The organism is Bacterioplanoides sp. SCSIO 12839 (genome assembly GCF_024397975.1).
Taxonomy (GTDB): domain Bacteria; phylum Pseudomonadota; class Gammaproteobacteria; order Pseudomonadales; family Oceanobacteraceae; genus Bacterioplanoides.
Genome location: NZ_CP073745.1, coordinates 173,014 through 229,442, shown reverse-complemented (window position 1 = coordinate 229,442; position 56,429 = coordinate 173,014). Strand labels below are relative to the sequence as shown.

67 protein-coding genes (2 of these 67 only partly in view) are annotated in these 56,429 nt (G+C 49.0%); 14 read left to right on the top strand and 53 right to left on the bottom strand.

Annotation, left to right across the window (positions count from 1 at the left end; all coding sequences use genetic code 11):
• Positions 1-900 carry the 3' portion of a bifunctional [glutamate--ammonia ligase]-adenylyl-L-tyrosine phosphorylase/[glutamate--ammonia-ligase] adenylyltransferase gene (gene glnE, locus KFF03_RS01150; RefSeq protein WP_255858447.1) on the top strand. 2,046 nt of this gene lie to the left of the window's left edge, so the window shows 900 of its 2,946 coding nt (coding positions 2,047-2,946); the start codon falls outside the window, past its left edge; its stop codon occupies positions 898-900.
• Between the two features lie 67 nt (positions 901-967).
• Here the strand turns inward: glnE and KFF03_RS01145 are convergent, their stop codons facing one another.
• On the bottom strand, positions 968-1,876 hold the full coding sequence (locus KFF03_RS01145; RefSeq protein WP_255858446.1) for a LysR family transcriptional regulator: 909 nt from the start codon (positions 1,874-1,876) through the stop codon (positions 968-970).
• 110 nt (positions 1,877-1,986) lie between these two features.
• Between KFF03_RS01145 and KFF03_RS01140 the strand changes: the two genes are divergently transcribed.
• From KFF03_RS01140 to KFF03_RS01125, 4 genes are read left to right on the top strand one after another with little or no spacing between them, the layout of a single operon-like run.
• Complete coding sequence (locus KFF03_RS01140; protein ID WP_255858445.1) at positions 1,987-2,679, top strand: pirin family protein; 693 nt, start codon at positions 1,987-1,989, stop codon at positions 2,677-2,679.
• Positions 2,679-3,206, top strand: a complete 528-nt coding sequence (locus KFF03_RS01135) for an NADPH-dependent FMN reductase (RefSeq protein ID WP_255858444.1) — start codon at positions 2,679-2,681, stop codon at positions 3,204-3,206. Before KFF03_RS01140 ends, KFF03_RS01135 begins: the two co-directional genes overlap by 1 nt.
• A gap of 17 nt (positions 3,207-3,223) precedes the next feature.
• On the top strand, positions 3,224-4,495 hold the full coding sequence (locus KFF03_RS01130) for a hypothetical protein (RefSeq protein ID WP_255858443.1): 1,272 nt from the start codon (positions 3,224-3,226) through the stop codon (positions 4,493-4,495).
• The gene (locus tag KFF03_RS01125) at positions 4,495-5,337 is read left to right on the top strand and encodes an Ig-like domain-containing protein (RefSeq protein ID WP_255858442.1); all 843 of its coding nucleotides are present in this window, start codon (positions 4,495-4,497) and stop codon (positions 5,335-5,337) included. Before KFF03_RS01130 ends, KFF03_RS01125 begins: the two co-directional genes overlap by 1 nt.
• Positions 5,338-5,420: 83 nt before the next feature.
• On the opposite strand, the gene KFF03_RS01120 is transcribed toward KFF03_RS01125, so the two are convergent.
• From KFF03_RS01120 to KFF03_RS01085, 8 genes are all read right to left on the bottom strand, one after another.
• Positions 5,421-5,816 (bottom strand): Na+/H+ antiporter subunit G, encoded by a 396-nt coding sequence (locus tag KFF03_RS01120; protein WP_255858441.1) that lies wholly within the window; start codon positions 5,814-5,816, stop codon positions 5,421-5,423.
• Complete coding sequence (locus KFF03_RS01115) at positions 5,816-6,100, bottom strand: K+/H+ antiporter subunit F (RefSeq protein ID WP_255858440.1); 285 nt, start codon at positions 6,098-6,100, stop codon at positions 5,816-5,818. Before KFF03_RS01115 ends, KFF03_RS01120 begins: the two co-directional genes overlap by 1 nt.
• The gene (locus tag KFF03_RS01110) at positions 6,097-6,582 is read right to left on the bottom strand and encodes a Na+/H+ antiporter subunit E (RefSeq protein WP_255858439.1); all 486 of its coding nucleotides are present in this window, start codon (positions 6,580-6,582) and stop codon (positions 6,097-6,099) included. Before KFF03_RS01110 ends, KFF03_RS01115 begins: the two co-directional genes overlap by 4 nt.
• A complete protein-coding gene (locus tag KFF03_RS01105) occupies positions 6,579-8,105 on the bottom strand; it encodes a monovalent cation/H+ antiporter subunit D (RefSeq protein WP_370647425.1) in 1,527 nt (508 codons plus the stop codon). The genes KFF03_RS01110 and KFF03_RS01105 overlap by 4 nt, the downstream gene beginning before the upstream one ends.
• Positions 8,102-8,476, bottom strand: a complete 375-nt coding sequence (locus KFF03_RS01100) for a Na+/H+ antiporter subunit C (protein WP_255858438.1) — start codon at positions 8,474-8,476, stop codon at positions 8,102-8,104. Before KFF03_RS01100 ends, KFF03_RS01105 begins: the two co-directional genes overlap by 4 nt.
• A 2-nt stretch (positions 8,477-8,478) precedes the next feature.
• Entirely contained in the window at positions 8,479-11,274 is a 2,796-nt protein-coding gene (locus KFF03_RS01095; protein WP_255858437.1) for a monovalent cation/H+ antiporter subunit A, read from the bottom strand.
• Positions 11,275-11,542: 268 nt separating this feature from the next.
• Positions 11,543-12,607, bottom strand: a complete 1,065-nt coding sequence (hemE, locus tag KFF03_RS01090) for a uroporphyrinogen decarboxylase (RefSeq protein WP_255858436.1) — start codon at positions 12,605-12,607, stop codon at positions 11,543-11,545.
• 114 nt (positions 12,608-12,721) lie between these two features.
• The gene (locus KFF03_RS01085) at positions 12,722-12,994 is read right to left on the bottom strand and encodes a late competence development ComFB family protein (RefSeq protein WP_255858435.1); all 273 of its coding nucleotides are present in this window, start codon (positions 12,992-12,994) and stop codon (positions 12,722-12,724) included.
• Between the two features lie 109 nt (positions 12,995-13,103).
• Here KFF03_RS01085 and KFF03_RS01080 point away from each other — a divergent pair, with 109 nt between their 5' ends.
• Positions 13,104-13,526, top strand: a complete 423-nt coding sequence (locus tag KFF03_RS01080) for an HPP family protein (RefSeq protein WP_255858434.1) — start codon at positions 13,104-13,106, stop codon at positions 13,524-13,526.
• Here KFF03_RS01080 and KFF03_RS01075 read toward each other — a convergent pair.
• Positions 13,512-14,042: a GAF domain-containing protein gene (locus KFF03_RS01075; protein ID WP_255858433.1), complete on the bottom strand. Its 531-nt coding sequence runs from the start codon at positions 14,040-14,042 to the stop codon at positions 13,512-13,514. The two genes, KFF03_RS01080 and KFF03_RS01075, sit on opposite strands and share 15 nt — an antisense overlap.
• A 131-nt stretch (positions 14,043-14,173) precedes the next feature.
• Here KFF03_RS01075 and KFF03_RS01070 point away from each other — a divergent pair, with 131 nt between their 5' ends.
• Complete coding sequence (locus KFF03_RS01070; protein WP_255858432.1) at positions 14,174-14,515, top strand: TraR/DksA family transcriptional regulator; 342 nt, start codon at positions 14,174-14,176, stop codon at positions 14,513-14,515.
• 82 nt (positions 14,516-14,597) lie between these two features.
• Here the strand turns inward: KFF03_RS01070 and KFF03_RS01065 are convergent, their stop codons facing one another.
• From KFF03_RS01065 to cydP, 9 genes are all read right to left on the bottom strand, one after another.
• Entirely contained in the window at positions 14,598-15,443 is an 846-nt protein-coding gene (locus tag KFF03_RS01065; RefSeq protein WP_255858431.1) for a potassium channel family protein, read from the bottom strand.
• Between the two features lie 76 nt (positions 15,444-15,519).
• Positions 15,520-15,957, bottom strand: coding sequence for an OsmC family protein (locus tag KFF03_RS01060; protein ID WP_255858430.1), 438 nt, complete (start codon positions 15,955-15,957; stop codon positions 15,520-15,522).
• 22 nt (positions 15,958-15,979) lie between these two features.
• Positions 15,980-16,534, bottom strand: a complete 555-nt coding sequence (locus KFF03_RS01055) for a DUF3365 domain-containing protein (RefSeq protein WP_255858429.1) — start codon at positions 16,532-16,534, stop codon at positions 15,980-15,982.
• Between the two features lie 52 nt (positions 16,535-16,586).
• On the bottom strand, positions 16,587-16,970 hold the full coding sequence (locus KFF03_RS01050) for a rhodanese-like domain-containing protein (protein WP_255858428.1): 384 nt from the start codon (positions 16,968-16,970) through the stop codon (positions 16,587-16,589).
• A gap of 100 nt (positions 16,971-17,070) precedes the next feature.
• Positions 17,071-17,385, bottom strand: a complete 315-nt coding sequence (locus KFF03_RS01045; protein ID WP_255858427.1) for a cyd operon YbgE family protein — start codon at positions 17,383-17,385, stop codon at positions 17,071-17,073.
• Positions 17,385-17,501, bottom strand: coding sequence for a cytochrome bd-I oxidase subunit CydX (gene cydX, locus KFF03_RS01040; RefSeq protein WP_255858426.1), 117 nt, complete (start codon positions 17,499-17,501; stop codon positions 17,385-17,387). Before cydX ends, KFF03_RS01045 begins: the two co-directional genes overlap by 1 nt.
• 25 nt (positions 17,502-17,526) lie before the next feature.
• Entirely contained in the window at positions 17,527-18,663 is a 1,137-nt protein-coding gene (gene cydB, locus KFF03_RS01035) for a cytochrome d ubiquinol oxidase subunit II (protein ID WP_255858425.1), read from the bottom strand.
• A 12-nt stretch (positions 18,664-18,675) separates the two neighbouring features.
• Positions 18,676-20,232: a cytochrome ubiquinol oxidase subunit I gene (locus tag KFF03_RS01030; RefSeq protein ID WP_255858424.1), complete on the bottom strand. Its 1,557-nt coding sequence runs from the start codon at positions 20,230-20,232 to the stop codon at positions 18,676-18,678.
• 2 nt (positions 20,233-20,234) lie between these two features.
• Complete coding sequence (cydP, locus tag KFF03_RS01025; RefSeq protein WP_255858423.1) at positions 20,235-20,492, bottom strand: cytochrome oxidase putative small subunit CydP; 258 nt, start codon at positions 20,490-20,492, stop codon at positions 20,235-20,237.
• Positions 20,493-20,726: 234 nt separating this feature from the next.
• On the opposite strand from cydP, the gene KFF03_RS01020 reads away from it, so the two are divergent.
• The 7 genes from KFF03_RS01020 to KFF03_RS00990 all read left to right on the top strand — a co-directional run bounded on the left by KFF03_RS01020 (position 20,727) and on the right by KFF03_RS00990 (position 31,097).
• Positions 20,727-22,055, top strand: a complete 1,329-nt coding sequence (locus KFF03_RS01020; RefSeq protein WP_255858422.1) for a sigma-54-dependent Fis family transcriptional regulator — start codon at positions 20,727-20,729, stop codon at positions 22,053-22,055.
• Positions 22,056-22,326: 271 nt separating this feature from the next.
• Positions 22,327-26,058 carry a DUF1631 family protein gene (locus KFF03_RS01015; protein WP_255858421.1) on the top strand — a complete coding sequence of 1,244 codons (3,732 nt, stop codon included), beginning with the start codon at positions 22,327-22,329 and terminating at the stop codon, positions 26,056-26,058.
• A 166-nt stretch (positions 26,059-26,224) separates the two neighbouring features.
• Complete coding sequence (locus KFF03_RS01010; protein WP_255858420.1) at positions 26,225-27,058, top strand: TRAP transporter TatT component family protein; 834 nt, start codon at positions 26,225-26,227, stop codon at positions 27,056-27,058.
• Positions 27,059-27,087: 29 nt separating this feature from the next.
• Positions 27,088-28,107, top strand: coding sequence for a TRAP transporter substrate-binding protein DctP (dctP, locus tag KFF03_RS01005; protein ID WP_255858419.1), 1,020 nt, complete (start codon positions 27,088-27,090; stop codon positions 28,105-28,107).
• Positions 28,104-28,622 (top strand): TRAP transporter small permease, encoded by a 519-nt coding sequence (locus KFF03_RS01000; protein WP_255858418.1) that lies wholly within the window; start codon positions 28,104-28,106, stop codon positions 28,620-28,622. Before dctP ends, KFF03_RS01000 begins: the two co-directional genes overlap by 4 nt.
• Positions 28,619-29,896, top strand: coding sequence for a TRAP transporter large permease (locus KFF03_RS00995; protein WP_255858417.1), 1,278 nt, complete (start codon positions 28,619-28,621; stop codon positions 29,894-29,896). Before KFF03_RS01000 ends, KFF03_RS00995 begins: the two co-directional genes overlap by 4 nt.
• A gap of 313 nt (positions 29,897-30,209) precedes the next feature.
• Positions 30,210-31,097 carry an alpha/beta hydrolase gene (locus tag KFF03_RS00990; protein ID WP_255858416.1) on the top strand — a complete coding sequence of 296 codons (888 nt, stop codon included), beginning with the start codon at positions 30,210-30,212 and terminating at the stop codon, positions 31,095-31,097.
• A 77-nt stretch (positions 31,098-31,174) separates the two neighbouring features.
• On the opposite strand, the gene rplQ is transcribed toward KFF03_RS00990, so the two are convergent.
• From rplQ to rpoB, 34 genes are all read right to left on the bottom strand, one after another.
• A complete protein-coding gene (gene rplQ, locus KFF03_RS00985; RefSeq protein WP_068654971.1) occupies positions 31,175-31,579 on the bottom strand; it encodes a 50S ribosomal protein L17 in 405 nt (134 codons plus the stop codon).
• A 32-nt stretch (positions 31,580-31,611) separates the two neighbouring features.
• Entirely contained in the window at positions 31,612-32,613 is a 1,002-nt protein-coding gene (gene rpoA, locus KFF03_RS00980; RefSeq protein WP_255858415.1) for a DNA-directed RNA polymerase subunit alpha, read from the bottom strand.
• Positions 32,614-32,635: 22 nt separating this feature from the next.
• Positions 32,636-33,256: a 30S ribosomal protein S4 gene (gene rpsD, locus KFF03_RS00975; protein WP_255858414.1), complete on the bottom strand. Its 621-nt coding sequence runs from the start codon at positions 33,254-33,256 to the stop codon at positions 32,636-32,638.
• Positions 33,257-33,268: 12 nt separating this feature from the next.
• The gene (gene rpsK / locus KFF03_RS00970) at positions 33,269-33,658 is read right to left on the bottom strand and encodes a 30S ribosomal protein S11 (RefSeq protein ID WP_255858413.1); all 390 of its coding nucleotides are present in this window, start codon (positions 33,656-33,658) and stop codon (positions 33,269-33,271) included.
• A gap of 91 nt (positions 33,659-33,749) precedes the next feature.
• Positions 33,750-34,106: a 30S ribosomal protein S13 gene (gene rpsM, locus KFF03_RS00965; protein WP_255858412.1), complete on the bottom strand. Its 357-nt coding sequence runs from the start codon at positions 34,104-34,106 to the stop codon at positions 33,750-33,752.
• Positions 34,107-34,236: 130 nt separating this feature from the next.
• A complete protein-coding gene (gene rpmJ, locus KFF03_RS00960) occupies positions 34,237-34,353 on the bottom strand; it encodes a 50S ribosomal protein L36 (RefSeq protein WP_255858411.1) in 117 nt (38 codons plus the stop codon).
• 20 nt (positions 34,354-34,373) lie between these two features.
• Complete coding sequence (gene secY, locus KFF03_RS00955) at positions 34,374-35,696, bottom strand: preprotein translocase subunit SecY (RefSeq protein WP_255858410.1); 1,323 nt, start codon at positions 35,694-35,696, stop codon at positions 34,374-34,376.
• Positions 35,696-36,130, bottom strand: coding sequence for a 50S ribosomal protein L15 (rplO, locus tag KFF03_RS00950; protein ID WP_255858409.1), 435 nt, complete (start codon positions 36,128-36,130; stop codon positions 35,696-35,698). The genes secY and rplO overlap by 1 nt, the downstream gene beginning before the upstream one ends.
• Before the next feature lies 1 nt (position 36,131).
• Positions 36,132-36,317, bottom strand: coding sequence for a 50S ribosomal protein L30 (gene rpmD, locus KFF03_RS00945; RefSeq protein ID WP_068443059.1), 186 nt, complete (start codon positions 36,315-36,317; stop codon positions 36,132-36,134).
• Positions 36,318-36,322: 5 nt separating this feature from the next.
• On the bottom strand, positions 36,323-36,832 hold the full coding sequence (gene rpsE / locus KFF03_RS00940) for a 30S ribosomal protein S5 (RefSeq protein ID WP_255858408.1): 510 nt from the start codon (positions 36,830-36,832) through the stop codon (positions 36,323-36,325).
• Positions 36,833-36,844: 12 nt separating this feature from the next.
• Positions 36,845-37,195, bottom strand: a complete 351-nt coding sequence (gene rplR / locus KFF03_RS00935) for a 50S ribosomal protein L18 (protein WP_255858407.1) — start codon at positions 37,193-37,195, stop codon at positions 36,845-36,847.
• Between the two features lie 10 nt (positions 37,196-37,205).
• Positions 37,206-37,739 (bottom strand): 50S ribosomal protein L6, encoded by a 534-nt coding sequence (gene rplF, locus KFF03_RS00930; RefSeq protein WP_255858406.1) that lies wholly within the window; start codon positions 37,737-37,739, stop codon positions 37,206-37,208.
• Between the two features lie 12 nt (positions 37,740-37,751).
• On the bottom strand, positions 37,752-38,144 hold the full coding sequence (rpsH, locus tag KFF03_RS00925) for a 30S ribosomal protein S8 (RefSeq protein ID WP_255858405.1): 393 nt from the start codon (positions 38,142-38,144) through the stop codon (positions 37,752-37,754).
• A 125-nt stretch (positions 38,145-38,269) separates the two neighbouring features.
• Positions 38,270-38,575 (bottom strand): 30S ribosomal protein S14, encoded by a 306-nt coding sequence (gene rpsN / locus KFF03_RS00920; protein WP_255858404.1) that lies wholly within the window; start codon positions 38,573-38,575, stop codon positions 38,270-38,272.
• A gap of 12 nt (positions 38,576-38,587) precedes the next feature.
• Positions 38,588-39,127 carry a 50S ribosomal protein L5 gene (gene rplE / locus KFF03_RS00915; RefSeq protein WP_255858403.1) on the bottom strand — a complete coding sequence of 180 codons (540 nt, stop codon included), beginning with the start codon at positions 39,125-39,127 and terminating at the stop codon, positions 38,588-38,590.
• An 18-nt stretch (positions 39,128-39,145) separates the two neighbouring features.
• On the bottom strand, positions 39,146-39,460 hold the full coding sequence (gene rplX, locus KFF03_RS00910) for a 50S ribosomal protein L24 (protein WP_255858402.1): 315 nt from the start codon (positions 39,458-39,460) through the stop codon (positions 39,146-39,148).
• Between the two features lie 13 nt (positions 39,461-39,473).
• On the bottom strand, positions 39,474-39,842 hold the full coding sequence (rplN, locus tag KFF03_RS00905; protein WP_068654997.1) for a 50S ribosomal protein L14: 369 nt from the start codon (positions 39,840-39,842) through the stop codon (positions 39,474-39,476).
• 31 nt (positions 39,843-39,873) lie between these two features.
• Positions 39,874-40,134, bottom strand: coding sequence for a 30S ribosomal protein S17 (gene rpsQ, locus KFF03_RS00900; RefSeq protein ID WP_068655000.1), 261 nt, complete (start codon positions 40,132-40,134; stop codon positions 39,874-39,876).
• Positions 40,135-40,136: 2 nt separating this feature from the next.
• Positions 40,137-40,328 (bottom strand): 50S ribosomal protein L29, encoded by a 192-nt coding sequence (gene rpmC, locus KFF03_RS00895; protein WP_255858401.1) that lies wholly within the window; start codon positions 40,326-40,328, stop codon positions 40,137-40,139.
• The gene (gene rplP / locus KFF03_RS00890) at positions 40,328-40,741 is read right to left on the bottom strand and encodes a 50S ribosomal protein L16 (protein ID WP_068655001.1); all 414 of its coding nucleotides are present in this window, start codon (positions 40,739-40,741) and stop codon (positions 40,328-40,330) included. The genes rpmC and rplP overlap by 1 nt, the downstream gene beginning before the upstream one ends.
• Before the next feature lie 12 nt (positions 40,742-40,753).
• A complete protein-coding gene (rpsC, locus tag KFF03_RS00885) occupies positions 40,754-41,446 on the bottom strand; it encodes a 30S ribosomal protein S3 (RefSeq protein ID WP_068655003.1) in 693 nt (230 codons plus the stop codon).
• A gap of 11 nt (positions 41,447-41,457) precedes the next feature.
• Entirely contained in the window at positions 41,458-41,790 is a 333-nt protein-coding gene (rplV, locus tag KFF03_RS00880) for a 50S ribosomal protein L22 (protein WP_255858400.1), read from the bottom strand.
• Between the two features lie 15 nt (positions 41,791-41,805).
• Positions 41,806-42,081, bottom strand: coding sequence for a 30S ribosomal protein S19 (gene rpsS, locus KFF03_RS00875; protein WP_255858399.1), 276 nt, complete (start codon positions 42,079-42,081; stop codon positions 41,806-41,808).
• Positions 42,082-42,098: 17 nt separating this feature from the next.
• Entirely contained in the window at positions 42,099-42,926 is an 828-nt protein-coding gene (gene rplB / locus KFF03_RS00870) for a 50S ribosomal protein L2 (protein ID WP_255858398.1), read from the bottom strand.
• Positions 42,927-42,939: 13 nt separating this feature from the next.
• Positions 42,940-43,236, bottom strand: a complete 297-nt coding sequence (rplW, locus tag KFF03_RS00865) for a 50S ribosomal protein L23 (RefSeq protein ID WP_255858397.1) — start codon at positions 43,234-43,236, stop codon at positions 42,940-42,942.
• Positions 43,233-43,835: a 50S ribosomal protein L4 gene (gene rplD, locus KFF03_RS00860; protein WP_255858396.1), complete on the bottom strand. Its 603-nt coding sequence runs from the start codon at positions 43,833-43,835 to the stop codon at positions 43,233-43,235. Before rplD ends, rplW begins: the two co-directional genes overlap by 4 nt.
• A gap of 3 nt (positions 43,836-43,838) precedes the next feature.
• The gene (gene rplC / locus KFF03_RS00855) at positions 43,839-44,471 is read right to left on the bottom strand and encodes a 50S ribosomal protein L3 (RefSeq protein WP_255858395.1); all 633 of its coding nucleotides are present in this window, start codon (positions 44,469-44,471) and stop codon (positions 43,839-43,841) included.
• 112 nt (positions 44,472-44,583) lie between these two features.
• Positions 44,584-44,895: a 30S ribosomal protein S10 gene (gene rpsJ, locus KFF03_RS00850; RefSeq protein ID WP_068655016.1), complete on the bottom strand. Its 312-nt coding sequence runs from the start codon at positions 44,893-44,895 to the stop codon at positions 44,584-44,586.
• 232 nt (positions 44,896-45,127) lie between these two features.
• Positions 45,128-46,351 (bottom strand): elongation factor Tu, encoded by a 1,224-nt coding sequence (gene tuf / locus KFF03_RS00845; protein WP_255858394.1) that lies wholly within the window; start codon positions 46,349-46,351, stop codon positions 45,128-45,130.
• Between the two features lie 41 nt (positions 46,352-46,392).
• Positions 46,393-48,501, bottom strand: a complete 2,109-nt coding sequence (fusA, locus tag KFF03_RS00840) for an elongation factor G (RefSeq protein WP_255858393.1) — start codon at positions 48,499-48,501, stop codon at positions 46,393-46,395.
• Positions 48,502-48,624: 123 nt separating this feature from the next.
• The gene (gene rpsG, locus KFF03_RS00835; protein ID WP_068660962.1) at positions 48,625-49,095 is read right to left on the bottom strand and encodes a 30S ribosomal protein S7; all 471 of its coding nucleotides are present in this window, start codon (positions 49,093-49,095) and stop codon (positions 48,625-48,627) included.
• Between the two features lie 147 nt (positions 49,096-49,242).
• Positions 49,243-49,614 (bottom strand): 30S ribosomal protein S12, encoded by a 372-nt coding sequence (gene rpsL / locus KFF03_RS00830; protein WP_068655045.1) that lies wholly within the window; start codon positions 49,612-49,614, stop codon positions 49,243-49,245.
• A gap of 232 nt (positions 49,615-49,846) precedes the next feature.
• Complete coding sequence (gene rpoC, locus KFF03_RS00825; protein ID WP_255858392.1) at positions 49,847-54,073, bottom strand: DNA-directed RNA polymerase subunit beta'; 4,227 nt, start codon at positions 54,071-54,073, stop codon at positions 49,847-49,849.
• Between the two features lie 20 nt (positions 54,074-54,093).
• Positions 54,094-56,429: the 3' portion of a DNA-directed RNA polymerase subunit beta gene (gene rpoB / locus KFF03_RS00820; RefSeq protein ID WP_255858391.1), read on the bottom strand. Its footprint extends 1,738 nt past the window's final position; 2,336 of the gene's 4,074 nt are visible here — the last part of the coding sequence; the start codon falls outside the window, past its right edge; the stop codon is at positions 54,094-54,096.

The following is a 56,429-nucleotide window of genomic DNA, read 5'->3' as shown; positions in this document are numbered from 1 at the left end:
TGGCAACAAATGGTGGCGAAATACGGCTACCCAACCAATGCCGATAAAGAAGCCGTCACCGAACCGGAATTTGCCGTGATTGGTTATGGCAAAGTGGGCGGTTTAGAGCTGAGCTACAGCTCCGATCTGGATCTGGTTTTCCTTCATAACTCGACACCGAATCGTTATACCAATGGTGATCGTAGCCAGGATAATGGCGTGTTTTATACCCGCATGGGCCAGCGCATGATTCATATTATGACGACACAAACCCGCTCAGGTGATTTGTATGAAGTCGATATGCGCCTGCGTCCATCCGGCAACTCTGGCATGATTGTGGCTTCAATGAAAGCGTTTGATGAATATCAGCAAAACCATGCCTGGACCTGGGAACACCAGGCGCTGGTGCGTGCCCGAGCATTATGTGGCCATGATAATACCATTGGGGAATATCAGAGCATCCGGGAAAAAATTCTGACCCAGCCGCGTGAAGACGACACCCTGAAAAAAGACGTGCGGGAGATGCGCCAGAAAATGAGAGATCATCTGGGTGTTGAGAAAAAGGGTGAAGAAAAAGATGGTAAAAACACAGAAAAATATCACCTGAAACAAGATAAGGGTGGCATTGTCGATATCGAGTTTATTGTGCAGTACGGTGTACTGGCTAACTGCAAAGCACATACGTCGCTGCTTACCTACACCGATAATATGCGCATTCTCGATGGCTTTTCAGAAAGCGGTTTAATGGATAAACAAGATGCGGAGAAACTGCAGCAGATTTATCTGAATTATCGTGCCGAGTCTCACCGCCGGGCGTTACAGAAAGAAAAACTGGTGCTGGATTTGGTAGCTCAACAACAGTTGAATATTGCTGAGCAGAAGGCGGAAGTGATTCGTTTATGGGATCAGTGGCTGGCGTAATCGAGCATTACATTTCGTATAGAATTTCGGCAGGCATTCACTATGCCGAAATTCTATTTTCTTCAAACTAAACTATTTTTGACAAAACAGGGTCGGTTTTAATTGTTTTTTGCATGAATTCAATAAAACACCTGGCTTTTAACGGCACGTAACGATTATTAGGAAAGACTGCACTGATAGGATAACGCTTATAATAATCTTTCAAAATATGAGTTAACTCCCCTCTTTCAATTTCAGCATCAACCATCCACCTTGGCATCAAGGCAATACCTGCATTCGCCTGCAACATTTCCATTAAGCCTAGGCCATTGTCACATTGGAAGTTGCCGGTTACACCCACTTCGGTTTTTTTAGACGGATCACTGAACACCCAAACCGTTCCTTTCTTCGGTGACAGGCTATATATCAGGCAATTATGATTCTCTAAGTCTTCGAGCTTAGTCGGAGTAGAATTTTTTTCAAGGTATTCCGGAGAGGCAACAATAATCAGCTCGTCATAACCCAGATTTTTTGCAATCATAGATGAATCCTGTAAATCACCTAATCGAATTGCAACATCAATTCCCTCTTTAACCAGATCAACTGAATTTTCATCAAACTTAAAATCTAACGAAATTTCAGGATAAGTTGCTAAAAATTCAGAAATAACGGGCGCAATATACATGCCCCCGAACATAGTTGGTACCGTTACTCGCAAGTGACCTTTTGGAGTTGCTGTTAAGGAACGCGCTTCTGCTTCAGCCTCATCAATTTCCATAACGATATTAGAAACACGCTCATAATAAGTTTTGCCCGTTTCCGTCAACGTATGTGTTCGATTCCCTCGAACCAACAAGCGTGTCCCCAGTTTGTCTTCAAGCCCGGCAATACGTTTGCTGATGGTTGCCTGATTGGTGTTTTGCTCTTTTGCAACCGCGCTAAAACTGCCTGTTTCTACTACTCGGATAAACGAGCGCATTGCAACAACTGAATCCATACCTATTCCTCTGAGGCATACCTTGTATGCGATTTAACTTCTATTTTTCATATCTAAGCATTACCTATACTCCTATTCAACTTATAACAAGCGACAATTGGGAGATCGAAATGAGTGCTGACAAATTACGTATTATTGATAAAGCATCCATACCTGAAGGCGGTTTTGCCGGCATCGTTGAAACACGCATGGTGATGAACCCTGAGCTATGGCCACAGGCAAAAGCCAATACAGAAATCAGCCATGGTTTTGGTGATTATATTTATACCGCTTATGGCTACTTTAAGCCTAATGATGGCGCACCAGTTCATCCACACAACGATGTTGATATTGTTAGTTTCATCACTTCCGGAAGCGTTGGCCATAAAGGCTCCTTAGGAGATGGAACAGTTATCAATGGGCCAGGCGTTCAGGTACAGCGTGCAGGCACCGGCATGGAACATTCCGAGTTCAGCGTAACCGATGAAAAGGCCGGTATTGTTCAGATCTGGTTCCTGCCCCCCAAAACAGGGTTAACACCCGCTTATCAAAATTACAGCCTGACAGAAGGTGAGATGACGACTGTTCTCGGTGGTGATGAGAGCAACGGCGCTTTTGATAACAATATGACCTGCAAAATTGGTTACCTGCCAGACGGCAAAGCCATCAATCTTGATGAGCAATTTGTTGCCATTATTACCCGAGGTACCGGTTTCGCCAACGGCCAGGAAGTTCATGAAGGGCAGTTAATTGAAGGGCATCAGTTAAACCTGACCGCCACTCATCAACTGGGCCTGGTTCTTATCACACAAGGAAAAAAATAATGAAGATACTTGCTTTTGGAGCTTCTAACAGCTCGACCTCAATCAATAAAGCACTGGCCGGTTATGCTGCCTCTCTGGTTGATGGCGCTAACGTTGAAGTATTGGATCTGAATGATTTTGAACTGCCAATGTTCAGTGAAGACCGCGAAAAAGAAATTGGCCAGCCCAAACTGGCCCAGAATTTTCTGGCCAAAATTCAATGTGCCGATGCCATTGTCGTATCGTTTGCAGAACATAATGGCACTTACAGTGTTGCCTTTAAAAATATATTCGACTGGGCCAGCCGTATTACACGTGACGTATACCAGAGCAAGCCTGTTGTATTTTTAGCAACCTCCCCAGGCCCTGGCGGCGCACAGAATGTACTGAAAGTCGCAACGGAATCAGCCCGTTTCTTTGCCGCCGACGTCAAAGGCAGCCTTTCTATTCCAAGCTTTTATGACAACTTTGATATGGAAAGCCAGCAACTTTCTGATCAGGGTTTGCAACAAGCACTGCAAAACACCGTAAACACCCTCACCAATTAACTCTGGAGTAAGAAGCTATGTTTAAAACAAAAAAAATTATTCAAGGTATTACAGCTGCTGCGGTCCTGAGCGCTGCAGCGATGAATGTTCAGGCCGATGCGACACCGCTTTCGGCAACCATTCTGGAGTTTGCAGAAAAAAATACATTGTTTGTCGCCGACTCAGACTCAAGCAAAATTTTTGCTTATACACTGCCTGAAGTAGTACCAACAAAAACCTCAGAGAGCTATAACCTGGAAGGCGCAGGTTCTGAAATTGCCGAACTACTGGGCGTTAAATCAACCGACGTTCGCTATCACGACATCGCCATTCACCCGGCAAGCAAAGAAGCTTACATTTCGGTTTCTTATCTAAAGGGCAAGAAAAAAGTATCGGCACTGATTAAAGCCAATCAGAAAGGAAACTTCGAGAAAGTTAACCTTAAGAAGTATAAAAGCACCGTTAAATCATTGACCAAAACTGCGGATGATTCGGTCAAATTCTGGCGAGATATTCCGGCAACAACGTTAGCCATTACTGATTTAGATTATGTCAATGGCACCCTGTATGTTTCCAGCTTGTCTACCGGTGAATTTGCCTCAACGCTGCGCAAAGTTGAATACCCGTTCACTGACAAAGACACCAGCACCAATATTGAAATCTACCATACCGTTCACGATCAAACAGAAACACGTGCTCCGATTAGGGCGATGGAAGTGCTGAACCTGAATGGCGTAGAAACCGTTGTGGCTGCCTACACCTGTACTCCACTGGTAACCATTCCGACGGCTGAATTGTCGGACGGCGCCCATGTAAAAGGTAAAACCATTGCCGAGCTGGGCTATGGCAACACACCACTGGATGTTATTAAGTTTACTGCAACCGACCACACTCAAAAGCAGGAAGACTTTGTTCTGGTCATCAACAAAGAGCGCAGCGCCGACTTAATTCGTGTTGCCGATCTGGTTGAAGCCAACAACAAAGAAGGCTTATCAACTCCGGAAATGTGGGCCAAAGCCGGTGTACCAACCCGCCCAATTCCATTATCCGGCGTACTACAGGCAGCAGATCAGGATGGTCAATATATCGCTACTCTTAAGCGTAATATGGGCACCGGTGATATTGATTTGATCTCTTATCGTAAAGGCGCGTACTTCCGCCTGAATGATTTTATCAGTGAATATAACTTTAAAGATTACAAATATTACCCTGAACAAGAAATGTTCAGAAACTTCCAGAACTTACTGAAGACCGATGCAGGCTACCCTGACCTGACCCGTGAACTGTCAAAAAAAGAGGTTAAAAAGTAATGAAAACGGCACTGCTGACAACATCATGGTTCATGTTGTTTTTAATGACGGCAATGACACAGGCGGAGTCGAACCTAACTTCCGCCAAACAGTGTCAGGATGGAAGTCAGTTAGTGCAGGTATCAGCCGTCTATCCGACGGCTGATACACTTCCTGAAAACCTGCTGCGCTTTTATATTTATTTCAGCGAACCAATGGAAACAGAAAATACCCTATCTCATATTCACCTGAAAAATGACCAAGGTAAAAAACTCGAAGGCGTATTCCTGGAGAATAAACTCAGTCTATGGAGCCCTGACAGAACCCGACTGACATTATTATTTGACCCGGGCCGGGTAAAAACAGGCCTTGTGGCACATAACGCCTATGGCAGAGCGTTAACACCAGGATCAACTTATCATTTAAGCATTGATGCAGCAGCGATTAACCAGCTCGGCTGCTCGTCGGAATATATAAAAACCTTTACGGTAACAGAGGCTGACTACGACAAACCGGATCTGTCTAACTGGGTAATCAGCAGCCCGAATACAGAAACCCGCGAAAACTTAATGATCGATTTTAACGCGCCGATTGACCATGTATCACTGGCTTACCGCATTCGGGTTAAAGACAGCAACAACAAAAGTGTTGCTGGCTCCATTGATTTAGGAACAAATGAACAACAATGGATTTTTTCACCCATTAAAAGCTGGCAAAACAACATTCAATATAAAGTTGTCGTTGATCCTGTGCTAGAAGATATCGCTGGAAATAGGATAACGGGGCTATTTGATCAGCCATCGCTAAGGGAGGAAAGTAAATTTCAAAACCAGAAAATAGAGATCCCTATCATGTTAAAATGATTCATGATAGCTCCGCGTAATAGGCATTTCAGTAAACTGACATGCCTATTCATATCTCGAAATAAGCCTATGAATATTAAGAATTAAGCCGTTTTATCCTCAGCTTCGCCCTCTTCCTTAGGCGTCTGCTGCGCTGCAATCCGCGGCGCAATATCAGCATTTTTAGTTCGCTCCAGCATACTGATCTTTTTATGCAGCGCCGCCTTGGCCATCATATGAGCCGATACTGGCGCGGTAATAAATAAAAACAAGCTGATGACCAACTCATACACACTAAAGCCGCCATCACGCGCACTGGTCATAATCATTGAGGCCACTAATATTGAGCCGATACCCAGCGTGGTTGCTTTTGTTGGCGCGTGTAACCGGGTAAAAAAATCGGGGAGCTTTGCCAGGCCCAATGAACCAACAAATACAAAAAAGCCACCCATGATCAGCCAGCCTGCAACCAGATAATTAAAGAAATCTGAATTTTCCATTATTCAATAATATCCCCGTGTAGCAGGTATTTGCTGAGTGCTGCCGTGCTGACAAAACCCAGCATGGCAATTAATAAAGCACCTTCAAAATACAAGGCTGAGCCATTGTATAAACCCATTAAAATAATCAGCGCGATGCTGTTAATGTACAAGGTATCAAGCGCCAGAATCCGGTCGGTAATTTCTGGCCCTAATAAAATCCGCCAGACGTTCAGCAACAACGAAACCAATAACATAAGGCCCGTTGCCATAATGGCATAATTCAATACATCAGCACTGCTCATGAAAATATCTCCTTCAGTGGCAGTTCATAACGATTACGAATCGAATCAATGATTTCCTGCTCGCTGTCGATATGCAGCGCATGAATATACAACCACTGCTTATCTTCAGAAAAATCAACGCTCACGGTTCCCGGTGTCAACGAGATGGTACTCGCCAATACCGTTAACGGGTAATCACCGGTTAATTGTAACGGGTAAGCAATAAAGCCCGGTTTCAGATGGCTATTGCTGCGCAATACCCGGCTTGCCACTTCAATATTTGAGACAAAAATATCAATTAATAAACGCAACACATACACCACCATGGCAACCGGTTTAACCACCCGGCTTTGGCGGTCTGCAAAGGGTGCCGTAATCAGTGGAATGGCCAGTGCCAGAATGCTGCCCAATAATAATTGTCCGGCTGAGAAACCATTCAGAAGTAACCAGACCACTAACAATAAACCGCTGTGCAGCGGCATGGGTAAAAGTCGTGCCATCATGGGTTTACTCCTGTGACTGCGGTTGCTTCAGGAAGCACAGGTAAGGGTTGTGCATGTAACTGCTGTGCCGCGGTCACTGTCAGATCAGACAATGGCCCGCCTAATATCACCATCAGGGGTGAACAGGCTAATAAAATAACCACTGCCGTTACTTTTAATGGATGTGCTTTTTCGGCCTGAGCTGGCTGACCCGCCGCTCGCCAGAACAAGGTGCTGCCAGCTCGGGTTAACATAATCATGGCGGTTAAGCCCGACAATAACAGCGGCGCCCAAATCCAGGAGGCTTCTACGGCTGAAGACGATGCCTGCAGGATCAGAATTTTTCCGATAAAACCGGAGAACGGTGGCATACCAATTAAACCCAGCGCGGCAATAAAGAAGAAGCTGCCAATCAATAAAGGCTGTGCCACCGGACGACCTTTCACAAAACGATCCTGAGCTTGTGCGCGTTGCTCCTGAATTAAACCGGCAATCAAAAACAAAGCCGCAGATAACAAAGTGCTGTGGATTAAATAATACAAACCCGCCGCCGTTGCTTCCGGGGTATTTAATGCCAGCGAAATTAATAAGGTGCCTGCTGAAACAATGACCAGATTAGATGCCAGCATTTTTAAGGTCTGACTGGCTAATACCGCAACAATACCCGCCACCAGCGTCAGTAATGCCAGAGGCCATAGCCATCCCGTCGCCAGGTCCGCTAACTCACCGGCATAGTCACCAAAAATGGCGGTATGCACACGCCAGATACTGTAGATACCTACCTTGGTCATAATGGCAAACAACGCAGCAACGGGCGTTGAAGTGTAAGCATAGGTACGTGGTAGCCAGAAATGCAGCGGTAATAACGCGGCTTTTAAACCAAATACCACCAGTAATAACAAACCGCCAGATTTGGCCAGCTCGATATTTTCTTTATTCAGGTGTGCCACTTTATACGCCATATCGGCCATATTCAGCGTGCCGAATGAGGCGTAAATCATACCAAGGCCAAACAAGAACATGGCCGAACCCGCGAGATTTAATAACACATAATGCACCGCGGCCTGTGTCCGTTGTTTGCCACCGCCGTGAATTAACAACGAATACGAAGCAATTAATAAAATCTCAAAGAAAACAAACAGGTTAAAAATATCGCCAGTCAAAAATGCGCCGTTAATACCCACCACCTGAAACATAAACAGCGGCTGGAAAAACGGGCCTTTATTATCATCGCCAGCACAGGCGTATAAATGAGCGGCCATTGCCAAAATGGCCGTCAGTACCAACATGATCGATGCCAGCGTATCGTTGACCAGCGCAATACCAAACGGCGCTTGCCAGTCCCCCATCATGTACATTTGAGGGCCAAATTTCAGGCTCTGGCCTAATAAAATCAGAGCCACCAGAATCAGTGCCGCGTTCACCGCAAACGCCATTACCCGCTGGCGGGCGATATCACCATGCAAAGGAGGTAATAACAGCAACACACCGGCCACCAGTGGCAATAACACCGGGAAAAAAATCAGATGATCCATCAGGCTCATTTTTCGTCTCCTGCCTGACGGCGCACTTTTTGTGGTAACTCGTCGTGGATCTCCGTTTTACCGTCCACCTGATCATTGGCCAGATCTGAGCGGGCCCGTAATGCCAGAATTAAGGCAAAAGCCGTCATCGCAAAACCAATCACAATTGCCGTTAACACCAGTGCCTGCGGCAAAGGGTCTGCATACACGTCACTCTCACCCAGAATGGCAGCGCCGTTCAGGGTAAGGCGACCACTGGCAAACAAAAATAAATTCACCGCATAAGACAGCAGCGTTAACCCCAGTACCACGGCAAAGGTGTAACCACGCAACACTAAAAACACACCACCGGTGGTAATTGCACCGACACAAATTGCATATAAGGTTTCCACGATTATTGACCTCCTGCTGTCGGACGTTCGGTGGTGGTTAACTTACCCAGGTTCGCCAGAATCAACATGGTGGCGCCAATCACGGTGAAATAGACACCCAGGTCAAACACCATGGCACTGGCCAGCTCAAACTTGCCGACCACCGGCCAGTAGAAATAATCAAACCAGGTTGTCAGGAACGGGCGATCAAACAACCAGCTGCCCAGGCCAGATAAAATCGCCAGCGCTAAACCAATTGCAATCATGTAGTGATACGGGAAATCCATCCGTTGCTTCATCCAGCTGACTCCATGGGCAATGTATTGCTGAATTAACGCAATCGCGGTAATCAGGCCGGCAATAAAACCACCGCCGGGTAAGTTATGACCGCGCAGGAAAATGTAAGCCGAAATCAGCAATGCCAGTGGCAGCAAACTCTGTGATACCAATGCCAGCATCATCGGATGTTTGTCTTTTGACCAGGCCACACCGTCCTGATCGGCTGCCGGAATAAACAGACGCATACCCGCCAGCAATTTAAAGATACCCAACGCCGCAATGGCTAATACCGTGATTTCACCCAGGGTATCGAAGCCACGGAAGTCGACCAGGATCACGTTCACCACGTTGGTGCCACCACCACCGGTTTTACTGTTTTCCAGGAAGAAGTCCGAGATGGATTCCAGTGGCCGGGTCAGCATCACGTAACACAGGGTACCAATCACCGCACCAATAGCGGACGCAATACCGAGGTCACGCACGATGCGTTGAATCGAGCTTTCCTGTAGTGGTGTTTTTTGTGGCAGGAAGAATAACGCCAGCAGGAACAGAATAATGGTGGCGACTTCAACCGACAGCTGAGTTAACGCCAGGTCTGGTGCCGAGAAATAAGCAAACGCAACCGCTACCACCAGGCCCACAATCGAAATCATCACCAGCGCCAATAAACGCAGATGACTGAACACCATGGTGGCCACGGTACCAATAATAATGATGATGGTGCCGACCAGCATGATCCAGTCTGCCGGTTGTTGCTCCCGACTACCGTGTGCATCCACCAGCTCCAGCAGAGGCCAACCAGCCACCGCTAATGAGATTAATACCAGATAGGTGATGTAACGTTGCAACTTGCCATTATCAAAACTGTTTTGCAGCTGTGTGGCTTTATGCACCAGATACTGAATGTATTTTTCGAATTCGACCTTGGCATCGATTTCGTTAAATTGCCCCTGAAAATTAAACAAATGGCGACGATTGATATACAGCAGGCTGCCACCCACAACCGCCAGCAAGCTCATCAGCAATGGAATATTAAAACCATGCCAGATCGCCAGGCTGAACTCCGGCAGCGGCCCCTGAATTGTTGCTCCCGCCGCCGCACGCAATAACGCACCCACGGTGAAGTCGGGGAAAATGCCCACCAACAAACAGATGATCACCAGGATCTCCACCGGCACCCGCATATAACGCGGAGGCTCATGAGGGGTTTTCGGCAGATTAACCGGCTCGCCGTTAAAGAACACGTCATGAATAAAACGTAACGAATAAGCCACCGCCAGTGCACCACCCAAGGTCGCTAACACCGGAATAATCCACGACAGAGAACCCAGCGTGTGTTGCGATAAGGTTTCGGCAAACAACATTTCTTTCGATAAAAAGCCGTTCAGCAACGGCACCCCAGCCATCGATGACGCAGCGACCATTGCCAGTGTGGCGGTGTAAGGCATGTATTTCCATAAACCATTGAGCTGACGCATATCCCGCGAACCGGCTTCATGGTCAATAATACCGGCCGCCATAAACAATGATGCTTTAAATACCGCATGGTTAATAATATGGAACACCGCCGCCACTGCGCCCAGTTGTGTATCCAAACCAAACAACAAGGTAATCAGACCTAAATGGCTGATGGTGGAGTACGCCAACAACCCTTTTAAGTCGTGTTTAAACAGCGCCGTATAAGCGCCCACAAGCAAGGTGGCTAAACCCACCATCGACACCACACCGAACCACAGCTCTGTTCCGGACAATACCGGGTAAAAACGCGCCAGCAGGAAGACACCGGCTTTTACCATGGTGGCTGAGTGTAAGTAAGAAGAAACAGGAGTCGGCGCCGCCATCGCATGGGGCAACCAGAAGTGGAATGGGAATTGAGCCGACTTAGTAAAGGCGCCTAACAGAAACAGCACCACAATTAATGGGTAAGCCGTGCTGTCACGTAATAAATCACCACTGGCCAGCACCTCGGTCAGGCTGTAACTGCCAACGGTTTCACCAATCACAATAAAGGCCGCTAACAAGGCCAGGCCACCAGCGCCGGTGATGGTCAACGCCATCCGCGCCCCCTTACGGGCTTCGGTTTTGTCCGACCAGAAACTGATTAACAGGAACGAACTGACGCTGGTTAACTCCCAATAAGCCCAAAGCTGCAGCAGGTTATCGGATAACACCACGCCCAGCATGGCGCTCATAAATAACAGCAAAAAGGCGTAAAACCGCCCCATATGATCCTGATCAGAGATGTAGTAACGGGCGTACAACAACACCAGTAAGCCAATCCCCAGGATCAGCAAACTGAATAACAGCCCCAAACCATCAAGATGAAATGCCAACTCCAGACCGGCGTTGGGAATCCAGCTGGTGTGCCAGTGAATCACCTCTCCGGCCAACACCTGAGGCATCAAGGCCAATAAACACACCAGAGCCAGTGCAGGAATAAAAGCCGTCGCGGCCAGCGTCACCTGACGACCAAAACGGTCAGCCAGCAGTGGGACAAGGGTTCCAAACAGCGGTAGCAGAGGAATCCAAAGCAAAGTCATAACAAGAGTCGCCTCATTCCTGGAGAAACGGTCATCCGAGTTTTCGGGGTCTATGTATCTTTAGGGCTCACTAAAGGCCCCGAAGCCTATCATTGAAAGATAGCACGATCCTTGCAGAACCCCTATATAACGGCCATTTTCTTCCGTCTAGTTTTGTCGATAATGCGGTAATAACCCGTTGAAAAACAATACGCTAACGCACTATCGGGAAAACTACCGATCACAATAAGTCCACATAAAAACGGCGCCTTTGGGCGCCGTTAAAATGTTACTGATGATATTCCGGGCTTAATTCAACCACGGCCTCAACAAAGGCCTTAGCATGCTCCGGATCAACAAACTGGTGAATGCCATGACCTAGGTTAAATACCTGCCCAGAGCCTTTACCATAACTATCGAGAATACGTTTAACTTCCGCACGAATGGTTTTTGGAGACGCGTACAGCACAGAAGGATCCATATTGCCCTGTAATGCCACACGGTCACCAACACGGCCACGGGCGTTACCGATATCTGTGGTCCAATCCAGACCCAGTGCATCGGCACCGGTATCGGCCATGGCTTCTAACCACTGACCGCCACCTTTAGTGAACAGGATCACCGGGATCTTCTGACCGTTATGTTCACGCTTCAGACCTGCAACAATTTGCTCCATGTATTTCAGCGAGAATTCGCGGTAACACACATCACTCAGGCTACCACCCCAGGTATCAAATACCTGTACCGCCTGGGCACCGGCTTCGATCTGGGCATTCAGGTAATCAATCACCGACTTCGCCAGTGTATCCAATAACTGATGCATCACTTCTGGCGTGTCGTACATCATGGCTTTGACATGACGGAAGTCTTTGGAAGAGCCGCCTTCCACCATGTAAGTCGCCAGTGTCCATGGGCTACCGGAGAAACCAATCAGCGGCACACGACCATTCAGTTCAGAACGAATGGTACTAACGGCTTTTAACACGTAATCCAGATCCGCCTGGGTGTTCACCACATTCAGGCTGTTCACATCGGCTTCGGTACGGATGATCTTTTTGAAACGTGGGCCTTCGCCGGTTTCAAAGTACAGGCCTAACCCCATGGCATCGGGGATGGTCAGAATATCGGAAAACAGGATCGCAGCATCCAGCGGGAAACGCTCTAACGGCTGGATGGTAACTTCACACGCCAGATCATGGTTTTTGCACAGCGACATAAAATCACCAGCCTGAGCACGGGTTGCCTTATATTCAGGCAGATAACGCCCGGCCTGACGCATCATCCAGATTGGGGTACGGTCAACCGGCTGACGCAGCAGCGCCTTCAGAAAGCGATCGTTTTTTAATTCTGACATGGGATTCCAGAAACTTAACCAGTGAAAATTTGCCCGGCATCATAACAAAAACATCGCTAAAAAGCCTGACGCCGGGCAATTTGGCATCATTTTCACCTTAACGGTGACATCACTTCATTCCAGATCATCACGGCGGTGAGACGCAATAAATTCAATGGCATCCGCAACGGCCTGTTTAACCCGCTGGTGAATGTCGTGCAGTTCATCCGGCGACATATAAAATGCCATGTCGACTTCGTGACGAATATAGCGTGGCGGTAAATGATTCAGCGCCACACAGGCAATATCAGCCAGATACCCCGCATCCTGGCTGCCAGGCAGACGGGCAAGAATCTCTTCTGCCACCAGCTGCTCATAATAATTACGAATATTGTTATTGATGCTCATACGACCTTTCCAAAATCCGACATAACCTGCATTCCAGCATAGCACTCAGGTAAATTCCTGCTTTACTGAAAGGATATTGTTTTTATGAAAAATTATTGAAGGAGTGGTTATGAAACAGGTCGCCGATATTATGGTGCGCAACCTGCTGACACTGTCACCAGAGTCCAACCTGAAAGAAGCCGAAACCATCATGGCACAACGACAAATTCGCCATATCCCGGTGACCGACGGGGATAACAAACTGATGGGATTAATTACCCAAAAAGAGTTTCTGTCTGAAGCCTTTCGTATTACGGATAAATTTGGCGCCCACCAGCTGGCGAATTACCTGGCAAAAACCGAACTAACCGGCTGCATGAAAACCACCCTGACCACCGTCAAAGCCGACACCCCGTTACGAGAAGCCGGTGACATGTTACACACCATGAAGCAGGGCTGTTTATTGGTGGTGGATGATGAGCAACACCTGATTGGTATTCTCACTTCTCAGGATTTTCTGAAACTGGCGCTCGAGTTGTTACCCGGCGACTGATCCATCAGGAGCTGTTAACAGCTCTTGCGCCACATACTGCCCCACCAGGTGCCCCCATACGTTGCAATACGCCAGCATTTGCGGAGCAAAATATCCCGCCCGTTTTGAATTAAGAAACAAAAAGCCTAATAACTCCCCCTGGTGGCGCAATGGCATGGTAAAGCTGGCGCGCAACCCCACCGCCAGCAGTGCTTCCGAATGGGCACTGATAAACTCCTCCTGGCGAAACTCGCGCATATCGTCCACCACACGAATGGTATTCTGCTCAGCCAGTTGTTGTAACGACGGCACCTTATCCAGTGGCTGGCAATAATCCACAAACGGCGTACCGGCCTCACTTTCAAACATAAATGCAGAAAGGCTCTGGTCATCCGGGTTGTAGCGCGCCAGTGCAAACCGGTCGACCCCTTCGAGCTGTTCACGCAACACACGATAGAGATGTTCAAGCCGCTGATTAAACGGCATGTCAGTGCCAAGCGCACGATAAGGATCGGACAATAAATGAGTCTCTGACATCACTTGTTTCCTACTGATAAATGCATTTTTTCAGACTAAGTGATTTATTACCCGGGCCACTGATGCAAATCAATAGGTCGCTATTCTTGCTGTTCTAAGCTCATTAAAAAGCGAAAACAAGGGATATTGCGATGAACAAAGAAGCCATTCAAAAAGAGTTGTCTGAACGCAAACAGTTACTGCAAAAGCGTGCAGAAAAAGTCGAACGTGATGCCAGTCATCGTGACGAGCCGCTATCCGCTGATTTTGCCGAACAAGCCGTTGAGCGTGAAAACGACGACGTGCTCAGTGCCATTGGTGAAGAATCCCGCCATGAAATTGAACTGATTGATCGCGCTCTGGTGCGCCTTGATCAGGGTGAATACGGGGAGTGTCAGGAATGTGGTGAAGACATTGATGAACTGCGCCTGGCGGCGGTTCCTTACGCTGACCTGTGTATCCGTTGTGCCGAAAAACAAGAGCAGCACGCCTGAGGCAAACCCTTTCGCCGTGCCAAACCAGAGTCTGTAAGCAGGCTCTGGTATTCACACGTCAATACGGGGTCAGGGTTTATCCTCAGCGTTTTTTATTCAGCTCCTCCAAACGTCGTTGCTCAACCTGCTCGGAATAACGAATTAATCGATCCAGCTTGCCTTCTAACGCTTCAATACGCGTGGCCATTTCCGTCAGACGTCGCGTGTTATGTTTTTCTTCACGAATCAGATCCTTTTCATCCTGTTGCATAAAAAAGGAAGAAAAACTGGCGGTGAGCATCGCAAACAAACCAATCCCCATCAGAATCAGAAACGAACCAAACAAACGCCCTGCGGTACTGCCCGGCACAATGTCACCATACCCCACCGTGGTTACGGTTACCCAGGCCCACCAGATACCATCCAGCGGAGTTTCGACATTGGGATCAATCGCCGCCATGACCGTACCGGCAATCACGATAATGACGAAGCTCACCATCAGAGTTGGACCCAGATGATTACGCCCCATGATTTTGCGGAAGGTGCCCGAGGTATTCATCAATACAATAAAAATGGCCAGCAGTCGCAACACCCTTAAACCACCGGCATGGGGCAAGGTTTCCCACAATACCGGCAGACCCGCGGCAACAATTACAATGTTTGCCCAGTTATTAACGAGATAACGTTTTTTGTTGTCCACCGCGATGGTTAACACCACGGTTTCGAGCAGGAAAAATCCCCAGATAAACCAATCGGTAAACGCAGTGACCGCAATAGGGCGCTCAGCCTTAGACTGCAGATACCATTCAAAGACAATCCACATGGCGACAAAAATCATCGGCCCCTCAAATGCGCGCCCTAGTTTTCTGGCACGTTTATTTTCATGAGGTCCAACGCCGGAGAGGCCAAGAATATTGGGTAATGGCGATGCCATAGGATGCTCGGTCACATTTGCTGATAGATAACACTAATGATAGTGAATGCCCCTGAAAAAAACAGGGGCACTGTGCAATGCGCGGTTTGTGTTAGCCTTTTATTTCAACCACCATGGCGGCAGCCACTGAGTTAGCAATAAAACAATGCTGATGGGATTTTTCATGCATGGCCTGAATAGTATCGGCATCCGGAATTTTGTCTCCGCCAAACTCAACCTGAGGGTTTAAAATAATTTTTTCCACCCAGAATTTGCCATCATCGCGCTGACCAAGCACAGCTTCAGCATCATCTGAATAACTCAGTACCTGCAGTCGCTTTTTCGCTGCCAAACTCAGAAATGTCTGCATATGGCAACTGGCCATCGATGCAGCAAGCAGTTGCTCCGGGTCCGCACCAAAATCATTTCCGGCACCACCGGCAGGCAGAACCACACCCTCCTGAAACGCGACCTCATGGCGGCGTTCAAAACTTTGATGATTAAAATCACCCTGTTGATGCCAGCGAATTTTTGCAATATGCGTCGCCATTATTCCCTTCCTTAAGGACTGATTAATTGAGTGTCTTACTCAGAGTAAACGCACCCCGTAATTCACCCATCTGAAAACCGCGGGCCTGATCATCCGGATACAGCTGATCCAACTGAGCAGCAATTGGCTGCGCAATGTTATCGCCATGGCAAGCAAGACATACACCGCCGGTTGGAATCGCTTTCATATAATAAAAGCGGTCGCCTTCGGTTTTTGTCGCTTCCAGTGTTTTTGGATCGGCACCGGCTTTTAATTGTTCAGCGAAAGATTGCATGACCGAGGTTTCCCAATCATTCGGCTGGTTACCCGGGTTACGCCACTTCAGCGAAGTGCGGCCAACCGTCCAGTCACCTTCACTTAACGTCGCCGCAATTTCAGGAGCCTGAGTGTTGCACACCTTGATGGCTGCCTGCGGCCCATCGGTTTTCATGCTTTTTTTTAGCGTTTGTTGTAACTGAACCGCCAACTGTTTCACCTGCTGGCGTGCTTCGTTAATTAATGCCTCATCCGCCTGAACCGGTGCAATGGTTGTCACCATCAGACCAGACAGTGCGGCCGTTATCATCAAACGTTTCATGGTTATCTCTCTATCCGTTGATCTGCAGTGATGCAGTTATTATGAATGACGGTTATTGATAGATGTTCGGGTCCACTTCCACTTTGTGCACACTGCCCTGCCAGCCATCAAAACCGCCGACCAGCATTTTCACCTGATCAAACCCCATTTGTTTCAGGGTATGCGCGGCCAATGTCGAGCGACCACCGTTTTTGCAGTACAGCAATACCGTCGCTTGAGTGTTGGAAAGTGCCGGGTGATTGCCCACCATAAACTCCAGCAAACCACGCGGAACATTCACCCCTCCCGGCAGATGCCCCATATCAAATTCAGCGGGTTCACGAACATCCAGCACAACAACACCGTCTTGTGCCAGCAGAGCTTCAGCGGCATCACCATCAACCGGATTCACCGCATCTCGCGCCTGCGCCAGAAAATCTTCTTTCGTTAAAGCCATATCACACCCAAATAATTCTTAAATAAACACACAGACATATTAGCAAGCCCAGAAAAACAGAAAAGTGCTTTTTACTCCACCAGTGATGATCAGACTCCATTCAGAAAAACAGAGGGAATAACCACCAATAGCCACATAAAGCCATCAGAGGCCAGCCCACATAAGGGCTGAACAGCCACCGCCAGATACGCAGCTGCGGGACATAACCCACGCCATGCACAAAGCCGATACAAATTCCGGCCATGCCCAGAGACAAAGGGCCATGTTTCAGCTCCGCTGTATCCGCTGCAACCAGTTGCGGCATGACCAGAATGGCTACCGACAAAACCAAGGCCACCAGCAATGACAGTCCTCGGGCCCAGCCCTGATACAGCGGGCCATAAGATGAATAATGAGGCTGAAATTCGTCAGACATTATTGTTCCAGGTCGGCATCGCGCTCAAAATTGTCGTTAAATTCCAGCCATAACACATGAATCAGCCCTGCTGAGCAGGCCAGTAAAACACCAAGAATCCAGGCGAAATACCACATAGTGAACCTCCACAGTTCAGTTGCATTAATAGGTTGAATAGCGGTTGTCTTCAATAAAGTCCGTGGTCAGGCGCCCCCACATTTTGTAATACCCCCACCCGGTATAAGCGAGAATAATCGGCACAAACAGCATCGCGACCCAGAACATAATGGTGAGCGTGAGCTCGCTGGAGGTCACATCCCACACCGTGAGACTGACGGACGGATCCGTACTGGACGGCATCAAAAACGGAAACAAACTAAAACCGGCAGTACAAATAATCGATGCGACGGCAACCGAGCTGGCGATAAAAGCCAGCGGCGAGCGATTCAGCAGCGACATCAGCAGCGTCAGCACTAAGCCGACAAACGCCAGAACCGGTGCCAACAAGGTCAGCGGATATTGCTGGTAATTATTCAGCCAGGCAGCGTCCTGTATCACCACCTGCTTTTGCAGCGGTGTCATCACACCCGCGGTATCGGCGGCCTGAATGATCACATAACCATCGATATTGGCGACCCAGATTCCGGCAACCGCAAAACACACCATCACACCGGCCGATAAAACCACACCGGCTGTTCGGGCGCGCTGATGCAGCTCCCCAGCGGTACGCATTTGCAAATACGTTGCACCGTGCATCATCAACATCCCCAAGCTGACAAGGCCCGCCAACAAACCAAACGGATTTAATAACGCCCAGAAGGAGCCGCTGTAGCTGGAGCGCATAAATTCATCCAGCGTAAATGGCACACCCAATAATAAGTTGCCAAAGGCCACACCAAACACTAAAGCCGGAACCGCACCGCCAATGGTCAGCCCCCAGTCCCAGGCATTGCGCCAGCGGGCATCCTCCATTTTAGAACGGTATTCGAACCCGACCGGGCGGAAAAACATTGCAAACAACACCAATAGCAGTGCCCAATAAAAACCGGAAAATGCAACGGCATAAACAACGGGCCAGGCCGCAAAAATGGCACCACCCGCGGTGATAAACCACACCTGATTACCATCCCAGTGAGGGCCGACCGTGTTTAACATGACACGCCGTTCATTATCGGTTTTGCCAAGAATCTTTAATAACGCGCCAACGCCCATATCAAATCCGTCGGTAACCGCAAAGCCAATCAGCAAGACACCAATCAGCACCCACCAGATCAGTTTTAAGCTTTCATAATCCAACATGGTCAATCCTCCTTACGCCGCTGATTGTTCAAAGTGATAACGCCCGGTATGCAAACTGGATGGCCCAAGACGTGCGAAGCGCAACATCAGGTACATCTCAACAATCAGCAACAGGGTGTAAAAGCCAATAAATCCAGCCAGACTTAAATACAGATCTTCAGCAGAGCGGGTCGATACCGACAAATGTGTTGGCAACACCTCACCAATAGACCAGGGCTGGCGACCAAACTCAGCCACAAACCAGCCCATTTCACAGGCGATCCAGGGGGCCGGCAGTGATATCAACAGCGCTTTCAGCAACCAGCGCTTCTGCTCCACCACGCCTTTAGCGCTGTAATAAAACGACAGGCCAATCAATACAAACATCAGGAAGCCCAACCCCACCATAATCCGGAATGTCCAGAACATGGGGGCAACTCGGGGAATGGTATCGCGCGCCGCAGCCTTAACCTGATCGGCCGTCGCATCGGTGACATGGTTGGTGTATTTCTTTAATAACAGGCCATAACCCAGGTCGTTTTTCAGCCGATCAAATTGTTGAAGTATGTCGGCAGAAGTATCGCCGGATTTCATTTGTTGCAATAAACCGTACGCTTCCATGCCACGATAAATGCGTTGCTCATGTTCGCTGATTAAATCTTTAATACCCGTCACTTCTTCGGTGGTTGAGCGGGTTGCAATTAACCCCAGGGCATAAGGGATTTTAATGGCGTAGTCGGTTTGCATGGTTTCTTCATTCGGCAAACCGAATAAGGTAAATGCCGCAGGCGGTTCATGGGTTTCCCATTCCGCTTCAATTGCAGCAAGTTTGGTTTTTTGCACGTCCCCAACTTCGTATCCGGACTCATCACCTAATAAAATAACCGAACAAATCGACGCAAAACCAAAACTGGCGGCAATCGCAAACGAGCGACGAGCAAAAGGTAAGTCCTGTTTTTTCAGCATGTAATAACCTGAAATCGCCAGCACAAACATCGCACCGGTAACGTAGCCAGCCGATACCGTATGAACAAATTTCACCTGAGCCACCGGATTAAAAATCACCTCAGAAAAACTGGTCATTTCCATACGCATGGTTTCATAATTAAATTCAGCGCCCACCGGATTTTGCATCCAGCCATTGGCAATCAGAATCCACAACGCTGACATGTTAGAACCAATGGCGACCAACCAGGTCACCATCAGGTGTTGCAACTTCGATAACCGATCCCAGCCAAAAAAGAACAAGCCAATAAAGGTCGACTCCAGAAAAAAAGCCATCAGGCCTTCAATCGCCAGTGGAGCACCAAAAATATCGCCAACATAATGTGAGTAATACGCCCAGTTTGTGCCGAACTGAAACTCCATGGTCAGGCCGGTTGTCACACCCAGCGCGAAATTAATACCAAACAACTTACCCCAGAATTTCACCATGTCTTTGTAGACCTGTTTATTGGTCATGACATAGGCGGATTCCATAATGGCCAGAATAAAGGCAAGGCCCAGGGTCAGCGGTACAAACAAAAAGTGATAAAACGCGGTAATAGCAAACTGCAAACGCGATAAATCAACAACGCTCTCACTAATCATGCTTAGTGCTCCGTTTCAGATGGTGATAACAAAAGTTCAGAACGAACGGTCGCTGCTTGCGCTTGATCTGCCGGGTTTAACACACCCAGCTGGCGAGCGATCACAGTCTCAGCCTGTGTCATATCCAGCGGTTCGGAGAAATAGGCCTGCTTGATGGCAAAAATCACCACCAGCTTGATCACCAACACCAGCGTCAGCTCACGAATCAGTGGGATAGAAAATAAAGGGCGCGCTTTTTCTCCTGCCTCAGTTGTTTTCACCAGCTATTCCTCTTCACACAATATGCCTCTTAACACAATGATCGCTTCAGGAAACCGTTCAGAACGTCTTTCATACGTCTCTCAAGCGTCACTCAGCAAAGACCAGACCAGTTAATTCAGAGTACTGCCAAGCCGCGGTTAATCAGGGTTTTGGGCTATTGTTCGTGGTTTTCCTTTACCGCTCTTCCGCAATATGACATTTTTGTCACGACAAAACTGACACACTGACACACTATGATGCTGAACAATGAACAAAGCCTGCCGGCGATCACCAGCCTGCTTGAGGCCATACCGGCACCAGCGGTTTTGCTTGATCGGGATTACCGCATCCGTGCTTCCAATGGGGCGTATCGGGAGACTTTTTTACAAACCGGCACCTTACTGAATCGCAAGTGTTATGAGGTGTCACATGGCTACCGCGTGCCGTGTGATCAGGCCGGAGAAAACTGCCCCTTACGCCAGTGCCTGGAAACCGGGCAACGCCAGCGCCTATTACATATCCACAATACTTCCAAAGGACGCGAGCACGTCGATGTCGAACTGACCCCGATTCATGATGAAGAAGGTGAGATTCAATACTTTATTGAAGTGATGACACCGACCAACCGTCACCCGGACTCCCAAAGCAGCATGATCGGTTTCAGCCCGGCGTATACCCGTATGCTGGAATTACTCAGCCGTGCGGCTCCGGCCAACATCAACGTTTTATTATTGGGTGAATCCGGCACCGGAAAGGAATTGGCGGCGCAGTACCTGCACAGCCATAGCCAGCGCAGCGATAAACCTTTTGTGACCGTCGAATGCTCCGGACTGACAGAGTCCTTGTTTGAAAGTGAGTTATTTGGCCATGAAAAAGGCGCGTTTACCGGCGCCACTCATCGCAAGCAAGGGTTGGTTGAATCCGCTCGGGGTGGCACCCTGTTTCTTGATGAAGTAGGCGACATCCCTCTGCCGATGCAGGTTAAGCTGCTGCGTTTGATCGAATCCGGCAGCTATCGCCCGGTGGGAAGTGTGAATCCGAAACAAGCGGATTTTCGATTAATCTGCGCCACACACCGCCAATTGAGACAAATGGTCGAGGAAGGCCGCTTTCGTCAAGACCTGTACTATCGTATCAGTCCTTTTCCGGTTCATTTGCCTTCCCTGAGAGAGCGCTCTCAGGACATTATTCCCCTCGCCAATCATTTATTAAAACAACTGCGACAGGATAAACCGTTAAAGCTGTCCGACCAGGCATGCCAGTGGCTCTGCCAACAACGCTTCCCGGGTAACATCAGGGAACTGCGTAATCGTTTGGAGCGCGCCATTCTGCTCTGTGACAGCGGGCTGATTGAAACCGAACATCTGGTGGTTGAACAAGAAGATAAGCTAGCCACTGATGACCCGATGCAGAAATTAACCATGAGCGTCATTGCCGAGGAAAACATCGTGCCGTTATCACAACTGGAACAGCGATATTTACAGCAGGTGTCGACGCATTATTCAGGCAGCAAAGCGGATCTGGCACAACAGCTAAACATCAGTGAACGTACGCTATACCGCAAACTCAAGGGATTGAGTTAATAAAAAATGATTAAATTATCAAAAATGGGACTCCTGCTATAGTCATACAACCCAGCATGGTGAAAAATATCATTAGGCCTTACTTTTTACGTTGTTTTAATAACCCGATACTGGGTAGATAACGTAAGGTGCGCGCCTCTGTGCTTCTCACAAATATCAGGACTATCCGGGCATTTTCGACCAATTGAGGGAAGCATCTTTGCAACGCTTTTCTATACTTAAGGTCCAGGTATGAGGTAACCCCCTCTCCCGCGATCAAAATGGAATTATTATGGCTGCCGAACACCGTGAACACCCCCGCTTTAACAGTGAGTTTATTGCTCAGTTACAACTTGCTGATGATTCCTGGCATGATTGCACCGTTACGGATTACTCCCATACCGGTATGAAACTGGCCTGGCCACACGGCCCGGCAGAGGTGGATGATCAGCAGCCACTGCTACTGAAGCTGCAACTGGAAAGCGAATTACTGGAAGTCAAAGTCCTGTGGATGCATCAGGAAGATAAGGAAGTTGGGGTAAAATTTCATCATCCGGATGATAAGATTTTTCTGCGTTTGCAGGAGTTCAATCAGTCACACAAAGCTCAGGGCGGCTTAGCCGCTGATAAGCGTCAGCAGTTCCAGCAAGCCTTTCAGAACATCGCCAATAAAACCATCGACTACTTGCCCAAGCAATGGCTGCCGAATTTCCTGGAGAGCACTTTCGATCAGGCCAATATGGCACGCAATACCGCTGAGCAGCAGCTTTGGCTAAAGCTCGAGAAACAGTCAAAGCAACATGCACCGGAGTTCTTGCAGGTATTCAAGCGTACCTTACAACAACAAATGGAGCGCTGGCAGGCGGGAAAACCGAAAGAGACTCGTGAACAACAGACGCAAACTCAGGGCAGCGAAAATTTATCACTGGTGCAACAAGATGACTTTGAAGAATGGCTACTGGCCAAAGTCACAGCATCACACCTGCAATCCCGCCTGAGTCATGTGAGCTTCGAAGTACGACAGCTGCTGGATACCTTATCTAACGCCAAGACCGAGGATTGCTTCAATCCCATCGGCCCCAATACCGTCACCGATGCCTTTCGGGATGCTCTGGAGAAATTACAGCTTCCTCAGGAAGCACGCGCGCTGGCATTTGATACCTTTGAGCAAGCGGCTTATCAGGGGTTGCAAAACTGCTACCAGGAAATCACCAAACAAATCGATATCCCAATGTCGATGCGCTACCGTCGCCGCAGCACTCCCCCGTCATCACCGGTAGTACAGCTGAGCTCCGCCTCAACATCATCCCCGACACCAAACGATGGTGACATGGTGGCTCAAGCCGCCAATGAACATCAAATGCAGCCCCAGCCGATGGCGGTTAATGCGCAGAGTGGCAGTACACTGCAGAATTTCCAGCGCCATCAACAAGAGGCACGCCAAGCTTATTCCAACATTCAGTCACTGTTGCAGCTGCGTTACCAGCGCTTTGAACAGCTACAACATAGTGAAGCCGTCGCCCTGCCGGTTGCAGCGCCACAAACCGTCGAAAATGTTTTGTCGGACCTGGCCAGCAAAGAAGACAACATGCCGGCCAACATTCGTGAGCAAGTCGAAAAAGCACTGGCAGAAAAAGAAAACAGTTTGCCTGCAGACTCCCGTGATGCGATTGAAACCATCGAACAGGTCACGCAGAACCTGATTGCCAATGAGCAGGTGGCCGATTTTGTGAAGCCACATATTGAACGTCTGGGCTGGCCGTTATTGCGGTTAATGATGAAGGATGCCAGCTTACTGTTTAACCCGGAACACCCGGGACGCCTGGTTCTGAACCAGCTGGCGAAACTTGGCAAACTGACCACCAATGGTGAGTCGCGCCTGAGCGACAAACTGAATAAGTTGATCGAACCGCTGGCCGCCAACCTTGAAGATGATGAAACCTCGCTGGATGAATTGCTGGAAAGCCTGCAGGGATTGGTTTCTAACGCGGAGCGTAAGGCAAAACAAAACGCCGACCGTGTGGCCCAAGCAGCCGAAGGTGAACACCAATTACAAAAAGCCCGTCAGAAGATTGAGCATTTAATCGGTAAAGACAGCTCCGGCCGTACATTGCCTAATTGCGTGGTTGAATGGTTAAACGAAGGCTGGAAACAACTGCTTAGCCTGCTGCTGTTGCGCGAAGGTGTCGACAGCAAACGTTTCACCGGTGCCGTGAAACTGTATCGTCAGGTGCTGTCATTATTCAGCCCGAAAAATGCTGGCCGTAAAGAATTACTGGGACGTTTCAGCCCGATGATGGAACTGGCCCGCAACGAGCTGGATCAATTGAATGGCAGCCTGCCACAACACCAGAAATGGCATGATGAAATCCTATCGGCGGCGAAAGAACATCTGGATCAGGGTCAGGTACGTGAAACCGTTGACCTGCCAACCTTTGTTGCTGAACAGGAAGAAGAAGTCCCAGAAGGACGTGGCACCCGCAAAGCACAGAACCTGCAGGTCGGCGACTGGCTGTTACTGACTCGTCAGGATCAGGCGGTGTCGATTGTCTGGATTGCCCCGGACTACTCCAAGTTTGCTTGTGTGAATCACAGTGGTATGAAGGTCATCGATTTCACTCTGGCAGAGCTGGCGATTGCCTTTGATCAGAACCAGGTGAAACGCCTCTATGAACAAGACGAGTCGGCTGTCGATCAGAGTGTCGACAAACTGGTACAGCAGATTTATCGCGACTTGTCTGAGCAAGCCAATATTGACTCATTAACCGGCTTGTCTAACCGTCAGCATTTCGTTCAGCAGCTGCATGAAGTGTTTGAACAAAGCAGCCGCAGTTCCACCGCAGCCACTCTGTGTATGATCGATATTGACCAGTTTAAACTGATCAACAAAAGCTATGGAATGGAAGGTGGTGATGCCTGCCTGCAAAGCCTGGCAACTATCCTGGATGATCAGGAAAGCGATAGCTTATGCGCCCGCATTGGCAGTAACGAGTTTGCCATGCTGTTGCGCCGTACCGATATAGAACAGGCGGAAGCCATCGTACGTGAGCTGAAGCAGCGGGTTGAAGAATTTGATATCGATTGTGACGATCAGAAGTTCCGCATTCATATCAGCGTTGGCCTGGCAGAAATGAATAATGATCAGGTCAATGCTGCGGATCTAATTGAACAAGCCGAAGCTGCCTGCCTGGTCGCTAAAGAAAAAGGTGGCAGCCGCATTATCCGTTATCAATTTGATGATGCCTCCCAGCAACGCCAGGATGAGTTTATGGCCTGGGGCAACAAGCTGAATCAGGCTCTCACCAATAACCAACTGAAAGTGTTGTGCCTGCCGGTGCAAGGTATTCAGGAGCGCCATAAGGACGAGAAACAATATGAGATTCTCGTCAGTATTCAGGATGACAATGGCGAACATATCCCACCAATGGAGTACCTGCAGGCGGCGGAAAATTACAATCGCATGTATATGCTGGATCGCTGGATTCTGGAGCAGGTGGTGCAATGGCTGGCCCACAACAGCGATACCGCTGCCAACATTGATCGCTTTATTTTGCGTCTGTCAGGACACGCCATCAACGATGAAGCGTTACTGACGTACATCTTCGAGCAGGCGCGGGTGCATGACATTCCTGTGGATAAAATCTGTTTTGAACTGAACGAAACCTCGGCCATTCGCAATTTAGATGATGCTGCTGACTTTATGCACGAGATGCGCAGCCTGGGTTGCCAGTTTGTATTATCAGATTTTGGTACTGGCCAATCCTCGTTTGAATACCTGAAAAGTCTGCCCGTCGACTACGTTAAGATTGACCACAGCTTTATCGACAACCTGCATACCAGCTCTGCCGATTATGCCTTGGTGAAATCAATTCAGGACATCACCCACTTTATGGCGAAAAAGACCATTGCTGAATATTCCAGCAACAGCAATGTCTGGGAAATTCTGAAGAGTATTGGTATTGATTATTGTGTCTCCAGCACAGAAGAACTGACGACGCTGCCAGACCTGGCGGCAACGGTTTAAGCAGCGGAGCCAAACTGGGATCTCCCCAACATAAGGCATCACAAAACGCAGTGTTGCCTTGTGTTGATTAATTCGTCGATGGTTTCCATCGTATGGGCATAACCTTTCTGCCACAGTCAGTGTACAATCCGCGCTCTGTTATTCAGCCACTGATTCAGCATTGATTATGAAACTGCTTCTCAGCCTTCTTGTATTTTCTTTTTTAACGGCCTGCTCTGTAGGTAACCTGCCGAATAATTTGTCTCGCTCCATGATGAATCAGGAAGACCCGGAAGTTGTCGCCGCCGGGGCTCCCGCTTATTTGTTGTTACTGGATGCCCTGATTCTGACCTACCCGGATGACGAAGAGTTTTTACTCGCTGGCGCACGCCTTTATGGTGCTTATGCTGGTGTATTTGCAGAAGACGAAAGTCAGGCCAAGTTGATGGCCAACAAAGCCATGGATTATGCCCGTCGTGCCTTGTGTGAATACGACGACGATTTATGTCTGGCAACCGAAGGCCAGCTGGATGAACTCACGACGTTATTGAACGACGAATACGATGAAGACGATGTTCCGGTCGTTTATGCCTTCGCGTCAGCTTGGGCTGGCTGGATTCAGGCCAACAGTGATGACTGGAATGCGATCGCTCAGGTCGGCAAAGTCAAAGCCATGATGCAATGGGTGGTTGGTTATGAACCGGATTATGACAACGCCACGGTACAGGTTTATCTGGGTGTGCTGGAAACCCAGCTGCCGCCATCTCTGGGTGGCAAGCCGGAAGTGGGCCGCAACTATTTTGAACAAGCCCTGGCCTACACCAATGATCGCCATCTGATGGCCAAAGTGTTGTTTGCTAAGCAATACGCTCGCCTGTTATTCGATCAGGAACTCCACGACCGCTTACTGCAGGAAACACTGGATGCCGACCCAGAAATGGAAGGCCTGACTCTGATCAACACGTTAGCTCAACGCCAGGCCGCCGAATTATTGGCTGAGTCTGCCGAGTACTTTGAATAATTACCGCTAAAAAGCACGAGAGAATCACCATGAAATACATCTCTGGTTTATTGCTGGCACTGATGCTGAGTAGCCCGGTTGTCAGCGCCGCCACACTGAAAATTGCGACGTTAGCGCCAGATGGTACTAACTGGATGAAACTGATGCGCCAGGCCGCTAAAGACATCAAGCAACAAACCGATGGCCGGGTGAAGATCAAGTACTTCCCGGGCGGCGTACAAGGCAGCGATAAAAGTGTGCTGCGTAAGATGCGTATTCGCCAGCTTCAGGGCGGTGCCGTTTCCACCGGCGCAATGGCACACATCGCCAGTGCCGCACTGCTGTATAACCTGCCCTTCACGTTCCGCAATCTGGACGAAGTTCGTGCCGTGCGCAATGAGTTTGATCCGGTAATCGCACAGGCATTAGCTGATAAAGGCTACATCATGCTGGGCTTATCAGAAGGTGGTTTTGCTTACCTCATGTCTGACAAACCGTTAAAAACTTCCGATGACGTTCGTACTCAGAAAGTCTGGGTACCAGAGGGTGATATTGTCAGCCAAACGACGTTTGAAGCAGGTAATGTGGAACCCATTTCATTACCGGTATCGGATGTCTACACCAGCCTGCAAACCGGCTTAATTGATACCATTGCGGCCAACCCAACCGGTACCATTGCCATGCAATGGCACACCAAACTGAACTACGCCACCGACTTTCCGTTAATTTTTCTGTTCGGCATGATGATTGTTGATGAGCGTGCGTTTAACAAACTGAGCACAGCAGATCAGACCATTGTGCGCCAAACCATGGCGGATACCTTTAAAGCAATGGACGCTCAAAACGAGAAAGACGAAATTGGTGCCCGAAAAGCATTGGAGCAAAACGGCATGACGTTTGTGGAACTGTCAGATGCGGATAAAGCACTGTGGCAGGAACTGGCGAATAAAGCGCTGGCTGAACTCAAGGCCAAAAATGTGTATCCGGCTGATGTCTTTGCTCGCTTACAGCAAACGCTGGAAAATTATCGTCAGCAACAACCTCAACAACAAACAGCGACAGCAGAATGAAGCCAGGCCTGCTCAACACAATATTGCGCTGGGTCTACCGCGCGGAAGATGCCGTGCTGATTTTGTTGTTGTTGGCCATGATCGTCCTGGCAGGCATCGACATCATTGCCCGCTCGGTATTTGGTGGCGGCATCACCTGGGTACCACCCCTGTTGCGCGTTATGGTGCTGTGGCTTGGCTTATTGGGCGCTTTGCTGGCGACCCGAACTCGCGAACACATCGCCATCGATATCATTAACCGTATGGCGGGCGACACGGTGAAGCGCATCAGTGCTGTCATTACTTCACTCTTCGCTACCTTTGTATGTGCGGTTATTGCCTGGCACAGCAAAGAGTTTGTTGCCGGTTCCATGGAATACGATGATATCGCGTTTGCACGCGTCCCCGCCTGGCCGTTACAGGTAATTATCCCGCTCAGCTTTGGTCTGATGGCACTGCGTTTTGCCATACAAGCCGTTAACAGCGCACTCTACGGATTACCGCAAGAACAAGAAAATGCGGAGGCCTCCGCATGAGCATTCTGGTTCCTCTGATTCTGCTGTTATTGGCACTCGCGGGTGCGCCATTATTTACCGTTATCGCGGCGTCAGCTTTATGGGGGTTTTATCAGACCGATGTTGATCTGCAGGTGATGGCGGTTGAGATTTATCGCGTAGCTGAGATGCCAGTACTGATTGCGATTCCTCTCTTTACCTTTGCCGGTTATTTGTTGGGTGAGAGTAAGGCACCACAACGTCTGGTACGCATTACAGACGCCTTTCTGGGTTGGATGCCAGGTGGTCTGGCGATTGTTGCTTTGGTTGCCTGTGCTCTATTCACCGCCTTTACTGGCGCATCCGGCGTGACCATTGTGGCGTTAGGTGCCTTATTGGTTCCGGCTCTGCAGAAGGCAGGCTATCGTCAGCAGTTTAACTTAGGCCTGGTTACTACCTCCGGTAGCCTGGGTCTGTTATTTGCGCCGTCTTTGCCGCTGATCTTATACGGTGTGGTAGCGCAACAAATGGCGCTGGATACTCCGGTCAGCATTGATGATTTATTCCTGGCTGGTTTACTCCCGGGTGGTTTGATGTTGCTGGCGTTATCCGTTTACGCGGCCCTACAGCCACGCGAACACCATAAAACCGACCATACTTTTGACAAAGCAGAAGCCTGGGCGGCACTTAAAGACACGGCCTGGGAAATTCCCTTACCAATCGTGGTGCTCGGCGGTATTTATTCCGGCTTTTTTGCTGTATCGGAAGCAGCAGCGATCACTGCGTTTTACGTATTAGTGGTAACCGTATTGATCCGCCGTGAAATCAGCTTTGAGAAGCTTCCAGGAGTGATGCGCGACTCGATGAAACTGGTCGGTGCGATTCTGCTGATTCTGGCCGTATCGCTGGCATCGACCAACTATATGATTGATGCCGGAATTCCTGAGCAGATTTTTGATTTTATTCAGCAACACGTGAGTGATGGCTTTACCTTCCTGTTGCTACTGACACTGTTCCTGCTGGTACTGGGCATGATGCTGGATATCTTCTCAGCGATTGTCATTATGATTCCTATCATTCTGCCAATCGCTGTAGAGTACGGTATTCATCCGATTCACCTGGGTATTTTATTCCTGGCGAATATGCAGCTGGGTTATTTTACTCCGCCTGTCGGGATGAATCTGTTTATTGCCAGCTTCCGCTTTAATCAACCAGTAATGACACTCTATCGAGCGACACTGCCATTCTTCTTTATCCTGTTGATCACCGTTTTGATCATCACCTATGTTCCGCAACTGAGCCTGGCTTTGCTGTGATTCCATAACTTTTGATCCTTGAGGTCGTGATCACCACGACCTCAAGGAACAGTCTGTTAATAGAAATCATATCAATCGAGACATTTCTTTACTGCCGCTTGCCAATCATGACGAGCACTTGCCCAAACTGACGGTGACATTCGCTATATTGTTTTCCGTGGTCGCAGCCTTTTAGGCGGGGCAGCAACCATGTTCATGATCCTCTTCTCACGGATGAGTAGACTTTCTCTCCAACGGCTAACGGGTTAACCTGTTAGCCGTTTTTTTATACAATTTTTTTCAAATATAAGAACAAATAAAACGGAGAAGAAGCATGGCGAGTCTGATGGCTAAGATCAGCGGTAAAGTCGTGGAGTTTCTGGTAAAGCCAACGTTTCAGCCTGACTTTCCTATTCAGAAACAACGTAAAAGGCTCGATTTCCTTCAGAAGTTTGCGCCAATGCCACTAACAGTGGAAAAAATCGAGATAACCATCGATGGCGTTCCCGCCTGGCGATTAACACCTTTGAATGCGTCCGGCAGCAATCAGCAGTTATTGTATCTTCACGGTGGTGGATATGTTTCCGGCTCTCCACAAAGCCATGGAGACATGGTCGCGCGATTAGCCCGTGAAAGCCGCTTAACCACCACCCTGATCGATTATCGACTCGCACCAGAGCATCCCTTCCCGGCAGGCCTGGACGACGCAATCACAGCCTATAAAGTCCTGGCTCAACAAGGGCCTGTGTATATCGGTGGCGATTCTGCCGGAGGCGGGCTGACACTGGCACTGATGCAGCGCATCAGAGAGTTAAGCTTACCGAGCCCGGAAGCCTTAATCTTATTCTCACCCTGGACTGATCTTGCCTGTAGCGGTGACACATTTGATGCACGTTCAAACAGAGAGAAACTGCTATCACCCGGCTGGATTCGTAAAATGGTGCCATCGTATGCCGGTGAAACACCACTGAGCGAACCATTAATTTCGCCACTGAATGCCGATTTCAGCGGTTTTCCACCAACATTGATACAAGTGGGCAGTGAAGAGATTCTTTACAGCGACAGCGCCCGACTGCACGAAAAAATGAACCATGCGGGTGTGCGTGTTGTATTAAGTGAATACCCTGAAATGTGGCATGTTTTCCAACTTCATGCGGGCTATATGCCAGAGTCTAAACAAGCATTGAAGGAAGTTGCACGCTTTATTCGCAGCCTCCATTAGAAACCGCTCAGACGAGCATAAAAAAACCCGTGCTCTTTTCAGAACACGGGTTTTTTTGTTCGGCTGAACCGCGAATATTATTCGCCAGCTTCTTCCTGAACTTCTTCAACGTCGGCTTCAACAACCGGACGATCAACAAGCTCAACATAAGCCATAGGTGCATTATCACCCGCACGGAAGCCACATTTCATAATACGAATGTAACCACCTGGACGGTCTTGGTAACGCGGACCCAGATCAGTGAACAGTTTACCTACTGCTTCTTTGCTACGAGTACGAGCAAAGGCCAGACGGCGGTTAGCAACTGAGTCTTCTTTTGCAAGAGTAATCAGTGGCTCAGCTACACGACGCAGCTCTTTTGCCTTTGGCAGAGTAGTCTTAATGATTTCATGCTCGAACAAGCTCACCGCCATGTTTTTGAACATGGCTTGACGGTGTGCGCTTGTACGATTGAAGTGACGACCACTTTTACGATGACGCATGGTTTAATTCCTTACTAACTGAACGTTAAAGCTTACGCTAAAACCTTATCGTCGTTACGCAGAGAAGCTGGCGGCCAGTTCTCTAAGTGCATACCCAACGACAGACCACGGGAAGCCAGAACGTCTTTGATTTCAGTCAGAGACTTCTTACCTAAGTTTGGAGTCTTCAACAGCTCTACTTCAGTACGCTGGATCAGATCACCGATGTAGTAAATGTTTTCTGCTTTCAGACAGTTAGCCGAACGAACAGTTAACTCCAGATCATCTACTGGACGCAGCAGGATCGGGTCAATCTCTTCTTCTTCGCGTTGCTGTTCAACAACTTCTTCGTTTTCCAGGTTCACGAAGATGGCTAATTGCTGTTGCAAGATGGTCGCAGAACGACGGATCGCTTCTTCCGGATCAATAGTTCCGTTGGTTTCTAAATCGATAACCAACTTATCCAGGTCAGTACGCTGTTCTACACGCGCAGAGTCTACGCTGTAAGAAACACGCTTAACCGGGCTGAACGTTGCGTCTAATTGCAGTTTACCAATCGCCTTGGTTTCTTCATCGTTTTGATTACGAGCTTCAACAGTTTCGTAACCACGACCAGAAGCTACCTTCAGGGTCATTTTCAGTTCAGTGCCTTCGCCCAGATGAGCGATAACATGATCTGGGTTTGCAATTTCAACACCGTGATCCAGTTGAATATCGGCAGCAGTGACTGCGCCAGGACCCATTTTGCTTAAGCTCAGAGTCGCTTCGTCGCGTTCGTGCAATTTGACTGCAACGCCTTTCAGGTTCAGTAAGACTTCAATTACGTCTTCCTGAACACCTTCAATTGCGCTGTACTCATGCAGTACGCCATCGATTTCGCATTCAACGATTGCTGCGCCCGGCATGGACGACAACAGGATACGACGTAATGCGCTGCCCAAAGTATGACCGAAACCACGTTCCAGTGGCTCCAGAGTAACCTTGGCATGGGTAGTGTTTACTTCGTCAACTTGGATATGACGAGGAGTTAAAAACTCATTAACTGCACGCTGCATAGCTGCCCCTTAAGTTCCTCTATTATTTAGAGTAAAGTTCCACGATCAGGTTTTCGTTGATCTCTGCTGGGAGATCAGCGCGCTCAGGAACTGCTTTGAAAGTCCCTTCCATCTTGCCAGCGTTAACATCAATCCAGCCACAATCGGCACGGTTGCCTGCTAACTCAAGCGCAGTTTTAATACGATCCTGTGACTTAGACTTCTCACGTACTGCAACTACATCACCAGACTTAACCTGGTAAGAAGCAACGTTGACAGACTTGCCGTTAACGATGATAGCTTTGTGAGAAACTAATTGACGTGCTTCCGCGCGAGTAGAGCCGAAGCCCATGCGGTAAACAACGTTGTCCAGACGTGACTCAAGAAGTTGCAGCAGGTTTTCACCGGTTGCGCCTTTACGACGAGCTGCTTCTTTGTAGTAGCCACGGAATTGCTTTTCCAGAACACCATACAGACGACGTACTTTTTGCTTTTCGCGCAGCTGCAGACCGTAGTCTGACAGACGACCGCGGCCTGCACCGTGTACACCTGGTTTGGTTTCTGCTTTACATTTAGAGTCCAGTGGACGCACGCCGCTCTTCAGGAACAGGTCCGTTCCTTCACGACGAGACAGTTTACACTTAGGACCAATATAACGTGCCATATTTCTGCCTCCTTATACGCGACGCTTCTTAGGTGGACGACAACCGTTATGTGGGATCGGCGTTACATCAGTGATGTTGCTGATCTTATAACCACATGCGTTCAGAGCACGAACTGCTGATTCACGACCTGGACCCGGGCCTTTAACCTCTACGTCCAGATTCTTCAGACCATACTCTTTGGCTGCTTCGCCAGCGCGCTCTGCAGCTACCTGAGCCGCGAAAGGAGTGCTCTTACGAGAACCACGGAAACCAGAACCACCGGCGGTTGCCCATGACAGAGCGTTACCTTGGCGATCAGTAATGGTCACGATGGTATTGTTAAAAGAGGCGTGGATGTGCGCAATGCCATCGACGACCGTCTTTTTAACTTTTTTCTTAGTTGATCTATTTGGCTTAGCCATTTTTAAATCCTGCTTTTAATATCAACACTGCAACAAGTCGAATGCAGCTACACTAAAAGTCCGATTCGTAAATGAATTAACAAACTGTTAATTACTTACGGATCGGCTTACGCGGACCCTTACGGGTACGTGCGTTCGTTTTAGTACGCTGACCGCGAAGTGGCAGGCTACGACGGTGGCGAATACCGCGGAAGCAACCCATGTCCATCAAACGTTTGATGTTCATTTGTACTTCACGACGAAGATCACCTTCTACCGTGTACTTAGCAACTTCGTTACGAACAACATCCAGTTGATCTTCGCTCAGTTCACCAATTTTGGTGCTCTCAGCAATGCCTGTAGCGGCACAGATTTTCTGGGCAGTTGTTTGACCAATGCCAAAAACATAAGTCAAAGAAATAACTGCATGCTTGTTGTCAGGAATGTTGACACCGGCAATACGGGCCATATGTCTAACTCCGATACTTTACTTAATGAAAGGGCGCAAAATAGTACAGATGGCTTGATCAAAAATCAAGCCATCTGAATATTTTAAGGCACCCGCCTTGCCAGGAGTAAACTCCTGAGCTGTCAGAGGATTAACCCTGACGTTGTTTGTGCTTAGGATCTACTGAGCAGATCACTCGCACACTGCCGTTACGACGAATGACTTTGCATTCACGACAGATTTTCTTAACAGACGCACGTACTTTCATGACAGTCTCCTAAATCCGGCTCAGCGAGCTGAACCAAAATTCTTCAGGTTTGCTTTCTTCATCAGTGATTCGTATTGGTGTGACATCAGATGCGATTGCACTTGAGCCATAAAGTCCATTACAACAACCACGACGATCAGCAGCGAAGTTCCACCGAAGTAGAAAGGCACATCCGCAGCAACTACCAGGAATTGCGGCATCAGACAGACTGCGGCAATGTACAGAGATCCGAACAAGGTCAGGCGACCCAATACGCTATCGATGTACTTGGCAGTTTGTATTCCAGGGCGAATACCCGGGATAAATGCACCTGACTTCTTCAGGTTCTCAGCTACATCTTTCGGGTTGAACATCAACGCTGTGTAGAAGTAGCAGAAGAATATGATACCGGCCGCAAATAATACGATGTACAGCGGCTGACTTGGCGCTAACGCAAGGCTAACGTCCTGCAGCCATTCCATACCTTCACTCTGGCCAAACCATTGACCCAGAGATGCTGGGAACAACAGTAAGCTGGAAGCGAAGATCGCTGGAATCACACCGGCCATATTCAGTTTCAATGGTAAATGACTGGATTGCGCCGCCATCATCTGACGACCTTGCTGACGTTTAGCATAGTTGATGGTGATACGACGTTGGCCGCGTTCTACGAAGACAACAAAACCAATAACAACTACCGCCAAAGCAGCAATAACCAGCAATACCAGAATATTCAGGTCACCCTGACGCGCAGACTCGAAAGCCTGACCAATTGCACTTGGCAAACCAGCAACAATACCTGCAAAGATCAGAATGGAGATGCCGTTACCGATACCACGCTCGGTAACCTGCTCACCCAGCCACATCATAAACACGGCACCGGCAACAAATGACGGTACAGCAGCGATGTAGAAATCCAATCCGCTTGAGAAAGTGACGCCCTGACCAGCTAAACCAGCCGAGACGCCAAAGGCTTGAATGGTCGCCAGCAATACCGTGCCATAGCGCGTGTATTGCGTGATTTTACGGCGACCCGCCTCACCTTCTTTCTTTAATTGTTCCAGCTGTGGGCTCACTGCCGTTAACAATTGCATGATAATCGATGCCGAAATGTACGGCATGATACCCAATGCCAGGATACTCATGCGTTCCAGTGCACCACCAGAGAACATGTTGAACATTTCCAGGATCGTGCCCTGGTTCTGTTCAAACAGACGCGACAGTGCATCCGGGTTGATCCCAGGTACCGGGATATGGGTACCAATTCGATATACAACAATTGCCAGAAGTACGAAACGGATGCGAGCCCAAAGCTCGCTTAATCCGGATTGCATACCCTGTGGTAATGAGCCTTGCCTAGCCATTAGTCTTCGACCTTTCCACCTGCCGCTTCAATAGCAGCTTTAGCGCCTTTAGTGACTTTTAAACCTTTTACGGTTACAGCTTTTTTCACTTCACCGGACAGAATCACACGAGCTTCTTTGATCTTCTCGCCGATTACGTCAGCCGCTTTCAGTGCAGCCAGATCTACCACGTCGCCTTCAACCAGCGCTAATTCGTTCAGACGAATTTCAGCAACATATTGTGCTTTGCGCGAAGTGAAACCGAACTTAGGCAGACGACGGTGAATAGGCATCTGACCGCCTTCAAAACCTGGTGCTACCTTACCGCCAGAACGAGACTTCTGACCTTTGTGACCACGACCACCAGTCTTACCCAGACCAGAGCCGATACCACGGCCAACACGTTTAGCAACAGGCTTGGAACCAGGAGCTGGGCTCAATTCATTGAGACGCATATTACTCTCCTTCGACCTTAACCATGTATTGAACTTGGTTGATCATGCCGCGAACAGAAGGAGTATCTTCCAGTTCAACAGTGTGACCAATACGACGCAGACCCAAACCTTTCATGGTTTCGCGGTGCTTAGGCAGTTTGCCAATCGTGCTGCGAGTTTGGGTTACTTTTACGGTTTTCTTAGCCATAACAATTACCCCAGAATCTCTTCAACAGACTTGCCACGCTTCGCTGCAACCTGCTCAGGTGATTTCATCTGAGCCAGACCGTTGAAAGTTGCACGAACAACGTTCACCGGGTTAGTTGAGCCATAGCACTTAGCCAGTACGTTTTTAACACCAACCATTTCCAGTACTGCACGCATCGCACCACCGGCGATGATACCAGTACCTTCAGATGCAGGCTGCATGTAAACCTGTGCACCAGAGTGACGGGCTTTAACTGGGTATTGCAGAGTGCTGCCGTCCAACTGTACGGAAACCATGTTGCGTTTTGCTTGTTCCATAGCCTTTTGAATTGCCATTGGCACTTCACGAGACTTACCACGACCAAAACCTACACGACCAGCGCCATCGCCAACCACGGTCAGAGCAGTGAAGGCGAAGATACGACCACCTTTTACTACTTTGGCTACACGGTTAACCTGAACCAGCTTCTCTTGCAGTTCGCTTTCGTTACGTTCTACACGTTCATTATTTGCCATGATCTTTACCCTTTAGAATTCCAGGCCGTTTTCACGAGCCGCATCAGCCAGAGCTTTAACACGACCATGGTATTTGAAACCGGAACGATCAAATGCAACTTTCGTTACACCAGCTTCTTTCGCACGTTCGGCGATCAGCTGACCAACTTTGGAAGCGGCATTAACATTACCAGTGATTTCGTTACGCAGATCAGCTTCTACCGTAGAAGCAGTAGCCAAGACGGTAGCGCCATTGGCAGAGATGATCTGTGCGTAGATGTGTCTGGGCGTACGATGAACGCACAGACGTACCGCGCTCTTCTCACGGATATGTGAGCGAGTTTTCTGAGCACGGCGCAAACGAGCTTTTTTCTTCTCATTCATGGCCTAGACCTTACTTTTTCTTGGCTTCTTTACGACGCACATTTTCATCAGCATAACGAACACCTTTACCTTTATAAGGCTCTGGTGGACGGTAGCCACGGATTTCTGCTGCAACCTGACCAACTTTCTGCTTGTCGATACCTTTGATAACGACTTCAGTTTGGCTAGGAGTTTCGGCTTTAACGCCTTCTGGCAGCTCATAATCAACAGGATGAGAGAAGCCTAATGACAGATTCAGAGTGTTGCCGGATGCTTTCGCACGGTAACCAACACCTTGCAGGATCAGTTTTTTCTCAAAGCCTTCAGATACACCTTTAACCATGTTGTTAACCAGTGCACGGAAAGTACCAGCTAAAGCGTTAGCCGCTTTACCGCCAGCCTTTGGAGCAAACTTCAGTACGTTCTCTTCCTGGCTGATAGCCACGTCGGCGTGAACGTCCAGGTCTAACTGACCTTGCTTACCTTTGATCGAAATTTTGTCGTCAGCCAGTTTTACTTCAACACCGGCTGGAATAGCGACAGGAGCCTTTGCTACGCGAGACATCGTTAATACTCCTTAGAATACGGTCGCGATAACTTCACCGCCAACGCCCGCAGCACGAGCAGCACGATCAGTCATAACGCCTTTAGAAGTGGAAACGATAGCAACGCCTAAGCCTGCCTCTACTTTAGGTAAATCAGCAGCACCTTTGTACTGACGCAGGCCTGGACGGCTTACACGCTCAATACGCTCGATTACTGGCTTACCTTCGTAGTATTTCAGGTCGATGGTCATCGTTGGTTTAACGGACTCTTCGACAGAAAAACCACTGATGTAACCTTCGGCTTCAAGAACCTGAGCTACGGATTTTTTGATTTTTGAAGACGGCATGCTCACATTCGTATGACCAGCTTGCTGGGCATTACGAATGCGGGTGAACATATCCGCCAACGTGTCTTGCATACTCATTTTAAATATACCTCGGTTGTACAGCGCCCCAAACAGCGATAAGAACGCGCACCTATCAACTATTGCTGAAAATTTCAGCAATAGATTAAAAAACAGGCGCGCATTCTACAGCTTTTGGGAATTGCTTACCAACTAGCTTTTTTCAGGCCAGGGACATTACCCTTCATGCCTTCTTCGCGCAACTTAATGCGAGACAGTTTGAACTTACGGTATACACCGTGAGGACGACCTGTCATCTGACAACGACGCTGCAGACGGCTCGCGGAAGAATCGCGCGGCAGTTTTTGCAGTGCCATTTGTGCAGTCCAACGCTCTTCGTCAGAAGAGTTTGGATTTTTGATGATGGCTTTCAGTTCTTCACGCTTAGCGCCGAACTTAGCGACCAACTTTTCACGCTTCAGTTCACGCTGCTTCATGCCAATCTTTGCCATGTTACAAACTCCTTAGTTACGGAACGGGAACTGCAGCGCTTTCAGCAGAGCGCGGCCTTCGTCGTTAGTGTTAGCTGTTGTCGTGATGGTGATATCCATACCACGGATTTTGTCTACTTTATCGTATTCAATTTCCGGGAAGATGATCTGTTCCTTCACACCCATGCTGTAGTTACCACGACCATCGAATGATTTCGGGTTAATACCGCGGAAGTCACGAACACGTGGCAGAGAAATATCTACCAAACGGTCCAGGAATTCCCACATACGGTCGCGACGCAGGGTTACTTTACAGCCAATTGGCCAGCCTTCACGAACTTTGAAGCCCGCTACTGACTTACGTGCCTTAGTAACAACCACTTTCTGACCAGCAATTGCTTCCATATCGGCAACAGCGCTGTCCAGCAGTTTTTTGTCACCTAATGCTTCACCAACACCCATGTTCAGGGTGATTTTGGTGATTTTAGGCACTTGCATAATGTTTTGGTAACCAAACTCTTCTTTCAGCTTGGCTACTACTTCTTCTTTGTACAGTTTTTCTAAACGTGACATAGCAGTATCCAGCTCCGATTAGGCGTCCAGTTGTTCGCCTGTGGATTTGAAGATACGTACCTTTTTGTCGCCTTCAACTTTAAAGCCAACGCGGTCAGCTTTTTCAGTTTTAGCGTTCCAGATAGCAACGTTAGAAGCCTGAATGCCAGCTTCTTTATCAACGATGCCACCTGGCTGTTGCAGGTACGGGTTTGGTTTCTGGTGTTTTTTCACCATGTTAATGCCGGATACGATCAGGCGACCGTCAGCCAGTACTTTTTGTACTTTGCCGCGCTTGCCTTTGTCTTTACCAGCAATAACTACTACTTCGTCATTTTTGCGAATCTTTAACATAGTCACCCCTCCCTTACAGCACTTCAGGTGCCAGGGAAATGATTTTCATGAATTGCTCAGAACGCAGTTCACGAGTAACAGGGCCAAAGATACGGGTACCAATTGGCGCATTAGATGCGTTCAACAGTACAGCAGAGTTGACGTCAAAACGGATGATAGAACCATCCGGACGACGTACACCTTTACGGGTACGTACAACTACTGCGGTCATCACCTGACCTTTTTTCACTTTACCGCGTGGAATTGCTTCCTTAACGGATACCTTGATCAAGTCGCCGATGCCAGCGTAGCGACGATGCGAGCCACCCAGTACTTTGATGCACTGAACTCGCTTCGCGCCACTGTTATCAGCAACGTCAAGCATGGTTTGCGTTTGGATCATGCCTATCGCTCCTTAGTAACTGCGCCTGGTATTAAACCTTGGCGGCGCGCTCGTCGATACTTACCAGCGCCCAAGTCTTGTTTTTAGACAGTGGGCGAGACTCTTTAACAGTAACGGTGTCACCAATCTGACACTCGTTATTGGCGTCGTGGGCCATAACCTTGGTTGATTTTTTCACGAACTTTTTATAGATCGGATGCTTAACGCGACGCTCAACCAATACAGTGATGGACTTGTCCATCTTGTTGCTGACGACACGACCACTCAGGGTACGAACAGTTGTCTCAGTCATGATTATTCACCTGCCTTCTGTGCCAGCACGGTTTTAACGCGAGCGATATCACGACGAGTCTGGCCGATCAGATGAGTCTGACCCAGCTGACCTGTCGCTTTCTGCATGCGCAGTTTAAATTGATCGCTCAACAGTTCTTCCAGCTGAGATTGCAGCTCAGCCACTGATTTTTCTTTCAGTTCACTTGCTTTCATCACAGCACCGTCCGTTTAACAAATTCAGTTTTGAAAGGCAGTTTCGCTGCAGCAAGAGAGAACGCTTCACGCGCCAGCTCTTCAGGAACACCTTCCATCTCGTACAGAACGCGACCTGGCTGAATCTGAGCAACCCAGTATTCAACGTTACCCTTACCTTTACCCTGACGAACTTCCAGAGGCTTAGCAGTAATAGGTTTGTCTGGGAATACACGGATCCAGATTTTACCGCCACGCTTCACCTTACGGGTCATCGCACGACGGGCTGCTTCAATTTGACGAGAGGTCATACGACCACGGCCGGTAGCTTTCAGGCCGAACTCGCCGAAGCTCACTTTAGAGCCACGAATTGCCAAACCGCGGTTGCGGCCGGTCTGAACCTTACGGAACTTGGTACGTTTTGGTAACAACATATCTAATTCCCCTTATGAACGACCGGATTTCTTTTTACCCTGGCTGCTCTTAGCGCGGTCACGGACTTCTTGAATTCCGCCCAGGATCTCACCTTTGAAGATCCAAACCTTAACGCCAATCACACCGTAGGTAGTGTGTGCTTCGTACGTTGCGTAGTCGATGTCTGCACGCAGAGTGTGCAGCGGTACACGACCTTCGCGATACCACTCAGAACGAGCGATCTCAGCACCACCTAAACGGCCGCTCACCTGGATCTTGATACCTTCAGCACCACCACGCATAGCGTTTTGTACTGCACGCTTCATAGCGCGACGGAACATCACTCGACGCTCCAGCTGGCTTGCAACACTTTGTGCTACCAGTTTGGCATCCAGATCTGGCTTACGAACTTCTTCAATGTTGATGTGTACCGGAATACCCATCAACTCGCTTACGTCTTTGCGCAGAACTTCAACGTCTTCGCCTTTTTTACCAATCACGATGCCTGGACGGGCAGTGTGGATGGTTACTTTGGCGTTTTGCGCAGGACGCTCAATAACAACTTTGCTTACTGAAGCTTTCTCTAAACGCTTTTCGATCAGAGAACGAACAGCGATGTCAGTCAGCAGGTTGTCGGCATACTTATCCTTACCGGCATACCAGACCGAATTGTGGTCTTTAGTAATACCTAAGCGGATACCGGTTGGATGAACTTTTTGACCCATCTGACCAACTCCTATTCAGAAACTTTCACAGTGATGTGACAAGTACGCTTTAAGATGCGGTCCGCACGGCCTTTTGCACGTGGACGGATACGCTTCATAGTCATACCTTCATCAACAAACACAGTTGATACGCTCAGCTCATCGACATCAGCACCGTTGTTGTGCTCAGCATTGGCAATCGCAGATTCCAATACTTTTTTCATGATGTCGGCGCCTTTACGACCACTGAATGCCAGAATATCCAGCGCTTCAGCGACGTTTTTGCCGCGGATCTGATCCGCAACCAGGCGTGCTTTTTGTGCAGATAAGCGAGCACCACGTAATACAGCGGCTACTTCAGACATATTTCACCCCTCCTATTAACGCTTGGCTTTCTTATCTGCCACGTGACCTTTGTAGGTACGTGTCAGAGCGAATTCGCCGAGTTTATGACCAACCATGTCTTCAGTTACGAAAACAGGTACGTGTTGTTTGCCGTTGTGTACAGCAATTGTCAGCCCCACGAAATCTGGAAAGATAGTGGAGCGACGAGACCAAGTCTTGATCGGACGCTTGTCGTTCTTCTCAAGAGCGGCTTCTACCTTGGTCATCAAGTGATGGTCAATAAATGGACCTTTTTTCAATGAACGTGGCACAGTTCAATCCTCTCTAATTATTTCGCAGAACGACGGCGAACGATAAGTTTATCGGTACGCTTATTCTTACGAGTCTTGTAACCTTTAGTCGGAACGCCCCAAGGAGTAACAGGGTGACGACCACCAGAGGTACGACCTTCACCACCACCGTGTGGGTGATCTACCGGGTTCATAACCACACCGCGAACGGTAGGACGAACACCGCGCCAGCGCGACGCACCAGCTTTACCCAGTTCACGCAGTGCGTGCTCTGAATTACCAACCTCACCGAGGGTAGCGCGACAATCAGACAGAACCTTACGCATTTCGCCGGAACGCAGACGCAGTGTGCAGTAAGCACCTTCACGTGCAACCAGCTGAGCAGAAGTACCCGCAGAACGAGCGATCTGACCGCCTTTACCTGGTTTCAATTCGATGTTGTGAACCACAGAACCAACCGGGATGTTACGCAAAGACATTGCGCTACCTGGTTTGATCGGTGCTTCTTCACCAGACATGATCTGATCACCAGCAGAAACGCCTTTTGGTGCCAGAATGTAACGACGTTCACCGTCTGCGTACTTTAGCAGAGCGATGTTAGCGCTACGGTTTGGATCGTATTCCAGACGTTCAACAACTGCCGGGATACCATCTTTATTACGCTTGAAGTCGATAACACGGTAGTGTTGCTTGTGACCACCACCAATGTGACGAGTGGTGATACGACCGTTGTTGTTACGACCACCAGACTTTGACTTCTTCTCTAACAGAGCTGCAAAAGGCTTACCTTTGTGCAGTTCGCTGTTAACGACTTTTACAAGGTGGCGGCGGCCAGCTGAAGTCGGTTTAGTTTTTACTAATGCCATAACTTAGCTCCCCTTATTCCGCGTCTGCAAAGTCGATGTCTTGGCCATCAACCAGGCGAACGTAGGCTTTGCGAATGTCGTTACGCTTGCCCATACCGCGAGCGGTACGCTTGGTTTTGCCTTTGATGTTAACGGTTTGAACAGACTGAACTTTTACTTCGAACAGTGCTTCAACCGCTTTTTTGATTTCAGGCTTAGTCGCATCTGGAGCAACACGGAATACGTATTGACCGGCTTTCTCTGCAACGATGGTTGCTTTTTCAGAGATGTGCGGCGCAACTAATACTTGATAGATACGTTCTTGGTTCATGCGTAGGTCTCCTCAAGTTTTTTCAGAGCGTCTACAGTTACCAGAACTTTATCGAATGCGATCAGGCTAACCGGATCAATTGCTGCAGCTTCAGTAACACCAACATGTGGCACGTTACGAGCAGCCAGATACAGTTTTTCGTCAACTTCACCGGCAACGATTAATACGTTATCCAGGTTCAGTTCATTCAGCTTGGCAACAAATTCTTTCGTCTTATGAGATTCAACTGCGAAAGAATCAGCAACGATTAAACGCTCCTGACGAACCAGCTCAGACAGAATGGCCTGCATCGCAGCGCGATACATCTTCTTGTTTACTTTCTGAGAGAAGTCACGTGGACGAGCAGCAAAAGTAACACCACCTGAACGCCAGATAGGAGAGCTAGCAGTACCTGCACGGGCACGACCAGTTCCTTTTTGACGCCATGGCTTAGCGCCACCGCCAGCAACATCAGAACGGCTTTTCTGAGCTTTAGAGCCCTGACGAGCACCTGCCAGATAAGCAGTTACAACCTGGTGAACCAGAGATTCGTTGAATTCACGACCAAAGGCTACATCAGAAACAGCTACCGCTGCACCAGAGTTAGTTTTCAGTTCCATTGCTTACCCCTTAGCCTTTACAGCTGGTTTAACAATTACATCGGAACCAGTCGCACCTGGAACAGCACCTTTGATCAACAGCAGATTGTTTTCTGCGTCAACGCGCACAACCTCAAGACCCTGAGTAGTTACCTGCTCAGCACCCATATGGCCTGCCATTTTCTTACCTTTCCATACGCGGCCTGGTGTTTGACACTGACCGATAGAACCAGGAGCACGGTGAGACAAAGAGTTACCGTGAGTTGCATCCTGAGTAGAGAAGTTCCAACGCTTAACACCGCCCTGGAAACCTTTACCTTTAGAAGTACCGGTTACGTCTACCTTTTGACCTGCTTCGAATTGCTCAACAGACAAGCTTTCGCCTACTGCCAGCGCTTCTTCAGTACGGAATTCCAGAAGACCACGACCAGCTTCAACATTTGCTTTCGCAAAGTGGCCGCCTTCCGGCTTAGAAACGCGAGAAGCTTTCTTCTCACCATAAGTAACCTGCAGTGCACTGTAACCGTCAGTTTCGGCGGTTTTAACTTGAGTAATGCGGTTAGGCGCTACTTCAAGCACAGTTACAGCAACAGATTGACCTGCTTCAGTAAATACGCGAGTCATGCCCGCCTTTTTACCGACAATACCAATTGCCATTTTGTATTTCCTCTCGTGTACGGGGCTTAACCCACTATGGCCGCCCAGTTTTCACTCGGTATAAGTGAACGGGCGTTACACAGAGCACTGTGTAAGGGGAAATTCGTAAGAATTAACCCAGGCTGATCTGAACTTCCACACCGGCTGCCAGATCCAGCTTCATCAGCGCATCAACTGTTTTCTCAGTTGGCTCAACGATGTCGAGCATGCGCTTGTGAGTACGGATTTCGTACTGATCACGCGCGTCTTTATTAACGTGCGGAGAGATCAGAACGGTGAAACGCTCTTTACGAGTAGGCAGTGGAATAGGACCACGAACCTGAGCGCCCGTACGTTTAGCGGTTTCAACAATCTCCTGAGTCGAAGAATCGATCAGACGATGGTCAAATGCTTTCAAACGGATACGGATACGTTGGTTTTGCATCACCAAACTCCCAAAATCAAAGAACCAGAACCGCGTTGGATAGCGATTCCTCTATTTTCCCCTAATAAAAGGGACGCGAATTGTATGCGGCTGTACAAAAAGTGTCAAGCCAATAAAAAAAGGCCGCACCCCGCGAGGGATGAAGCCTTTTCTTTTTTGAAGCAAGTGATTGATTTTCAACCACTTACCTTAGAGCAAAAATTTATTTTTTTACTCTGTAAGACAGCAAGTCTTATTCAACAATAGACGCTACAACACCAGCGCCTACAGTACGACCGCCTTCACGGATCGCAAAACGCAGACCTTCGTCCATCGCAATCGGAGCGATCAGCTCAACAGACAGAGTCACGTTGTCACCTGGCATTACCATTTCAACGCCTTCTGGCAGCTCAACAGCACCGGTTACGTCAGTCGTACGGAAGTAGAACTGTGGACGGTAGCCTTTGAAGAATGGCGTGTGACGACCACCTTCATCTTTACCCAGTACGTAAACTTCTGAAGTGAACTTGGTGTGAGGAGTGATAGAACCTGGCTTAGCCAGTACCTGACCACGCTCAACTTCGTCACGCTTAGTACCACGCAGCAGAACACCAACGTTCTCACCTGCACGGCCTTCGTCCAGAATCTTACGGAACATTTCTACACCAGTACAAGTAGTGGTAGTAGTTTCCTTGATACCGATGATCGCAACTTCTTCACCAGTATTGATGATGCCGCGCTCAACACGACCAGTTACAACAGTACCACGGCCCTGGATAGAGAATACGTCTTCGATTGGCATGATGAAGTCGCCGTCGATTGCACGCTCTGGCTCTGGGATGTATTCGTCCAGAGTTTCTACCAGCTTCTTAACAGCGGTAGTACCCATTTCGTTGTCGTCTTCGCCGTTCAGAGCCATCAGAGCAGAACCTGGGATGATTGGCGTGTCGTCACCTGGGAAGTCGTATTCAGACAGCAGGTCACGCAGTTCCATTTCAACCAGTTCCAGCATCTCTGCGTATTCTTCAGAGTCTGCGCCGCCGCAGTCTTCAGCCAGCAGGTCAGCTTTGTTCAGGAATACCACGATGTATGGCACGCCAACCTGACGAGACAGCAGGATGTGCTCACGAGTCTGAGGCATTGGGCCGTCAGTAGAACCACATACCAGGATAGCGCCGTCCATTTGAGCAGCACCGGTGATCATGTTCTTAACATAATCCGCGTGTCCCGGGCAGTCTACGTGTGCGTAGTGACGGCTTGGGGATTCGTATTCAACGTGAGAAGTTGAGATGGTGATACCACGCTCACGCTCTTCTGGTGCGTTATCGATACCTTCGAATGCAACCAGCTCACCGCCCCAAACTTCCGCGCATACGCGAGTCAGTGCAGCAGTCAAAGTAGTTTTACCATGGTCAACGTGACCGATGGTGCCAACGTTTACGTGCGGTTTGGAACGCTCAAATGTTTCCTTAGCCATAAAACACCTCGTTAAAGATTATGTGATTACTATTTACTAAATTAGTAACGGTTAATAATTGCTTCGGCGACACTGGAAGGTGCTTCCGCATATTTTTCAAATTCCATCGAGTAGGTCGCACGACCCTGCGATGCTGAACGCAGATCGGTTGCATAACCGAACATTTCTGCCAGCGGCACAGAGGCATTCACGACCTTTCCGGATGGAGAATCTTCCATTCCACTGATCAGGCCACGACGACGATTCAGGTCACCGACCACATCGCCCATGTAATCCTCAGGGGTTACCACTTCAACTTTCATCATTGGCTCCATCAGAACGGGAGACCCTTCCTGACCAAGCTTTTTAGTCGCCTGTGAAGCAGCAATCTTAAACGCCATTTCGTTCGAATCGACGTCATGGAAAGAACCATCGAACAGAGTAGCTTTCAGGCCCAACAGCGGATAACCCGCCAGTACGCCGTTTTTCATCTGCTCTTCAATACCTTTTTCAACCGCCGGGATGTATTCGCGCGGAATAGCACCACCGGTGATTTCATTCACAAACTCCAGCCCTTCTTCCATCTCATCTTCAGACGGCTCAAAGCGCACGACCACGTGACCATACTGACCACGACCACCGGATTGCTTAGCGAACTTGTGATTAATTTCGACGACTTGAGAGATCTTCTCGCGGTAGGCCACCTGCGGCTTACCAACGTTACACTCAACTTTAAATTCACGCTTCATACGATCGACAATAATATCGAGGTGAAGCTCACCCATACCAGAAATAATGGTCTGGCCGGATTCCTCGTCAGTTTCTACCCGGAAAGATGGGTCTTCCTGAGCTAATTTGCCCAGCGCAATGCCCATCTTTTCCTGATCCGCCTGAGACTTGGGTTCAACCGCCACCGAGATAACCGGCTCCGGGAACTCCATACGCTCAAGGGTAATACGATTCTTCTGGTCCTGATTACACAAGGTGTCACCGGTAGTGACATCTTTCAGACCAATCAACGCGGCAATATCGCCGGCGCGCACTTCTTTAATTTCTTCACGCGAGTTGGCGTGCATCTGCACCATACGACCAACACGCTCACGCTTGCCTTTCACTGGGTTCCATACCGCATCACCCGACTGCAACACGCCAGAGTAAACCCGCACAAAAGTCAGTGTGCCCACAAACGGGTCAGTGGCGATTTTGAAGGCCAGGGAAGCAAACGGTTCTTCATCGGAGGCATGACGTTCAGCGGTGCTTTCGTCTTTATCGTCAAGAATACCTTCGATGGCCTTCACCTCAGTCGGCGACGGCATAAATTCGATGACAGCGTCCAGTACCGCCTGCACACCTTTATTCTTAAAGGCGGAGCCGCAAGTTACCAGAACCGCTTCATTAGCCAGCGTTTGCTGACGCAGCGCCTGCTTGATCTCTTCCTCAGACAGATCACCCTCTTCCAGGTATTTTTCCATCAAATCATCGGAAGCCTCAGCTGCGGCTTCGAGCATGTGCTCGCGCCATTCAGCAGCAACATCGGTCAGATCAGCCGGGATATCTTCGTAAGTGAAGGTAGTACCCTGATCTTCCTCATTCCACATAATGGCTTTCATTTTGATCAGATCGACCACGCCTTTGAATTCATCTTCAGCGCCAATATTGATCTGAATCGGAACCGCATTTGCGCCTAAACGCTCTTTAAGCTGCTCAACCACCATAAAGTAGTCAGCACCAGCACGGTCCATTTTGTTTACGAAGACCATACGTGGCACTTCGTATTTATTGGCCTGACGCCAAACGGTTTCAGTCTGAGGCTGAACACCGGACGATCCACACAGCACAACAACCGCACCATCCAGCACACGCAAAGAACGCTCTACCTCAATGGTAAAGTCCACATGCCCAGGAGTATCAATAATATTGACACGATGCTCATCGAACTGTTTTCCCATACCTGACCAGAAACAGGTCGTTGCAGCTGAGGTGATGGTAATTCCACGCTCCTGCTCCTGCTCCATCCAGTCCATTGTTGCTGCACCGTCATGCACCTCACCAATTTTGTGAGAAACACCGGTATAGAACAAAACACGCTCGGTCGTTGTGGTTTTACCCGCATCAACGTGCGCACAGATACCAATATTACGATAACGTTCAATCGGAGTAGTACGAGCCACTGTAATAGAGTCCTTACTGGTTGGTCTTGGGATCAGTTAAGGCGACCCGCGAACGGAGCCAGCCTTAACAATGGGCGCTTCAGAACAGCGCCCAGTTTCTCAAACCACTGTGTTTCAGATAACTTAGAAACGGTAGTGAGAGAAAGCTTTGTTAGCTTCAGCCATACGGTGAACGTCTTCACGTTTCTTAACCGCAGCGCCTTTGCCTTCAGCAGCGTCCATCATTTCGTTAGCCAGACGCTGAGCCATGGATTTTTCACCACGGGAACGAGCAGCATCTACTAACCAACGCATAGCCAGAGCCATACGACGAGCAGGACGTACTTCAACAGGAACCTGGTAAGTAGCACCACCAACACGGCGGCTCTTAACTTCCACGATAGGCTGGATAGCCTCTAAAGCAGCATCAAACAGCTCAACCGGGTTACCACCCTGCTTTGCTTCAACTGCATCCAGTGCACCGTAAACGATTTTTTCGGCGATGGATTTTTTACCACTGATCATTACGTGGTTCATAAATTTTGCCAGTGTAACGTTTCCGAATTTCGGATCTGGCAGAATCTCGCGTTTGGCGGCGACTCTTCTTCTTGGCATGATAAGCCCTCTTTAGGTCTTCAGGTCAGCCTGAGCATGTTGACACTGTGGTTAAACACATTCGATAACACGTTGCTCAGCCTTACTCTTATCTTGTGTCGTAAGACACCCTCTGTGCTGCACACAGGCAGACTTAACAAGAGGATGTTACTTAGGACGCTTAGCACCGTACTTAGAACGACCTTGCTTACGATCAGCAACGCCAGAAGTATCCAAAGTACCGCGAACAGTGTGATAGCGAACACCAGGTAAGTCTTTAACACGACCACCACGGATCAGAACAACACTGTGCTCTTGCAGGTTGTGACCTTCACCACCGATGTAGGAAGTCACTTCAAAACCGTTCGTTAAACGCACACGACATACTTTACGCAGTGCCGAGTTAGGCTTTTTAGGGGTAGTGGTGTATACACGAGTACATACGCCACGACGCTGTGGACATGCCTGCAGTGCAGGTACGTCGCTCTTAGCCACTTTGCGCTTACGAGGCTTACGAACCAACTGGTTGATTGTAGCCATTTAGCTAACTCCAAAATGTCTTTAAAGGAACCCTTTTCAGGCAGACGCAAGAAAAGGGGCCGGAAGCATACTCGGATCAGGTTAAAAATTCAACTATTTCGACAACCTCTGAGTAAAATTCAGGCAAATGAATTTTCTCCAAACCCAAAAGCAAAAAACCGCTGCCTCCTTGCGGAAACAGCGGTTTTTATGGGTTCTGTTCAGCTCTTAATCTGAGCTGAATTCACCGGTTTTACAGCTTGTCGCTGAACGCTTCGCTCAGTTTCGCTTCCATATCTTCAGCAGAGATACTTAAGCCTTCTGGCGTTGCTTTCAGGCGCTCGTTCTCACGATCCTGACGCTTACGCTTACGTTCTTCGTGGTAAGCCAGACCAGTACCCGCTGGGATCAGACGACCCACAACCACGTTTTCTTTCAGGCCGCGCAGGGTATCAACTTTACCCGTTACTGCACCTTCGGTCAGAACCCGTGTGGTTTCCTGGAACGATGCTGCGGAGATGAAGGATTCTGTTGCCAGAGACGCTTTGGTGATACCCAACAGTACACGCTCGCCTTTGGCAGTGATCTTACCTTCTTCTTCCAGCTTCTCGTTTTCAGCCAGGAAGTTAGAGTACTCAACCTGATCACCTGGAATGAAGCTGGAATCACCGGCTTCAGTAATCAGAACCTTACGCAGCATCTGACGTACGATGACTTCGATGTGCTTATCGTCAATGCCTACACCTTGCAGACGGTAAACTTCTTGCACTTCGTTGGTTACGTACATCGCCAGATCGCCCACGCCTTTTAAGCGCAGAATATCGTGCGGGTTTAACGGGCCATCAGAGATGATCTCACCCTTCTCAACCTGTTCACCTTCGAACACGTTGAGGTGACGCCATTTGTGAATCAGCTCTTCATACGGCTCGCTGCCGTCGTTCGGAGTAATCACTAAGCGCTTCTTACCTTTGGTCTCTTTACCGAAGCTCACAGTACCCGTGATTTCTGCCAGGATAGCAGGCTCTTTTGGCTTACGCGCTTCGAACAGGTCGGCCACTCGTGGCAGACCACCGGTAATATCTTTGTTACCGGAAGACTCTTGTGGAATACGTGCAATCACGTCACCCACGGATACTTCAGTACCGTCTTCGTGGCTCACCAGTGCGTTAGCAGGCAGTAAGTACTGTGCTGGTGCATTGGTACCCGGCAGCATTACGTCGTTACCCGACGCATCCACCAGTTTCACCATTGGACGAATATCTTTACCCGCCGCCGGACGATCTTTGGCGTCGATCACTTCAATAGAAGACAGGCCAGTCAATTCGTCAGTCTGACGGTTGATGGTGATACCTTCTTCCATGCCAACGAATTCAATACGACCTTTCACCTCAGTAACGATTGGGTGAGTGTGCGGATCCCAGCTTGCCACTTTCTGGCCAGCTTCAACCGCCGCGTTGTCTTGTACTGAAATCACTGCACCGTATGGCAGTTTGTACAGCTCGCGCTCACGACCGTGATCGTCAGCAACCGCAATCGCACCGGAACGGGAAACCGCTACCAGGTCGCCATTATCTTTGGTCACTGTCTTCATGTTGTGCAGACGAACGGTACCGGAGTTCTTCACCTGAACGCTGTCGGCTGCCGATGCACGCGATGCCGCACCACCAATGTGGAAGGTACGCATGGTCAGCTGTGTACCCGGCTCACCAATGGATTGTGCTGCGATAACACCAACAGCTTCACCCACGTTCACCTGATGACCGCGACCCAGGTCACGACCGTAACAGCTTGAACAGATACCAACGCGAGATTCACAAGTAATCGCAGAACGTACGATCACTTCATCGATACCTTCGGCTTCGATGGTTTGTACCCAGGCTTCGTCGATCAGGGTACCGGCTGGTACTACGATGTCGCCTTCAGAACCTGGCTTGTAAACGTCGGTTGCAACCACACGACCCAGAATACGGTCGCCCAGCGCTACAACAACGTCACCACCTTCAATCAGCGGTGTCATTACCAGACCACGCTCGGTACCACAGTCACGATCGGTTACTACCAGATCCTGCGCTACGTCTACCAGACGACGCGTCAGATAACCGGAGTTAGCGGTCTTCAATGCGGTATCGGCCAGACCTTTACGCGCACCGTGGGTCGAGGTGAAGTACTGCAGTACGTTCAGACCTTCACGGAAGTTCGCCACAATTGGCGTTTCGATGATGGAGCCATCCGGCTTCGCCATCAGACCACGCATACCGGCCAGCTGACGGATCTGAGCCGGGCTACCCCGTGCACCAGAGTCGGCCATCATGTATACCGAGTTGAAGGACTCCTGCTCAACCTCGTTACCTTCGCGGTCGATCACACCTTCTTTACCCAGGTTGTCCATCATGGCTTTCGCTACCAGCTCGTTGGCACGAGACCAGATATCGATAACCTTGTTGTATTTCTCACCGTGGGTTACCAGACCGGAAGCGAACTGGCTTTCGATCTCTTTTACTTCGGCTTCTGCGTTAGCAATGATTTCGGCTTTTTCGTCCGGAATCACAAAGTCGTTCACACCAATGGAAGAACCTGACTTAGTCGCGTATTGGAAACCGGTGTACATCACCTGGTCAGCAAAGATAACGGTATCTTTCAGACCCACACGGCGGTAAGCGGTGTTGATCAGTTTAGAGATCGCTTTCTTCTTCATCGGCTGGTTAACCAGCTCGTATGGCAGACCTTTTGGCACGATGCGGAACAACAATGCACGACCAATGGTGGTATCGACCACTTTGGTTTCGGTCGTCATGTTGCCGTCCATGTCAGCAACGGTTTCGGTAATACGTACTTTTACTTTGGCTTGCAGATGAGCATTACCAGAGTCGTAAGCGCGGCTTACTTCTTCCAGATCGGCCAGGAACATGCCCTCGCCTTTGGCGTTAACACGCTCACGGGTCATCCAGTACAGACCCAGTACCACGTCCTGAGATGGTACGATGATTGGCTCACCGTTCGCAGGAGACAGTACGTTGTTAGTTGCCATCATCAGCGCACGAGCTTCTAACTGTGCTTCGATGGTCAGCGGTACGTGTACCGCCATTTGGTCACCGTCGAAGTCAGCGTTATACGCCGCACACACTAATGGGTGCAGTTGAATCGCTTTACCTTCGATCAGCTGAGGTTCGAATGCCTGAATACCCAAACGGTGAAGCGTTGGTGCACGGTTCAGCATCACTGGGTGTTCACGGATCACTTCAGCCAGGATATCCCAAACTTCAGCGGTCTCACGCTCAACCATCTTCTTCGCTGCTTTGATGGTGGTCGCTAAACCACGGTGTTCCAGCTTGGAGAAGATGAACGGCTTGAACAGTTCCAGAGCCATTTTCTTCGGCAGACCACACTGGTGCAGGCGCAGCTTAGGACCTACGGTAATTACCGAACGGCCTGAGTAGTCAACACGCTTACCCAACAGGTTCTGACGGAAACGACCCTGCTTACCTTTGATCATGTCAGCCAGAGATTTCAGCGGACGCTTGTTCGAGCCCGTAATGGCACGACCACGACGACCGTTATCCAGCAACGCATCAACCGATTCCTGCAGCATACGTTTTTCGTTACGTACGATGATGTCCGGAGCATTCAGCTCTAACAGACGCTTCAGACGGTTGTTACGGTTGATCACACGACGGTACAGATCGTTCAGGTCGGACGTTGCAAAACGGCCGCCATCCAGAGGTACCAGTGGACGCAGATCTGGCGGCAGAACCGGCAGAACTTTCATGATCATCCACTTAGGATCGTTACCTGACTGATGGAAGGCTTCTAAGATCTTTAAGCGCTTAGACAGCTTCTTGATCTTGGTTTCTGAGTTAGTCGCCGGAATTTCTTCACGCAGGCGGTTTACTTCTTCTTCCAGATCAATCTGACCTAACAGAGCTTCGATCGCTTCGGCACCCATTTTGGCGTCGAATTCATCACCAAACTCTTCAATCGCTTCGTAGTATTGCTCGTCGCTCAGCAGCTGACCCATATCCAGGGTCGTCATGCCAGGCTCGGTCACTACGAAGGACTCGTAATACAGAATACGTTCGATATCACGCAGCGTCATATCCAGCATCAGACCGATACGGGACGGCAGTGACTTCAGGAACCAGATGTGAGCCACCGGAGACGCCAGGTCAATGTGACCCATGCGCTCACGACGTACTTTCGCCTGAGTTACCTCAACGCCACACTTCTCACAGATCACACCACGGTGCTTGAGACGCTTGTACTTACCACACAGACATTCGTAATCTTTGATTGGACCAAAGATACGCGCACAGAACAGACCATCACGCTCTGGCTTGAAGGTACGGTAGTTAATGGTTTCTGGCTTTTTAACTTCACCAAAAGACCAGGAACGAATCATATCCGGCGAGGCGAGGCCGATGCGGATCGCATCGAACTCGTCAGCGTTGTTTTGATTACGCAGAAAATTAACTAAATCTTTCATTTTGCTTTAGCTCCACGCCCTTATTCGTTTTCCAGTTCGATGTCGATACCCAGTGAGCGGATCTCTTTAACCAATACGTTAAAGGATTCCGGCATACCGGCTTCCATACGGTGGTCGCCGTCAACGATGTTTTTATACATCTTGGTACGACCGGCCACGTCATCCGACTTAACGGTAAGCATTTCCTGCAGCGTATACGCCGCACCGTATGCTTCCAGTGCCCATACTTCCATCTCACCGAAGCGCTGACCACCAAACTGCGCCTTACCACCCAGCGGCTGCTGAGTAACCAGGCTGTAAGAACCGGTAGAACGCGCGTGCATTTTGTCGTCTACCAGGTGGTTCAGTTTCAGCATGTACATGTAACCTACGGTTACCGGACGGTCGAAGGCATCACCGGTGCGGCCATCGTACAGGGTAACCTGACCGGAATCCGGGATGTCCGCCAGACGCAGCATACGTTTGATTTCGCTTTCTTTGGCACCGTCAAACGCTGGTGTTGCCATTGGTACACCGTTACGCAGGTTGTTAGCCAACTCCATGATTTCAGCATCAGAGAAGCTGTCCAGGTCTTCGATACGGCCATCACCACCGTTGTAGATCTCGTTCAGCAGTTCACGCATCTTAGCGATCTCTTGCTGTTCTTTGATCATACGGTCGATCTTAACGCCCAGACCTTTAGCGGCCATGCCTAAGTGAGTCTCCATGATCTGACCCACGTTCATACGAGACGGTACACCCAGTGGGTTCAGCACGATATCAACCGGCTCACCGTTACTATCGTATGGCATATCTTCGATTGGCATGATCGCAGAGATAACACCTTTGTTACCGTGACGACCTGCCATCTTATCACCCGGCTGGATCTTACGTTTGATAGCAAGGTAGACCTTAACAATCTTCAGTACGCCCGGAGCCAGGTCATCGCCAGTTTGCAGCTTACGCTTTTTGTCTTCGAACTTGTCATCCAGTTCTTTGCGACGATCAATGAGAGACTGTTCGGCTTTTTCCAGTACTTCAACCAGAGACTCGTCTTGTGGACGGATCTTGAACCAGTCGTCGCCAGCCAGATTCTGCAGGTACTCTTCAGTTAACGGAGAGCCTTTAGCTAAGCCTGGTGCCGCGTTAACAGTTTGACCCAGCAATGCACGTTGCAGACGCTCGTAAGTTGCGCCCTGAACAATACGCATTTCTTCGTTCAGGTCTTTACGGATTTCGTCCAGCTGAGACTGTTCAATTTCCAGAGCACGCTGATCTTTCTCAACGCCATCACGGGTAAATACCTGTACGTCGATAACCGTACCTGTGGTGCCGGTCTTAACACGCAGAGAAGTATCTTTAACGTCAGACGCTTTTTCACCAAAGATCGCACGCAGCAGTTTTTCTTCTGGAGTCAGCTGAGTTTCACCTTTCGGTGTCACTTTACCTACCAGAATGTCGCCCGGCTTAACTTCTGCACCGATGTAAACAATACCGGACTCATCCAGCTTGTTCAGTGCCGACTCACCCACATTTGGAATATCAGAAGTTACTTCTTCTGCACCCAACTTGGTGTCACGCGCCACACAGGTCAGTTCCTGAATGTGGATGGTGGTTAAACGGTCTTCCTGAGCAACACGCTCAGACAACAGGATGGAATCCTCGAAGTTGTAACCATTCCAAGGCATGAACGCCAGACGTAAGTTCTGACCCAGTGCCAGCTCACCTAAGTCAATAGATGGGCCGTCAGCCATGATGTCGCCACGATTAATGATATCGCCGGCTTTCACCAGAGGCTTCTGGTTAATACAGGTGTTCTGGTTAGAACGGGTGTATTTGGTCAGGTTGTAGATATCCACACCGGCTTCGCCAGCCATGGTTTCTTCATCACGAACCTTGACCACGATACGGGAAGCATCAACGGAGTCGATCACACCACCACGCTTGGCAACCACACACACACCGGAGTCTGCCGCTACCGCACGCTCAATACCGGTACCAACAAATGGCTTCTCGGATTTCAGCGTTGGTACAGCCTGACGCTGCATGTTCGATCCCATCAATGCACGGTTAGCATCGTCGTGTTCCAGGAACGGAATCAGAGATGCTGCGATGGATACAACCTGACGTGCAGATACGTCCATCAGGGTTACTGCATCCGGAGACATCACGGTGAATTCGTTCTGGTGACGTACCGAGATCAGGTCGCCTTGTAAGCGGCCTTCGCTATCGGTTTCTACCGACGCCTGTGCAATTACGTAGTCTGCTTCTTCAATTGCAGATACGTAAATGATTTCGTCAGTAACCACACCGTTGTTTACTTTACGGTACGGAGATTCCAGGAAGCCGTATTCATTGGTGCGGGCAAAGGTTGCCA

Bases quoted from the DNA above. Each gene is read 5' to 3' on its own strand.
- KFF03_RS01145 (WP_255858446.1), bottom strand. From the start codon at position 1,876: ATGGATTCAGTTGTTGCAATGCGCTCGTTTATCCGAGTAGTAGAAACA.
- KFF03_RS01140 (WP_255858445.1), top strand. From the start codon at position 1,987: ATGAGTGCTGACAAATTACGTATTATTGATAAAGCATCCATACCTGAA.
- KFF03_RS01135 (WP_255858444.1), top strand. From the start codon at position 2,679: ATGAAGATACTTGCTTTTGGAGCTTCTAACAGCTCGACCTCAATCAAT.
- KFF03_RS01130 (WP_255858443.1), top strand. From the start codon at position 3,224: ATGTTTAAAACAAAAAAAATTATTCAAGGTATTACAGCTGCTGCGGTC.
- KFF03_RS01125 (WP_255858442.1), top strand. From the start codon at position 4,495: ATGAAAACGGCACTGCTGACAACATCATGGTTCATGTTGTTTTTAATG.
- KFF03_RS01120 (WP_255858441.1), bottom strand. From the start codon at position 5,816: ATGGAAAATTCAGATTTCTTTAATTATCTGGTTGCAGGCTGGCTGATC.
- KFF03_RS01115 (WP_255858440.1), bottom strand. From the start codon at position 6,100: ATGAGCAGTGCTGATGTATTGAATTATGCCATTATGGCAACGGGCCTT.
- KFF03_RS01110 (WP_255858439.1), bottom strand. From the start codon at position 6,582: ATGATGGCACGACTTTTACCCATGCCGCTGCACAGCGGTTTATTGTTA.
- KFF03_RS01105 (WP_370647425.1), bottom strand. From the start codon at position 8,105: ATGAGCCTGATGGATCATCTGATTTTTTTCCCGGTGTTATTGCCACTG.
- KFF03_RS01095 (WP_255858437.1), bottom strand. From the start codon at position 11,274: ATGACTTTGCTTTGGATTCCTCTGCTACCGCTGTTTGGAACCCTTGTC.
- hemE (WP_255858436.1), bottom strand. From the start codon at position 12,607: ATGTCAGAATTAAAAAACGATCGCTTTCTGAAGGCGCTGCTGCGTCAG.
- KFF03_RS01085 (WP_255858435.1), bottom strand. From the start codon at position 12,994: ATGAGCATCAATAACAATATTCGTAATTATTATGAGCAGCTGGTGGCA.
- KFF03_RS01080 (WP_255858434.1), top strand. From the start codon at position 13,104: ATGAAACAGGTCGCCGATATTATGGTGCGCAACCTGCTGACACTGTCA.
- KFF03_RS01075 (WP_255858433.1), bottom strand. From the start codon at position 14,042: ATGTCAGAGACTCATTTATTGTCCGATCCTTATCGTGCGCTTGGCACT.
- KFF03_RS01070 (WP_255858432.1), top strand. From the start codon at position 14,174: ATGAACAAAGAAGCCATTCAAAAAGAGTTGTCTGAACGCAAACAGTTA.
- KFF03_RS01060 (WP_255858430.1), bottom strand. From the start codon at position 15,957: ATGGCGACGCATATTGCAAAAATTCGCTGGCATCAACAGGGTGATTTT.
- KFF03_RS01055 (WP_255858429.1), bottom strand. From the start codon at position 16,534: ATGAAACGTTTGATGATAACGGCCGCACTGTCTGGTCTGATGGTGACA.
- KFF03_RS01050 (WP_255858428.1), bottom strand. From the start codon at position 16,970: ATGGCTTTAACGAAAGAAGATTTTCTGGCGCAGGCGCGAGATGCGGTG.
- KFF03_RS01045 (WP_255858427.1), bottom strand. From the start codon at position 17,385: ATGTCTGACGAATTTCAGCCTCATTATTCATCTTATGGCCCGCTGTAT.
- cydX (WP_255858426.1), bottom strand. From the start codon at position 17,501: ATGTGGTATTTCGCCTGGATTCTTGGTGTTTTACTGGCCTGCTCAGCA.
- cydB (WP_255858425.1), bottom strand. From the start codon at position 18,663: ATGTTGGATTATGAAAGCTTAAAACTGATCTGGTGGGTGCTGATTGGT.
- KFF03_RS01030 (WP_255858424.1), bottom strand. From the start codon at position 20,232: ATGATTAGTGAGAGCGTTGTTGATTTATCGCGTTTGCAGTTTGCTATT.
- KFF03_RS01020 (WP_255858422.1), top strand. From the start codon at position 20,727: ATGATGCTGAACAATGAACAAAGCCTGCCGGCGATCACCAGCCTGCTT.
- KFF03_RS01015 (WP_255858421.1), top strand. From the start codon at position 22,327: ATGGCTGCCGAACACCGTGAACACCCCCGCTTTAACAGTGAGTTTATT.
- KFF03_RS01010 (WP_255858420.1), top strand. From the start codon at position 26,225: ATGAAACTGCTTCTCAGCCTTCTTGTATTTTCTTTTTTAACGGCCTGC.
- dctP (WP_255858419.1), top strand. From the start codon at position 27,088: ATGAAATACATCTCTGGTTTATTGCTGGCACTGATGCTGAGTAGCCCG.
- KFF03_RS01000 (WP_255858418.1), top strand. From the start codon at position 28,104: ATGAAGCCAGGCCTGCTCAACACAATATTGCGCTGGGTCTACCGCGCG.
- KFF03_RS00995 (WP_255858417.1), top strand. From the start codon at position 28,619: ATGAGCATTCTGGTTCCTCTGATTCTGCTGTTATTGGCACTCGCGGGT.
- KFF03_RS00990 (WP_255858416.1), top strand. From the start codon at position 30,210: ATGGCGAGTCTGATGGCTAAGATCAGCGGTAAAGTCGTGGAGTTTCTG.
- rplQ (WP_068654971.1), bottom strand. From the start codon at position 31,579: ATGCGTCATCGTAAAAGTGGTCGTCACTTCAATCGTACAAGCGCACAC.
- rpoA (WP_255858415.1), bottom strand. From the start codon at position 32,613: ATGCAGCGTGCAGTTAATGAGTTTTTAACTCCTCGTCATATCCAAGTT.
- rpsD (WP_255858414.1), bottom strand. From the start codon at position 33,256: ATGGCACGTTATATTGGTCCTAAGTGTAAACTGTCTCGTCGTGAAGGA.
- rpsK (WP_255858413.1), bottom strand. From the start codon at position 33,658: ATGGCTAAGCCAAATAGATCAACTAAGAAAAAAGTTAAAAAGACGGTC.
- rpsM (WP_255858412.1), bottom strand. From the start codon at position 34,106: ATGGCCCGTATTGCCGGTGTCAACATTCCTGACAACAAGCATGCAGTT.
- rpmJ (WP_255858411.1), bottom strand. From the start codon at position 34,353: ATGAAAGTACGTGCGTCTGTTAAGAAAATCTGTCGTGAATGCAAAGTC.
- secY (WP_255858410.1), bottom strand. From the start codon at position 35,696: ATGGCTAGGCAAGGCTCATTACCACAGGGTATGCAATCCGGATTAAGC.
- rplO (WP_255858409.1), bottom strand. From the start codon at position 36,130: ATGCGTCTCAATGAATTGAGCCCAGCTCCTGGTTCCAAGCCTGTTGCT.
- rpmD (WP_068443059.1), bottom strand. From the start codon at position 36,317: ATGGCTAAGAAAACCGTAAAAGTAACCCAAACTCGCAGCACGATTGGC.
- rpsE (WP_255858408.1), bottom strand. From the start codon at position 36,832: ATGGCAAATAATGAACGTGTAGAACGTAACGAAAGCGAACTGCAAGAG.
- rplR (WP_255858407.1), bottom strand. From the start codon at position 37,195: ATGAATGAGAAGAAAAAAGCTCGTTTGCGCCGTGCTCAGAAAACTCGC.
- rplF (WP_255858406.1), bottom strand. From the start codon at position 37,739: ATGTCTCGCGTAGCAAAGGCTCCTGTCGCTATTCCAGCCGGTGTTGAA.
- rpsH (WP_255858405.1), bottom strand. From the start codon at position 38,144: ATGAGTATGCAAGACACGTTGGCGGATATGTTCACCCGCATTCGTAAT.
- rpsN (WP_255858404.1), bottom strand. From the start codon at position 38,575: ATGGCAAAGATTGGCATGAAGCAGCGTGAACTGAAGCGTGAAAAGTTG.
- rplE (WP_255858403.1), bottom strand. From the start codon at position 39,127: ATGTCACGTTTAGAAAAACTGTACAAAGAAGAAGTAGTAGCCAAGCTG.
- rplX (WP_255858402.1), bottom strand. From the start codon at position 39,460: ATGTTAAAGATTCGCAAAAATGACGAAGTAGTAGTTATTGCTGGTAAA.
- rplN (WP_068654997.1), bottom strand. From the start codon at position 39,842: ATGATCCAAACGCAAACCATGCTTGACGTTGCTGATAACAGTGGCGCG.
- rpsQ (WP_068655000.1), bottom strand. From the start codon at position 40,134: ATGACTGAGACAACTGTTCGTACCCTGAGTGGTCGTGTCGTCAGCAAC.
- rpmC (WP_255858401.1), bottom strand. From the start codon at position 40,328: ATGAAAGCAAGTGAACTGAAAGAAAAATCAGTGGCTGAGCTGCAATCT.
- rplP (WP_068655001.1), bottom strand. From the start codon at position 40,741: ATGTTGTTACCAAAACGTACCAAGTTCCGTAAGGTTCAGACCGGCCGC.
- rpsC (WP_068655003.1), bottom strand. From the start codon at position 41,446: ATGGGTCAAAAAGTTCATCCAACCGGTATCCGCTTAGGTATTACTAAA.
- rplV (WP_255858400.1), bottom strand. From the start codon at position 41,790: ATGTCTGAAGTAGCCGCTGTATTACGTGGTGCTCGCTTATCTGCACAA.
- rplB (WP_255858398.1), bottom strand. From the start codon at position 42,926: ATGGCATTAGTAAAAACTAAACCGACTTCAGCTGGCCGCCGCCACCTT.
- rplW (WP_255858397.1), bottom strand. From the start codon at position 43,236: ATGAACCAAGAACGTATCTATCAAGTATTAGTTGCGCCGCACATCTCT.
- rplD (WP_255858396.1), bottom strand. From the start codon at position 43,835: ATGGAACTGAAAACTAACTCTGGTGCAGCGGTAGCTGTTTCTGATGTA.
- rplC (WP_255858395.1), bottom strand. From the start codon at position 44,471: ATGGCAATTGGTATTGTCGGTAAAAAGGCGGGCATGACTCGCGTATTT.
- rpsJ (WP_068655016.1), bottom strand. From the start codon at position 44,895: ATGCAAAACCAACGTATCCGTATCCGTTTGAAAGCATTTGACCATCGT.
- tuf (WP_255858394.1), bottom strand. From the start codon at position 46,351: ATGGCTAAGGAAACATTTGAGCGTTCCAAACCGCACGTAAACGTTGGC.
- rpsG (WP_068660962.1), bottom strand. From the start codon at position 49,095: ATGCCAAGAAGAAGAGTCGCCGCCAAACGCGAGATTCTGCCAGATCCG.
- rpsL (WP_068655045.1), bottom strand. From the start codon at position 49,614: ATGGCTACAATCAACCAGTTGGTTCGTAAGCCTCGTAAGCGCAAAGTG.
- rpoC (WP_255858392.1), bottom strand. From the start codon at position 54,073: ATGAAAGATTTAGTTAATTTTCTGCGTAATCAAAACAACGCTGACGAG.